The 55409-nt window shown below is 57.1% G+C and carries 57 protein-coding genes and 3 pseudogenes; 22 read left to right on the top strand and 38 right to left on the bottom strand.

The window, feature by feature from the left end; translation table 11 throughout:
- Nucleotides 1–409: 409 nt before the first annotated feature.
- The 3 genes from DSM25558_RS14240 to DSM25558_RS14225 all read right to left on the bottom strand — a co-directional run bounded on the left by DSM25558_RS14240 (nt 410) and on the right by DSM25558_RS14225 (nt 3194).
- A complete protein-coding gene (locus DSM25558_RS14240) occupies nt 410–721 on the bottom strand; it encodes a DUF736 domain-containing protein (protein ID WP_042615792.1) in 312 nt (103 codons plus the stop codon).
- A gap of 672 nt (nt 722–1393) precedes the next feature.
- Nucleotides 1394–2320, bottom strand: coding sequence for an ArdC family protein (locus DSM25558_RS14230; RefSeq protein ID WP_077105412.1), 927 nt, complete (start codon nt 2318–2320; stop codon nt 1394–1396).
- 286 nt (nt 2321–2606) lie between these two features.
- Entirely contained in the window at nt 2607–3194 is a 588-nt protein-coding gene (locus DSM25558_RS14225) for a hypothetical protein (protein ID WP_077105411.1), read from the bottom strand.
- Here DSM25558_RS14225 and DSM25558_RS28850 point away from each other — a divergent pair.
- Both DSM25558_RS28850 and DSM25558_RS29650 read left to right on the top strand, forming a co-directional pair.
- On the top strand, nt 3193–3366 hold the full coding sequence (locus DSM25558_RS28850) for a hypothetical protein (RefSeq protein ID WP_159442499.1): 174 nt from the start codon (nt 3193–3195) through the stop codon (nt 3364–3366). The two genes, DSM25558_RS14225 and DSM25558_RS28850, sit on opposite strands and share 2 nt — an antisense overlap.
- A 138-nt stretch (nt 3367–3504) precedes the next feature.
- Nucleotides 3505–3633: a hypothetical protein gene (locus DSM25558_RS29650; protein WP_256387067.1), complete on the top strand. Its 129-nt coding sequence runs from the start codon at nt 3505–3507 to the stop codon at nt 3631–3633.
- Between the two features lie 5 nt (nt 3634–3638).
- Here DSM25558_RS29650 and DSM25558_RS14215 read toward each other — a convergent pair whose 3' ends face one another.
- The 3 genes from DSM25558_RS14215 to DSM25558_RS14205 form a co-directional block, all read right to left on the bottom strand.
- Nucleotides 3639–4775, bottom strand: coding sequence for a DUF7007 domain-containing protein (locus DSM25558_RS14215; protein WP_371479991.1), 1137 nt, complete (start codon nt 4773–4775; stop codon nt 3639–3641).
- On the bottom strand, nt 4772–6517 hold the full coding sequence (locus DSM25558_RS14210) for a ParB/RepB/Spo0J family partition protein (protein ID WP_077105410.1): 1746 nt from the start codon (nt 6515–6517) through the stop codon (nt 4772–4774). Before DSM25558_RS14210 ends, DSM25558_RS14215 begins: the two co-directional genes overlap by 4 nt.
- Before the next feature lie 331 nt (nt 6518–6848).
- Nucleotides 6849–7166, bottom strand: coding sequence for a hypothetical protein (locus DSM25558_RS14205; protein WP_077105409.1), 318 nt, complete (start codon nt 7164–7166; stop codon nt 6849–6851).
- Between the two features lie 292 nt (nt 7167–7458).
- Here DSM25558_RS14205 and DSM25558_RS14200 point away from each other — a divergent pair, with 292 nt between their 5' ends.
- Nucleotides 7459–7719, top strand: a complete 261-nt coding sequence (locus DSM25558_RS14200; RefSeq protein ID WP_077105408.1) for a hypothetical protein — start codon at nt 7459–7461, stop codon at nt 7717–7719.
- Between the two features lie 164 nt (nt 7720–7883).
- Here the strand turns inward: DSM25558_RS14200 and DSM25558_RS14195 are convergent.
- Nucleotides 7884–8579: pseudogene (locus DSM25558_RS14195) on the bottom strand (lactate dehydrogenase); the annotation flags it as partial.
- A gap of 942 nt (nt 8580–9521) precedes the next feature.
- On the opposite strand from DSM25558_RS14195, the gene DSM25558_RS14190 reads away from it, so the two are divergent.
- From DSM25558_RS14190 to arsH, 7 genes are read left to right on the top strand one after another with little or no spacing between them, the layout of a single operon-like run.
- Nucleotides 9522–10439: a hypothetical protein gene (locus DSM25558_RS14190; protein WP_143240111.1), complete on the top strand. Its 918-nt coding sequence runs from the start codon at nt 9522–9524 to the stop codon at nt 10437–10439.
- A gap of 46 nt (nt 10440–10485) precedes the next feature.
- Nucleotides 10486–10839 (top strand): ArsR/SmtB family transcription factor, encoded by a 354-nt coding sequence (locus tag DSM25558_RS14185; RefSeq protein WP_077105406.1) that lies wholly within the window; start codon nt 10486–10488, stop codon nt 10837–10839.
- On the top strand, nt 10833–11276 hold the full coding sequence (arsN2, locus tag DSM25558_RS14180) for an arsenic resistance N-acetyltransferase ArsN2 (protein ID WP_077105405.1): 444 nt from the start codon (nt 10833–10835) through the stop codon (nt 11274–11276). Before DSM25558_RS14185 ends, arsN2 begins: the two co-directional genes overlap by 7 nt.
- A 15-nt stretch (nt 11277–11291) precedes the next feature.
- Nucleotides 11292–11819, top strand: a complete 528-nt coding sequence (locus tag DSM25558_RS14175; protein ID WP_077105404.1) for an arsenate reductase ArsC — start codon at nt 11292–11294, stop codon at nt 11817–11819.
- On the top strand, nt 11819–12877 hold the full coding sequence (gene arsB / locus DSM25558_RS14170) for an ACR3 family arsenite efflux transporter (protein WP_077105403.1): 1059 nt from the start codon (nt 11819–11821) through the stop codon (nt 12875–12877). Before DSM25558_RS14175 ends, arsB begins: the two co-directional genes overlap by 1 nt.
- A gap of 2 nt (nt 12878–12879) precedes the next feature.
- The gene (gene arsC / locus DSM25558_RS14165; RefSeq protein ID WP_083716461.1) at nt 12880–13305 is read left to right on the top strand and encodes an arsenate reductase (glutaredoxin); all 426 of its coding nucleotides are present in this window, start codon (nt 12880–12882) and stop codon (nt 13303–13305) included.
- Nucleotides 13232–14008 (top strand): arsenical resistance protein ArsH, encoded by a 777-nt coding sequence (gene arsH / locus DSM25558_RS14160; RefSeq protein ID WP_083716460.1) that lies wholly within the window; start codon nt 13232–13234, stop codon nt 14006–14008. The genes arsC and arsH overlap by 74 nt, the downstream gene beginning before the upstream one ends.
- A gap of 5 nt (nt 14009–14013) precedes the next feature.
- On the opposite strand, the gene arsK is transcribed toward arsH, so the two are convergent.
- Both arsK and DSM25558_RS14150 read right to left on the bottom strand, forming a co-directional pair.
- A complete protein-coding gene (gene arsK / locus DSM25558_RS14155; RefSeq protein WP_077105401.1) occupies nt 14014–15225 on the bottom strand; it encodes an arsenite efflux MFS transporter ArsK in 1212 nt (403 codons plus the stop codon).
- On the bottom strand, nt 15209–15568 hold the full coding sequence (locus DSM25558_RS14150; RefSeq protein WP_052821196.1) for an ArsR/SmtB family transcription factor: 360 nt from the start codon (nt 15566–15568) through the stop codon (nt 15209–15211). Before DSM25558_RS14150 ends, arsK begins: the two co-directional genes overlap by 17 nt.
- Before the next feature lie 42 nt (nt 15569–15610).
- Here DSM25558_RS14150 and DSM25558_RS14145 point away from each other — a divergent pair, with 42 nt between their 5' ends.
- Complete coding sequence (locus DSM25558_RS14145) at nt 15611–16126, top strand: DUF6428 family protein (protein WP_077105400.1); 516 nt, start codon at nt 15611–15613, stop codon at nt 16124–16126.
- A 48-nt stretch (nt 16127–16174) separates the two neighbouring features.
- Here DSM25558_RS14145 and DSM25558_RS14140 read toward each other — a convergent pair whose 3' ends face one another.
- Together DSM25558_RS14140 and DSM25558_RS14135 are read right to left on the bottom strand one after the other, a co-directional pair.
- Complete coding sequence (locus DSM25558_RS14140; RefSeq protein WP_077105399.1) at nt 16175–17179, bottom strand: site-specific integrase; 1005 nt, start codon at nt 17177–17179, stop codon at nt 16175–16177.
- Nucleotides 17172–17789 (bottom strand): tyrosine-type recombinase/integrase, encoded by a 618-nt coding sequence (locus DSM25558_RS14135; RefSeq protein ID WP_159442498.1) that lies wholly within the window; start codon nt 17787–17789, stop codon nt 17172–17174. Before DSM25558_RS14135 ends, DSM25558_RS14140 begins: the two co-directional genes overlap by 8 nt.
- On the opposite strand from DSM25558_RS14135, the gene DSM25558_RS28845 reads away from it, so the two are divergent.
- Both DSM25558_RS28845 and DSM25558_RS14125 read left to right on the top strand, forming a co-directional pair.
- Entirely contained in the window at nt 17766–18251 is a 486-nt protein-coding gene (locus DSM25558_RS28845; RefSeq protein WP_159442497.1) for a hypothetical protein, read from the top strand. The genes DSM25558_RS14135 and DSM25558_RS28845 overlap by 24 nt on opposite strands.
- 206 nt (nt 18252–18457) lie before the next feature.
- Nucleotides 18458–18682 carry a helix-turn-helix domain-containing protein gene (locus tag DSM25558_RS14125; protein WP_065661817.1) on the top strand — a complete coding sequence of 75 codons (225 nt, stop codon included), beginning with the start codon at nt 18458–18460 and terminating at the stop codon, nt 18680–18682.
- A gap of 50 nt (nt 18683–18732) precedes the next feature.
- Here DSM25558_RS14125 and DSM25558_RS14120 read toward each other — a convergent pair whose 3' ends face one another.
- The 5 genes from DSM25558_RS14120 to DSM25558_RS14100 form a co-directional block, all read right to left on the bottom strand.
- A complete protein-coding gene (locus tag DSM25558_RS14120) occupies nt 18733–19971 on the bottom strand; it encodes a CapA family protein (protein ID WP_077105396.1) in 1239 nt (412 codons plus the stop codon).
- Between the two features lie 80 nt (nt 19972–20051).
- Nucleotides 20052–21734: a dipeptide ABC transporter ATP-binding protein gene (locus DSM25558_RS14115; protein WP_077105395.1), complete on the bottom strand. Its 1683-nt coding sequence runs from the start codon at nt 21732–21734 to the stop codon at nt 20052–20054.
- Nucleotides 21735–22604, bottom strand: coding sequence for an ABC transporter permease (locus tag DSM25558_RS14110; RefSeq protein ID WP_077105394.1), 870 nt, complete (start codon nt 22602–22604; stop codon nt 21735–21737). It lies immediately after the preceding gene.
- A gap of 11 nt (nt 22605–22615) precedes the next feature.
- Complete coding sequence (locus tag DSM25558_RS14105; protein WP_077105393.1) at nt 22616–23587, bottom strand: ABC transporter permease; 972 nt, start codon at nt 23585–23587, stop codon at nt 22616–22618.
- An 11-nt stretch (nt 23588–23598) separates the two neighbouring features.
- Nucleotides 23599–25194: an ABC transporter substrate-binding protein gene (locus DSM25558_RS14100; protein ID WP_077105470.1), complete on the bottom strand. Its 1596-nt coding sequence runs from the start codon at nt 25192–25194 to the stop codon at nt 23599–23601.
- Nucleotides 25195–26249: 1055 nt separating this feature from the next.
- Here DSM25558_RS14100 and DSM25558_RS14085 point away from each other — a divergent pair.
- From DSM25558_RS14085 to DSM25558_RS14065, 4 genes are all read left to right on the top strand, one after another.
- Nucleotides 26250–26492: a helix-turn-helix domain-containing protein gene (locus DSM25558_RS14085; protein ID WP_067650325.1), complete on the top strand. Its 243-nt coding sequence runs from the start codon at nt 26250–26252 to the stop codon at nt 26490–26492.
- A 917-nt stretch (nt 26493–27409) separates the two neighbouring features.
- Nucleotides 27410–28162: an ImuA family protein gene (locus tag DSM25558_RS14075; protein ID WP_077105389.1), complete on the top strand. Its 753-nt coding sequence runs from the start codon at nt 27410–27412 to the stop codon at nt 28160–28162.
- Nucleotides 28083–29597: a Y-family DNA polymerase gene (locus DSM25558_RS14070; protein ID WP_077105388.1), complete on the top strand. Its 1515-nt coding sequence runs from the start codon at nt 28083–28085 to the stop codon at nt 29595–29597. Before DSM25558_RS14075 ends, DSM25558_RS14070 begins: the two co-directional genes overlap by 80 nt.
- Nucleotides 29597–32860, top strand: coding sequence for an error-prone DNA polymerase (locus DSM25558_RS14065; protein WP_077105387.1), 3264 nt, complete (start codon nt 29597–29599; stop codon nt 32858–32860). Before DSM25558_RS14070 ends, DSM25558_RS14065 begins: the two co-directional genes overlap by 1 nt.
- A gap of 36 nt (nt 32861–32896) precedes the next feature.
- Here the strand turns inward: DSM25558_RS14065 and DSM25558_RS29000 are convergent, their stop codons facing one another.
- The 8 genes and pseudogenes from DSM25558_RS29000 to DSM25558_RS14025 all read right to left on the bottom strand — a co-directional run bounded on the left by DSM25558_RS29000 (nt 32897) and on the right by DSM25558_RS14025 (nt 39321).
- Nucleotides 32897–33085, bottom strand: a complete 189-nt coding sequence (locus tag DSM25558_RS29000; protein WP_181951741.1) for a hypothetical protein — start codon at nt 33083–33085, stop codon at nt 32897–32899.
- 187 nt (nt 33086–33272) lie between these two features.
- Nucleotides 33273–33407, bottom strand: a pseudogene (locus DSM25558_RS28305) (transposase); the annotation flags it as partial.
- Nucleotides 33408–33633: 226 nt separating this feature from the next.
- The gene (locus DSM25558_RS14055) at nt 33634–34002 is read right to left on the bottom strand and encodes a YebY family protein (RefSeq protein ID WP_077105385.1); all 369 of its coding nucleotides are present in this window, start codon (nt 34000–34002) and stop codon (nt 33634–33636) included.
- Nucleotides 34003–34048: 46 nt separating this feature from the next.
- Entirely contained in the window at nt 34049–34951 is a 903-nt protein-coding gene (locus tag DSM25558_RS14050) for an AbiU2 domain-containing protein (protein WP_067650306.1), read from the bottom strand.
- A 3-nt stretch (nt 34952–34954) separates the two neighbouring features.
- Complete coding sequence (locus DSM25558_RS14045; RefSeq protein ID WP_143240110.1) at nt 34955–35542, bottom strand: GIY-YIG nuclease family protein; 588 nt, start codon at nt 35540–35542, stop codon at nt 34955–34957.
- Nucleotides 35543–35748: 206 nt separating this feature from the next.
- Nucleotides 35749–36129, bottom strand: coding sequence for a pentapeptide repeat-containing protein (locus DSM25558_RS14040; protein ID WP_143239436.1), 381 nt, complete (start codon nt 36127–36129; stop codon nt 35749–35751).
- 262 nt (nt 36130–36391) lie between these two features.
- On the bottom strand, nt 36392–37123 hold the full coding sequence (locus DSM25558_RS14035; RefSeq protein ID WP_077105383.1) for a hypothetical protein: 732 nt from the start codon (nt 37121–37123) through the stop codon (nt 36392–36394).
- 395 nt (nt 37124–37518) lie between these two features.
- A complete protein-coding gene (locus tag DSM25558_RS14025; protein ID WP_077105381.1) occupies nt 37519–39321 on the bottom strand; it encodes a DUF4209 domain-containing protein in 1803 nt (600 codons plus the stop codon).
- A gap of 666 nt (nt 39322–39987) precedes the next feature.
- Between DSM25558_RS14025 and DSM25558_RS14020 the strand changes: the two genes are divergently transcribed.
- Together DSM25558_RS14020 and DSM25558_RS14015 are read left to right on the top strand one after the other, a co-directional pair.
- Nucleotides 39988–40437 carry a DUF892 family protein gene (locus DSM25558_RS14020; RefSeq protein WP_077105380.1) on the top strand — a complete coding sequence of 150 codons (450 nt, stop codon included), beginning with the start codon at nt 39988–39990 and terminating at the stop codon, nt 40435–40437.
- Between the two features lie 160 nt (nt 40438–40597).
- Entirely contained in the window at nt 40598–41194 is a 597-nt protein-coding gene (locus DSM25558_RS14015) for an alpha/beta hydrolase (RefSeq protein ID WP_077105379.1), read from the top strand.
- 54 nt (nt 41195–41248) lie between these two features.
- On the opposite strand, the gene DSM25558_RS14010 is transcribed toward DSM25558_RS14015, so the two are convergent.
- Nucleotides 41249–42064 (bottom strand): non-homologous end joining protein Ku, encoded by an 816-nt coding sequence (locus tag DSM25558_RS14010; RefSeq protein WP_077105378.1) that lies wholly within the window; start codon nt 42062–42064, stop codon nt 41249–41251.
- Between the two features lie 11 nt (nt 42065–42075).
- Nucleotides 42076–42976 (bottom strand): annotated as a pseudogene (locus DSM25558_RS14005) (Ku protein).
- A gap of 203 nt (nt 42977–43179) precedes the next feature.
- Between DSM25558_RS14005 and DSM25558_RS14000 the strand changes: the two are divergent.
- The 3 genes from DSM25558_RS14000 to DSM25558_RS13990 are packed head-to-tail and all read left to right on the top strand — an operon-like array spanning nt 43180 to nt 44347.
- Nucleotides 43180–43359, top strand: a complete 180-nt coding sequence (locus tag DSM25558_RS14000) for a hypothetical protein (RefSeq protein WP_067650719.1) — start codon at nt 43180–43182, stop codon at nt 43357–43359.
- Nucleotides 43356–44153, top strand: a complete 798-nt coding sequence (gene xth / locus DSM25558_RS13995) for an exodeoxyribonuclease III (protein ID WP_077105377.1) — start codon at nt 43356–43358, stop codon at nt 44151–44153. The genes DSM25558_RS14000 and xth overlap by 4 nt, the downstream gene beginning before the upstream one ends.
- Complete coding sequence (locus DSM25558_RS13990; protein ID WP_077105376.1) at nt 44153–44347, top strand: hypothetical protein; 195 nt, start codon at nt 44153–44155, stop codon at nt 44345–44347. The genes xth and DSM25558_RS13990 overlap by 1 nt, the downstream gene beginning before the upstream one ends.
- A 238-nt stretch (nt 44348–44585) precedes the next feature.
- Here DSM25558_RS13990 and DSM25558_RS13985 read toward each other — a convergent pair whose 3' ends face one another.
- From DSM25558_RS13985 to DSM25558_RS13925, 12 genes are all read right to left on the bottom strand, one after another.
- The gene (locus DSM25558_RS13985) at nt 44586–45755 is read right to left on the bottom strand and encodes a HEPN/Toprim-associated domain-containing protein (RefSeq protein ID WP_077105375.1); all 1170 of its coding nucleotides are present in this window, start codon (nt 45753–45755) and stop codon (nt 44586–44588) included.
- 65 nt (nt 45756–45820) lie between these two features.
- Entirely contained in the window at nt 45821–46147 is a 327-nt protein-coding gene (locus DSM25558_RS28840; protein WP_159442496.1) for a hypothetical protein, read from the bottom strand.
- 36 nt (nt 46148–46183) lie between these two features.
- The gene (locus DSM25558_RS13975; RefSeq protein WP_077105373.1) at nt 46184–46582 is read right to left on the bottom strand and encodes a type II toxin-antitoxin system VapC family toxin; all 399 of its coding nucleotides are present in this window, start codon (nt 46580–46582) and stop codon (nt 46184–46186) included.
- Nucleotides 46579–46830 carry an AbrB/MazE/SpoVT family DNA-binding domain-containing protein gene (locus DSM25558_RS13970; RefSeq protein ID WP_077105372.1) on the bottom strand — a complete coding sequence of 84 codons (252 nt, stop codon included), beginning with the start codon at nt 46828–46830 and terminating at the stop codon, nt 46579–46581. The genes DSM25558_RS13975 and DSM25558_RS13970 overlap by 4 nt, the downstream gene beginning before the upstream one ends.
- A gap of 329 nt (nt 46831–47159) precedes the next feature.
- Nucleotides 47160–48560, bottom strand: a complete 1401-nt coding sequence (locus DSM25558_RS13965) for a hypothetical protein (RefSeq protein WP_143239435.1) — start codon at nt 48558–48560, stop codon at nt 47160–47162.
- A 12-nt stretch (nt 48561–48572) separates the two neighbouring features.
- Nucleotides 48573–49640, bottom strand: coding sequence for a class I SAM-dependent methyltransferase (locus tag DSM25558_RS13960; RefSeq protein ID WP_077105371.1), 1068 nt, complete (start codon nt 49638–49640; stop codon nt 48573–48575).
- Between the two features lie 176 nt (nt 49641–49816).
- Complete coding sequence (locus tag DSM25558_RS13955; protein ID WP_077105370.1) at nt 49817–50542, bottom strand: helix-turn-helix transcriptional regulator; 726 nt, start codon at nt 50540–50542, stop codon at nt 49817–49819.
- A gap of 61 nt (nt 50543–50603) precedes the next feature.
- Nucleotides 50604–51062 carry a helix-turn-helix domain-containing protein gene (locus DSM25558_RS13950; RefSeq protein WP_077105467.1) on the bottom strand — a complete coding sequence of 153 codons (459 nt, stop codon included), beginning with the start codon at nt 51060–51062 and terminating at the stop codon, nt 50604–50606.
- A gap of 236 nt (nt 51063–51298) precedes the next feature.
- Nucleotides 51299–52300: an IS30 family transposase gene (locus tag DSM25558_RS13940; RefSeq protein ID WP_077105369.1), complete on the bottom strand. Its 1002-nt coding sequence runs from the start codon at nt 52298–52300 to the stop codon at nt 51299–51301.
- A 262-nt stretch (nt 52301–52562) separates the two neighbouring features.
- Nucleotides 52563–53936 (bottom strand): ISNCY family transposase, encoded by a 1374-nt coding sequence (locus DSM25558_RS13935; RefSeq protein WP_077105368.1) that lies wholly within the window; start codon nt 53934–53936, stop codon nt 52563–52565.
- 123 nt (nt 53937–54059) lie between these two features.
- Nucleotides 54060–54977, bottom strand: coding sequence for a nucleotidyltransferase and HEPN domain-containing protein (locus tag DSM25558_RS13930; RefSeq protein WP_077105367.1), 918 nt, complete (start codon nt 54975–54977; stop codon nt 54060–54062).
- Nucleotides 54978–55253: 276 nt separating this feature from the next.
- A partial coding sequence (locus tag DSM25558_RS13925; protein ID WP_159442495.1) for an ATP-binding protein occupies nt 55254–55409 on the bottom strand: 156 nt, incomplete at its 5' end.

Genomic DNA, 55409 nt, shown 5'->3' with positions numbered 1-55409 from the left:
ATCATCGATTGCGTGGCCAAAAGACACGCTTACTTAAGTCAGCAGTTGGCGCAAAGTTGCCGAGGCAGGTGTTTGCCCCATGCTCAAAGGCGCGATTACTCCACAGAGGTCGGTCTCCACATCCGGCAAGCCTGTATAAAAGTGATCGCGTCATTGGACTGATCAATTGGGAACACGGCTGACCTCCCTGGCAACACAGACCATTAAATGCGGGCGCTCATAAAGCGATCGCGAGAAATTGGGGGAACCGCTAGTCCTTGTCGCGGTCGCCTCGGCCGGCAACCTCGCTCGATCTGAGCAGCTATTTCCCGATTCCGTGTGGCACCAAAAAAGCCGGGCCGGACGACGCCCGTTCCTGGCTCCATAGTCCGAGGGAAGAGGCCCGCCCGATGGGCGGAGCCTCAATGCCTCAATCGCGGTTCTGTCGGGACCAGATCAGCTGGTAACCATCTTCGCCTTCGACTTCGGTCAGGGTTGCGTATATCGGAGCAGGGAAACTCGGGTCGTCCAGCTTGACCGAGAGGTAGTCGCGATCACTCTCAGTGGATCGCTTCTGCCAGGCCGCACCCAGCTCGACAGCGCCTGCGTAGATGCGGAACTGCGGGCCCTTGTCCGAGGGGTTTTCGACGCGAGAGATACGGGCCTTGACGTTGAGGGCGAGGGTGCGGATGGAGCCTGTGAAGCCAGTTTCTGTGGAGTTGAAAGTGCCGATGGTTGCCATGGTGGTGTTCCTTTGCTTGTTCGGGCCGCACCATTGCGGCCTCGATGGCAGTCGCAAAGACCGGGGACGATCGGACCGCACCCGCCGGGGTCCCCTTCGCGCCTTACGCGATGGGGTGGCACAGGGCCGCAATGCAATGAAGGGCGGCCGGAGGAAACTTTGTTGTGCGCGAGGAATGCGAACGCAGTTCGCTGGGGAAGAAAGTTACAGACGGTCGTTGCGGGAAAATGATCGAGGCGCAGCCGGTCTCCGGTCAGACATGCCCCATCGAGCCCGCAGATGGAGCCCCGGAAACAGGTGGAGGGATATCGCTATGGCGATCTCGGGACTTGGCCCCTGCGAGAAGGGCAATCTTGGAATAATCGCCTCGGACAATCCGTCGATCATCACCCATCCCCAGCGAAAACCCATCTCATGAGAGGAGCCGGTTACATGGAAGTATTCGCGCGCGCTCGTTCGTCGGTGACGTCGCCATGAGGATCCATTCGTCAGGACACAAAGCCAATAACTGTTGAACGAGAGCCATCCCGTGGACTCACGTCCTATACTGGCCAGCCCTCGGTCTGTGGGAAGCTGGATCTTCGCTGCAACAGGTCCCGCACTTGAACGGTGTCGGGTCGTGGCAACGACGGCCTGCGATGATTACCTCCGTTGCTGACAGAATGGTTGGCTTCAAGCCGCCTTGGTTCCAGCCTCGGCTACCCGCTGCAGATCATGAAGATAACTCATAGCGCGCTGCGCATGTGCCGCTGCCTGAAAGATGGCGCGCTTGTCGCCTAACAGCACGCGCAGCCAGGACTGCAGGTAGGAGGCGTGATCGGGTCGCGGCTCCAGTTCCGGAACAATGCCAAGATCGGCACACAGGAAGCAACTCCCGAGTTCTGCAATCAACTCTTCGCGGGCGCGCTCGCTTTTGTCCCTCGCGTAGCGGCTGAGATCGCGGCCGACACGGGAAGGATGTGCCGTCCAGTGCGTGGCTTCATGGCTGAGCGTCGCCACATAAGCCGCAGCATCGCGAAACGTCTCGAACGGCGGCATCTGAATATGATCCGTCACCGGCGAATAGTAGGCCTGACCGCCGCCATGTCGGATCAGGGCACCTATATTGAGGAAGAAGCGATCGGCCTGCTCGATCCGCTCTAGGGGATCAAGGTTCTCAGCAGGCTGCCCGTAGTAGTAATCGGGAAGTCCATCGATCTGTTCGATGTTGAAGACCGAGTATGTTTTGAGAAAAGGAATCTCACGGTCGATCTCATTGCCTAAACCGTCGCTTTCGGATTTTGTGAAGCGGCTGGCGAAAACGACAGTCGAGCCCGTTTCGCCCTTGCGCACACAAGCCCCGACTTCGAGCGCCTGCTTGAATGTCATCCACATCGGTGAGGAGAAACCCCGCGCTACCCCCTCCGACCAGAGAAGCAGCACGTTCATTCCTGAATAGGGCAGGCCATTATGCCTCAACGGTCGGGTGATGCGCCCCTGTGTGTGGGCAACACTCCACGGCATCATCCATGGTCGAACGCCTTGTTCGAGATCGGTCACGATTCGATCGGTGACGCGAGAATAGATGTCGCTGCGGTCGCCTGCCGATTTCCTGGTCATCTTCATTTCTCCTTCTTGTCCGACCGCGCCGATCGCGGTTCGTCACGGAGGTCCTGAAGCAGGAGGCAAAGGATCTCGTGCGCACCCAAGGGGCCGGAACGAAGAGGAGGACGGCAAAGCCGTTGCGCGCGAAGACCGTCTCCTGCAGGAGCACCGGCCGGGACGGACCGCTATCAACCGGGCGCTCTCCGGGTTCAAATCTCAACATGGAATGGGCCGACCCCGACTAGGCCCGCCCGATTCGAAAGAAAGGAAATGAGCGGGGCCGGAGCCCCGCCGGTTGGGATCAGCCGAGAGCATCCATCTGAACTTCCGCCGCCTTGCGGTCGAGACTGGCACCCGGATTTTCGACCGGGCGTTCGAAGGGCTTCCAAGTCTCGCCGATAACCTGTTCGTAGGCGGCAACTGTCCCCTCTGCCGCCATCCTGAGTGAATGGGCCTGGATGCCCATGTCGGCCGCGAATTCTCGCTTGCGCTGGGCGGCGCTTTCGTAGCCGACTGGACCATCGAGGTCCTCGTCACGGGCGTCGTTCGACGCCTTCGCGGTTGCGTCGCGCGCTTCCGTGACGGCGCGGGAGTAGAACTGCCCGGCGCCATGCGCCGATCCGACGAAGGCTCCGACGATGCGCTGCAGGTGTATCTGCATGGCCTTCTCGCCCAAACCTTCGGAGAGGCTGTCGGCGGTCTCGACGATCAGCCGCTCGTGGAGGTTGCGGATGCCATCGCTGTCGACGAACGTAGTGCCGAAGCTTTCGGCGATCTTGATTGCCTGGGTGACGTCGGGGCAGGAGAGGCGGACCATTTCGAGGGTGGTGCCGCGGCGAGGTTGCGAAAACCTGGCGTTGGAGCGGTTGGGAGTGGCGGACTTGGCCATGTCTATTCCTTCCTTGACTGCTGAAGCGGTTCCGGCCCGTGCCGGTCTGCCCTTCGATGCGGACGACCAAGAACCGGCAAGGGACGGGCGGTTTCACAGGTCCGATCCGACTGAGCCAGCAGGGCAGGGTTGCGGGCCAGCAGGTTTTGACCTGAGCAGACCGCGAGCCTGACCTCGCGCAGTGAGGTTGGATCGGCCGCCATGCGGCGCGACAGCGGCCTTGAAACGACCGACCGCCGGTTCAGACCGCAGCACAAGAAGGGCAGTTCGGCACGGGCCCGATGCCAGTCCCCAGCAACGAGACGGTACCATGGCCAAGACCGCCGTGCCTATGACATCGAAGCCAGGCAAGTCCAGCACCAGCGCCTTCGTTTCGGGTCCGCCTATATCGGCGGATGATGCACAGGCTCATGATCGCGACGTTGGCATTCACCGATGACCAGCTCATTCATCGCCATTCTGCGAGCGATCATGTCGAGTTCGGCCCAATGCTCGAAGGTGAGGCAGTCCACGAGCTCCTGACGGTAAATACGAGGATCCGATCGGCGCCGCGCCCGGCTCCAGACCCTCACCGTCGTCGCCTGTCTTCCGGCGCGCGCCGCAATCTGCCGCGTCAAACAATCGAGATGCAGCTGGGTCTCGCGCCGAGCGCCGATTGCTTTCGCCACGTTCAAAGTGCGGAGGTCGATCATGGCCCACCCCCCGGCTTTCCCAACCAACGAAAGAGGATGGCCCGTCATATTCGACGTGACGCGCGTGATTGATGACAAAACCGAACCGGCCGCGACCAGCATACTCCTCACTGGGGACAAGGAAGCGACGCCGATGGTTGCCTGGCTTTCGGTCACTATTAACGACCGCCACGACCTCGATCATGCCAGCGTGTTCGCCAGATAGGATCGCAGAGGTGACAACGAAGTCGTTCCTGTGACGTTGATCGAACGCCCGACGGTCCTTGGCCCAGCTCTCGCCCTCGGCCAGCACGCAGCCGTGGATCATCTCCCAGGCGTCGGGCCAGATATTGCGAACGGTCTTCTCGGCCATGGACCGCTCATAGGCGGTGAACAGGTCCGGGAAGGTAACAGCCACGATCGCCCACTCACAGTCCTCCTCGTACCACGGCGTGTCCTTGCGTAACAAAGGATGGACTTTGGTGTTACGATCAGCTGAGAGATGGAGACCACCGTGGCCGGAGGTCATGTGGAAGACGATGCCATCGCTATAAATGACCGCCATCTGCGATCCACCCCATGGGGTACTCGCTGACATGCGGGTCCGCACACGATCGAGGCTAGCGAGATCGCGTTTATGCCCGGCAGTCTCAGCGACGCGCGACCGGAATTCGGCTTCGTCAGCGATCTGACCGTCATGCCCTATGAAGTCGGCCCGTGTTAGTTCTGCAAGCGGCCGCCGAACGGCGACGGCACGGCCAAGATAAGAAAATCCACTGGGTGAAAAGACCATAGCAAGGACTAGATCACCAATGCGGGCGACGGGCAGGCCGTCCGCGCTGGTAGCAAACTCCACCCCCGAAAGATCGGGGGTGGATGCAGCCATGTTCGACTGGACAGCGGCGATCATGCGGCTGCCCTCTGGTCGCGGTCGTCGTGGTCCGGAAGATCCGCATCCTGCGGCACCCTATCGACCACATCGTCGGCTTCTTGCTCGGTCTGATCGTCCGATGGGTCATCGAGATCGTTATCCCTATCATCCTGGGACCCAGCGCCGACCAAATCCGTGGCAGCGCCTGCACGGATCCATTCGAGCAGCTCGTCTGCCGTTGGCGCGAAACGGCCGGACGGATGGACAAAACGGTCATTTGCGAAATGCTCCACGAGCGCCGCGCGGGTTTCGCGGACCTTCTGCCTCGGCTGAACGGCCGCTTCGGCGCAAGACGCTTCCAGCGCCTGCCGGGACAGGCACGAGAGGAACTCCTCCGAACCCATGTTCGGCATGAATTCGTCCGCGCCGATCGCGACGCCGGCGATGCGCGAGACCATGCCGCTGTTCGACATGCCGCGGCGGCACGAGAGAACATCGATCAGCACGGAGCGGACCGCGACCCGGAGCTGCTCCTGATCGAAGGCGAGCTTGCCATGCTCGTCAAACAGTCCGACCGCATGGCGCGAAAAGCGTTTTCCGCCGTAGAACGTCCCATCCGCACCGGAGTCGACGCGAACATTCTGCCCGGCGAAGGCGAGCACCGTCAGCGCCATCAGCATGTCATCCTCGATCGGCGCGCGACCGAGTGCGTCATGTAGGGCGTCGGTGCAGAAATCACCGATCATGTCATGACCCTTCTGCGTGACGTCGGGCCGGGCCCTCGACATGGTGATTGCATCGGCATCGTCGCCACTAGCGACCGATCCGTCACCAGCAGCCCCCTTCGGCTTCGCCACCTCCGGCATGCGGTAATGCACGGACTGCACCTTGCCCTCACGATCCAGATAGAGCGCCGTGTGATCGGACTTGGAGGGCTTGCCATACACCTGGGAGGCCTTCTTCGGCAGCTCTGGCTGGCCCCAGCTGTTGACCTCAACAATTCCGCCGCGCTTGGGAAGGTTGCTCGTCATCCATTCATGCTGGGCACCGAGAAAGCCCTCGACATTGGTGGTGTAGCGCCCGTCCTCGTCGGCCGGCGCGAAAAGGTCCTCCACCCACTCGATGCCGTAAGACTGGGCCAGATCGTCACCAAAGCTCGCATCGCGGGCGTACATGCGCTTCTTGGTAAGCGCATTGGCGATCTGCCACCACGGAGCGGTGTCTCCCTTCTTCGGCTTGTGCGCTTTCCAGACTTCCTTCTGGTCCACCTGGCCTGCTGCCGCGATAATCCGCAGCTGCGGCTCGGACGGCATGTCGCCCAGGGCCATCTGCTCGAGCATTGCCGGCAGGACATTGGCAAGCAGACGCAGCTTGCGGATCTGGCGAACGGGGAGGGCGAGAGCGACCGCGATTGCTTCTTCGGTCCAGCCGAGAGCGACGAGACGTTCGATGCCGCGCCACTGATCCACGGGGTTGAGCGCCTCGCGAACCGAGTTTTCGACCATCGAGCGCATGGCGCCATTATCGTTGGCGGCATCCACAACAAGGATTTCGATTTCTTCCAGGCCGGCGGCGATGGCAAGGCGCACGCGGCGATGGCCGGCATCGATGATATAGCCATTTCCGCCATCGGGTTCTGGTGCGACGACGGGAGGCTGGACGATGCCGACGGCCTTGATCGTGGCCAGCATCAGCGCGTCGGCCTGCGGCGACGACTTTGACTGGCGCATACGGTTGGGATTTTCTTTCAGCGCGCGCGGGTCAACCTTCATGATTTGCATGGGAGCAGTCCTTTCGAGAGGTTACCGACCGGCACCTTGCCGGCCCTTCCTGTCTTCTTTTTTTCGAAGACACCTCCCGGACCGCCGAGCGGCCGGACTGCCGCAACTGCGGCCGAGCATCCCTGCTGCGCGGGACGAGCGGGGCTAATAGCCCTGCGCGGGACAAGCGGCCGGGATCGCGCAGACCGCGGTTGAGCGACAGCGTCGGTAGGAGGACCGGTCTGCGATCGGTTCATCCTCCCTGCTTTTCTTTTTCCATTTTTCACGTCTCAATTCGAGCCGACGCTTGAAGACGATCAATGCTGGGGGCAGCGATGCCTGGAGGGCGCGACTAGGTTCGGCGCCCTAGAAGGGCCAGCGCGTCAGCCATCATACGCTTCAAGATGAGTTTCCGGTTTTCCGGTGCGACAAAGGCCGCTTCCGGGATAGCAACAGCAGCAGGCGAGGGCATGGCGGTTTCGGAGGGCGGAACCGGAAGGGGCTCTTCGATCATTGCGGGGACAACGATGTGCGTGATCGTTGTTTCATCGGATTTTACCGAAACGGTGACCTGTGCTCCAGAGCGGAGACGGTCGACCCCCGTTTGAGCGGCCTCTCGCTCATCTTGAGCTTCTACCAGCGATGACTGCGTTACAAGAAAAAAAGGCATGTTTTTCCACGGAGTGTATTGATTGAGGTCTCGTCTGCAAATCGATCTCGGTCAAGGTGGGGGACCACATTTGCGGTCGCCTCCGACGCAAAAAAGGCGCTCGACCCGTTGGGGGAGCGCCTTTTTTTTAGATGCCGGGACAACGTCAAACGCCGCTGCGATTGCAGTGAGCAGGACATCGTCTCATTGAGAGGTGATGCTCAGATGTTGTTGACGAAGGAGAATTTCAAGTCGCGATCTGGACTACCCCCTGATAGATCTTCGCGTCTATCCGAACGTCAGGCGAGGCAGCATGAGCACAAATCCCGAGACCCGCAGAGCCATCGCGCAGCGTGTGATTGATCGCGCGGCGGCGCGTGGTATGCCGATCGACAAGGATCCTGCCTTCGTTGCTTTGCTGGAGGAATGGACCCGCGGAGATATCGACATGAAGGCTATGCGCGAACGGTACCTTGATGTAATCGCTCTTCAAACTGCCGAGCGGAGGGGCCAGCGCAAAAGCCCCCTAGTTATAAACCTCTCGAAATGGTCGGACGAGGCGAACAAAGAATAAAAAAATGGGCCTGCGGAAACCGCGGCCCATGAAGTGTGGAGATTTAAAACCTCCAGAGGGGAACAGCTGCTGCGACGGAACTGGGAGGTGACCGTCATATGCATCAGCTGGAGGCACTATGCCTGATTTTTGATCATCAGGAAAACATTTATTATTCAACGCAGCTATGCAGGCACCGCGACGGTCTCGTCGTCCAGATCTGCCGCCAGTTGAGCTTCGATTGCCCGCAGCTTCAGCCGCTTGTCCTCCAGCTCGTCTGCGAACGCGAAAACGCCTCCGTCTCGCGAACGATAGGATACCAATCGCCGCTTGGCATCTTCGAGCCGCTGGCGATACTGGTGCTGTTCCTCATCAAAGCCGCCAAGTGCGTGCTCCAGCCGTGAGATGGCACCGAGCGGTGTGACCGTGATCGCCAGATCGATCTCGTAATCTGCGCCGGTGCGCTGGAGCAGGGTCTCGTAGCGATAGCCATCGCCCTTGCCGAACCGCTCGCTCTCGTAGACGAGATCAAAGCCGCCGATTGTCGCCAGATGAACTTCACCTTCTTTCTGGAGCTGAAGAAGCGTGAGGATTTCCTTCATCAGCGCTCGGCCCGCCTCCTTGCGCTCGGTGTGCTCTTCACCGAGTATCATCATGGTGAAGGCATCACCGGTGGTCGGTGCCAGTCGCACGATGTCCTGGCCGATCTCCCCGATGCGTCGGGTGGCGATTTCTATCTCTCGCTCTGCGTCACGCATCTGCCGGCGGACGGCATATTGGTCGTCCTCATGAGCTGCGCGCAGCCGTTCGAGCCTGGCAAGATCTGCCTCCAGTCCTGCCTTCTGCATCAGCCGCTCGTCGCCCGACGCGATCGCCTTGGCACCCTTCAGAATCCGTGCCGGTACGAAGCGCGTGAACCGCAGGTAGCGCCAGGTTTCAGATGACGGTCGAGGATTCTGACGCGATATCCATCGATCATGGATCGTCGCAATCGCTGTTTTTGTTGGCGCTGCCGCCATCCACTCCGGTTCTATCGACTGGAAGCCGATGAGACCGGCGACACGGTCCAACGCCTCCAGGAAGCCGCCTCCGTCGAGGCGTGCAACAAGTGAGAACACGTCGCCCTTGTCATCGCCTAGCGGATCGAACCAACCCTGGCCTCCATGGGTGACGATAACGATCTCACCGCCGCGGCGGTATTTCACAGCCCGGCGGGTGCTTTCCTTCACATCGATCGCGAAGCCCGATGTCTCCAAAACCGCTCCGCACCCGACCCGTTGGCGAATTTCCTCAATATCTGTTCGCTTCATCATCTTTCCGATCGCCTGGTGATCGTCCCTTGTTAATTTCCTTTCCGCATTCTTCGCGGACCCCTTTAGTCCGGCGCGAAGAGCAAAGGCGGCAAGGGCGGGGTTGGCAATTGGTGAATCCTGCAAAGGATTCGCCAGCCCCGGCGGCGCTTCCCTTGCCACCGCTCGCTCGCAAGCGGCAGCCGGAACGGCAAAAGGCGGCTCAATGAGCCGCCCAGGGAAAAAACTCATGCTTATGCGCAGCTCCGCATAAGCACGAATATGAGCCGTGGTGACTTATGTTCACCTCAGGCTGGGGGGCCATCAGCGCGAGGAGCTTTGGCCGAGCGGCATGAACATAATCTTGGTAATGAGGAGCGCGGGGCGACGCTGGCGGCGAGATCTCGCGTGCATTGAAAGCAAATTGGATTGGCAATCGCGTTGCTCCTATTCGATGGACCAAGGTATTGTCTGGAAACAGCAATATTTGTAGATGGTGGACGACAACACCACGACATCAGGAAGGGTTTTCGCGTGCCAGAGTGGGATGACTATGAGGCAACGCTACCGCCTCCTGCGTATGGGAAGACCTGGGAGCTAAAAGAGGTCTTCACGATCATGCATGTCCGTGAAGCAGTCCGTACGATCGATGATAAGAAGATTTCCGCCCGGCTTGTATATGACGAGAGCCGACTGAATACTGCAAGGCTCCCCGTCGTGTGGTCGTCGGCCAATCATTGGCATCGCGGATCGATGTATGGGACGGTAGGCTTTCATTTCAAATGGGAAGAACTCATCGCTGGAAAGAACTTCTACTGGATCGAAGCAATCGAAGCCTACAACCCGACCGCCTTCCGTATATTGATTTGTGACCCGGCGTTGACGCCTCCGCCCGCAGCATCCACTCCTTACGATCCGCACAGGGACAAAGGCCCGCTGCGCTTTTGGAACGGTACCTGGTACTGGAATGGGACTTACACGTCGGAGTTCATGTACGCTGACGATCTTAGCCTTGAACGTCTATCGGGATTTTCTTTCTTCAAACACCACGATACTCTATGCCGATACGAAGGAAGCGCATGCGGCGAGCGCGCGCAGCATCAAAGCAAGACCGGTGCAATTATTCTCGCGCACGTACTTGCCAATGACCATCATGGTATCGACGGCTACCTCAAGCATTCGGAGGTACCCAACTCGGTCGGTATGTCACTTCAGTTCGCAGTGTCCGGTCTTCAGCTCATCTTTGACAAGCCTGCACGTTTTTCTCAGAACAAGGTGCCGACGACGTATGCAAATCGCATTCTGCTTGGAGCGTTCTCGCTTCTTGCTTCCGGCCAGAAAGAGGCTGCACAGCAGCTTGTTTGGCAATCCATGACGCATAAAAAGTTTGAGAAAGCTTTCTTTAGCCTGATCTTAGCACATTTCGATCTGCCTCCGGACGCATTTAAATAACCGCAAGTCCGCTTGATTTCCTAAAAATATCTATTATTCTGGATATATGGAAATCATCACTGCAATAACGGCCCTTTCGGCCTTAGCTCAGAACACGCGCCTCGAGACGTTTCGTCTACTCGTGCGGCACGAACCCGACGGTATTCCGGCAGGCGAACTCGCCCGGCTGCTCGAGGTCCCGCAGAACACCATGTCGGCGCACCTCGCTACACTTTCCCGTGCCGGTTTGGTTAAGAGCGAGCGCCAGAGCCGATCAATCATCTATCGGGCCGACCTCGACGGTCTGCGCGACCTGACACTTTTTCTGCTGAAGGACTGCTGCGGCGGATCGACAGAGCTTTGCACACCCCTCATCGCGGAGTTGACGCTCTGCTGCGCTCCGGAGGCGAAGCGATGTTAAGCGCGATCACATTACTCGAAGTGCGCGGCAGCAATGCCCGTCTCCGCGAAGCGCTGCACGCCGCAGATCTTCCGACCGATGACATCGAAGATGGAGGCCGCACCTTCTTTGAAGCCGTTTCGGGTGGCGACGAGATTGTCGGCTATGCCGGCCTCGAACAGTGCAGCGGCGATTACCTGCTGCGGTCCGTTGTAGTGCTGCCGGCGCATCGCGGTCGTGGGTTTGGCCGAGCGATCGTTGAGGCAACGTTGCGAGGTCTCGATGTAAACGGCGGCATCTATCTCGCGACGACGAGTGCCGCGCCATTTTTTTCGACCATCGGTTTCTCTGAGGTGTCGCGGGCCATTGTACCTGCGGCTGTGCTCATGACCCGCCAACTTTCTTTCATCTGCCCATCGACTGCGACCATCATGAAGCTCAACAGGTCCCCGACCTAACAACGGAACAAGACCATGACCGACAAGATCTACAACGTGCTCTTCCTGTGCACGGGCAATTCCGCACGTTCTATTCTCGGCGAATCCATCCTGAATCATGAGGGGAAAGGTCGCTTTCGAGCCTACTCCGCGGGGAGCCATCCGAAGGGCGAGGTGAACCCCCATGCGATCAAGGAGCTGGAAGCGCTCGGCTATCCGTCTACCGGTTTCTCCTCGAAGAACTGGGATGTGTTCGCGGAGCCGGGCGCGCCGCAGATGGATTTCATCTTCACTGTCTGCGACAGCGCGGCTGGTGAAGCATGCCCTGTCTGGCTGGGGCATCCAATGACGGCGCACTGGGGTGTCGAGGATCCGGCCGCAGTCGTGGGAACGGATATCGAAGTCCAGAGAGCTTTCGCACAGGCCGCCCGTTTTCTGAAGAACCGCATCGGCGCCTTGCTAAGCCTTCCACTGTCTTCGATCGACAAGCTTGCGCTTGAGCAGAAGCTAAAGCAGATCGGCCAGATGGAAGGGTCGACCAGCAGCCAGGAAAAGAGCGCCTGATGTCCGCGTTCGAACGCTATCTCACTGTCTGGGTCTTCCTCTGCATTCTCGTCGGCATCGCGCTCGGTCATCTGATGCCGAGCGTTTTCCAAACGATCGGCGCAGCCGAGATCGCCAAGGTGAACATTCCCGTCGCCGTGCTGATCTGGCTGATGGTCATCCCGATGCTCCTCAAGATCGACTTCGGCTCACTGTCGAAGGTCGGTAGCTATTGGCGCGGCATCGGCGTGACGCTGTTCATCAACTGGGCCGTCAAGCCGTTCTCGATGGCGCTGTTGGGCTGGCTGTTCGTGGGCTGGCTGTTCCGGCCATACCTGCCTGCCGACCAGATCGACTCCTACATCGCGGGCCTGATCATCCTCGCGGCCGCGCCCTGCACGGCTATGGTGTTCGTCTGGAGCAACCTGACGAAGGGCGAACCTCATTTCACCCTGTCCCAGGTCGCACTCAACGACGCTATCATGATTGTCGCCTTCGCACCGATCGTGGGTCTGCTTCTGGGTCTGTCTGCGATCACAGTGCCGTGGGACACCCTCATGATCTCAGTGGCCCTCTACATCCTGATTCCGGTCGCGATCTCTCAGGTTCTAAGGCGTGCCCTGCTGGCCGGCGGGAGCACCGCCGGGTTGGACCGGCTGTTGTCCAAGCTTCAGCCGCTGTCGCTTGTCGCATTGCTGGCGACGCTGGTGTTGCTGTTTGGCTTCCAGGGCGAGCAGATCATTGCGCAGCCTACGATCATCGCACTTCTGGCAGTGCCGATCCTGATCCAGGTCTATTTCAACTCCGGCCTCGCTTACATCCTCAATCGGATTTCAGGCGAGCAGCATTGTGTGGCTGGCCCCTCGGCACTTATCGGGGCCTCTAACTTCTTCGAGCTCGCGGTCGCCGCCGCCATCAGCCTGTTCGGGTTTCAGTCGGGCGCGGCACTTGCCACAGTGGTCGGTGTACTGATCGAGGTGCCGGTGATGCTTTCAGTCGTCTGGATCGTGAACCGCTCAAAGGGCTGGTACGAGGCATCGCCCGCCGTTTCCCGCAACACCATCACCGAAAGGACCTGACTATGGACGCCACCATCTATCACAATCCGGCCTGCGGGACGTCTCGCAACACGTTGGCACTGATCCGCGCAGCCGGGATCGAGCCTACTGTCATCGAATACCTTCAGAACCCGCCATCGCGTGAGCAGCTCTCGAAGATGATTAGGGACGCCGGTCTGACTGTTCGTGACGCGATCCGCGAGAAGGGCACTCCTTATGCCGAACTCGGTCTCGACAATCCGGACCTGACCGAAGACCAGTTGCTGGACGCGATGCTCGCGACCCCGATCCTGATCAATCGACCATTTGTCGTCACGGCGCTCGGCACCAAGCTTGCCCGCCCGTCAGAGGTAGTACTCGACATCCTGCCGACCGATGCCTTCAAAGGTTCGTTCACCAAGGAAGACGGCGAACAGGTTCTGGATCAGGAAGGAAAGCGTATTGTCTGATACCTTCCCCGCACTGCACGACCAGCTTCTTCAGCCCATCGAGCCGGAATCGCTCCGGCCGATGTTCTCGACACATAAGCCCAGGATCTTGATTCTCTACGGTTCCCTGCGGGAGGTTTCCTATAGCCGTCTGCTTGCCTTCGAAGTTCGTCGGCTTCTCGAACGGCTGGGATGCGAGGTTCGCGTGTTCGATCCCGCCGGGTTGCCGCTTCCGGACGAATCTCCGGTGAGCCACCCCAAGGTGCAGGAGCTCCGCGAACTGACCCAGTGGTCTGAAGGCCACATCTGGATCAGCCCGGAACGCCACGGTGCCATGACCGGGATAATGAAGTCCCAAATCGACTGGATCCCGCTCTCGGTCGGTTCCGTCCGGCCGACGCAAGGCAAGACGCTGGCGGTGATGGAAGTATCCGGTGGCAGTCAGTCCTTCAACGCCGTCAATCAATTGCGCATTCTTGGCCGCTGGATGCGAATGATCACCATCCCCAACCAGTCGTCCGTCGCCAAGGCGTTTCAGGAATTCGATGCCGAAGGACGAATGAAGCCGTCGTCCTATTACGACCGCGTCGTGGACGTCTGCGAAGAGCTGGTGAAGTTCACTATCCTCACCCGCGATGTTTCGTCCTATCTCACCGATCGCTACAGCGAGCGGAAGGAAGACGCAGCCGAGCTGGAGAAGCGGGTTTCGCTGAAGTCGATCTAGTAATTCTAGACAGTTGCGGTGGCTGGTCGCCGACAGGATACTGCCACCGCAACGAATGCCGCTATGCTGACCGCGCCGAGACACGCGTTTCCAATGAGCGACAAGCTCAGGCCCAGGTTCTCCATGGCCGCCGCGAACGCGAAAGGTGCTCCGGCTCCGAGCGCCAGTCGAGCCGCCGCCATCTTGCCTGTGATCGCTCCATATCCGTCCGATCCGAATAGATAGAGCGGCAAACTCCCCTGCGCGATGCTGTTGATTCCGGAGCCAAGCCCCAGGCAGATGGCGAAGGCGACCGCACCCGGCAGCCAGTTCCCCGTCACCAGCAGGATCAGGACGCCGAAGACGATCAGCACGGCGGCAAGTACGGCAAGTCCCGGCGGCGACAGGTTCTTCCCGAAGACCATGTTGATCAGGCGGCTCAGAACCTGCGCAGGACCGAACAGTGAACCGATAACGACGGCGGCTGCCCCCAACCCGATCGAGCCGAGCATCGGCACCATATGGGCAAGGATGGCTGCGAGCGTAAAGCCGAGGAGCGCGAAGGCCAACGAGACGATGACCATGGCGCGGCGCCTTGCATGAGGTGCGATCGCGCCGATCACCGTTTCGCGTGTCCGGATGGTCGTTTCGCCAGCATTCTGTCCGAGACTCCGGATCCAGAAGTGCAGCGGCATGCAAAGGAAGAGGTTCAGCGCCGCAAAGACGAGATAGATTTCCCGCCACGAGAGATATCCCGTAAGTGCTGACGAGATCGGCCAGAAGATTGTCGAGGCAAATCCACCAATCAGCGTAAGATAGGTAATGCTGCGGGAAGCGCTGCGGGGATCGCTTTCAACCAGAGCTGCGAATGCAGCCTGATACTGCACCATTCCCGATGACACCTCGAGCAGGATGATGGCGATGGCGAAGATTGCGACTGAGGGCGACCAGGCGCAAAGGGCAAGTGTCAATGCCGCGAGCGCTGACCCTGCCGTCATGATCGTCGCGGCACCGATCCGGTCCATCTGCTTGCCGATATAGGTGGCCGACAGACCGCCGATAAACAGGGACACGGAGAACACACCGAATACCTCTGCCAGCGATAAGCCGAGATCCTCCGCCATGCCGGGGGCGAGGATGCTGAAGCTGTAGTAGAGCGTGCCGTAACCGATGATCTGCGTCAGGCCGAGAGCCGAGACAATGCCTGCAGGGATTGTGGAACTACGCAACGACGTCATCCTTGCCGGCTGGGCTACAGCAGTCGCCGCCACGCTCGACACTCTCTCTGATCACCTGATGACCAGCGCAACAGTCCTCCATCAGGAATTTGACGAGATCGGCAAGCGCGTCGTAACTCGCGTTGTAGATGATTGAGCGGGACTCCCTTCGCTGGGAGATCAATCCTGACCGCTCCAGTTCCTTCAAATGGAAGGAGACGTTCGTCGCGGAGACGCCCATGCGTTCGGCGATCACACCTGCGGCCAATCCCTCCGGGCCCGCAATGACCAGAGCACGGACGATCGCAAGGCGGGTCTCCTGGGACAGCGCCGCGAATGACGAAAGAGCTTGACGTTCATCCATATTTCAACAATCCTTGAACTATTGGATAGAGGGATAACGCACATGAACGCGATCGACAAGACAATTTCGACAGACATCAGTCTCGCCCATCTCCTCGATGTCCTCGCCGTGGCTCCAGATGCGCCGCTGGTGTTCAGCTATGACGGCAATACCGTACGTGCGGGCTACCACGTCACCGAAGTCAAGGCCGGGATTTTTTCGGCGCTCGATTGCGGCGCCAACCCGGAAGCCTGGGCAGAGATCTTCGTGCAGCTCTGGGATATCGACGAAGATGACCGGACGCATATGCCGGCCGGCAAGTTCGCGGCGATCATCCGCAAAGTCTCCGACCATGTGCAGCTTGAGCCGACTGCAAAACTCACGTTCGAGATCAGCGACGGAGAGCGGCCGATGGCCCTCTACTGCGCGTCAGCACCGCGGCTCGTCGCCGGCACCTTCGAGGTGTCTCTTGTCGCTCGACCAGCAAGCTGCAAGCCGCGGGATCGCTGGCTGGCGGAGGAGCAGGCCAAATCGTCCTGCTGCGGGCCAGCTAGCACGACGTCGAAGTGCTGCGCCTAGCCTCCCGGCTGGGGTGCGCTCCCGGGCGTCACGCCGGGAGCAACGAGCTTAAAGCGCTTGGAGGAATGCCATCAACTTGTCGGGCGGCCGGTAGCGAACACCTGTCGGGCTGACCGGCTGAAGCCGGCTGAGCGCTTCTTCCTTCATCGCAAGGTCAGCCTCCATGTAGATATGCGTCGTGCTGATGTCCTCGTGTCCGAACCAAAGCGCGATCACGGTCAGGTCGACGCCGGACTGCAGCAGATGCATCGCCGTGGTGTGTCGGAAGGTATGCGGCGATATCGCCTTTGCCAGGATCGATGGAACACCTCCGCCGGCAGCGCCGACGGCGAGGTCGAGGCGCTGCCTCACACTGGAACGGGATAGGCGCGTCCCCGAACTGTTGGGAAAGATGTAGGCATCCGGTCCACAATCATGAAGATCCTGAATCCATCGCTTCAGCGTTCGTGCGGTCTCATTCCAGAGTGGCACGCTCCGGCGCTTGCGCCCCTTCCCATGCAGGTGCACGACCGGTGCAGTCTCCAGAATGACACTGCCAATCCGAAGGTCGATAGCCTCGGACACACGCGCGCCAGTATTATAGAGGAATGTAAACAGTGCCCGGTCGCGCCTGCCGGCCCATGTTTTGGGATCGGGCGCGTTGATGATCGCCTCGACCTCGGGGCGGGCCAGGTAGCCGAGAACTGCCTTGTCATGCCGCTTCTGCGGGACGGCGAGGCTGCGCTCGATCACCGCCAGCGCAGTCAGATCCTCATGCGCGGCATATTTGAGGAAGACCCGGATTGCGGACAGCCGTGCATTTCGGCTCCTGACGCTGTTGGCCCGATCACGCTCGAGGTGATCCAGAAAGGCCAGGATCAGATCGGCATTGAGGTCGGGCAAGGTCAAGTTCGTCGGGGATTTCCCGATCCGTTTCTCAGCGAAGGCCAGCAGGAGTTTGAACGTGTCGCGGTATGCCGCGACGGTGCATGGGCTCACCGCTCGTTGCTGGCGCAGATGATCAACGAAGAAGCGCTGCAGCAAGGTCGGAAAGGAAGGTGTGGTATCACTCATCGAAGTTGCCTCCAACGATAGCTGCACCTTCGAAACGATGGCCGGCAATTGCCATAAGCTCGGGCACGCCCTCGATATACCAGTAGGTATCGCGCAGATTGGCATGGCCGACATAGGTAGACAGCATCATCATCGCCGCATCGATCTCCGTTCCGCTTTGCTGCCAGAGGATAAGCCGGCGGCATATGAAGGTGTGCCGAAGGTCATGGATACGCACGAAGGAATGGCCACCGCGCGGCCGGATTCCCAATCTCTGGGTGATCCGGAACCAGGCGTGCCAAGCGTTCATGTAGCTCAGCTTATTGCTGGACAGCTCGCTCATGAAGACTGGATCGGCCGGTCTCGATGGGAATAACGCGTTTCGTCGATCAAGGAAGGTCTCGAGCGCGGCAACAGCGGTTGGATGGAGGCGGACCAGTCGCTGGCGGCCATATTTCGCTTCCCGCACCAGGATCTGCGAAGCTTCGAGATCCAGATCTCGGATCTGTAGGCCGAGCGCTTCGGATATACGCAGCCCAGTCGAGGCCAGCAGGCCGATCAGGGCAGGCATCATGAGCGTCCCGGCAGCCTGAACGCGGCGAATGTGATGCGCTTCGGCGATGATGGCCACGATTTCCTCGTTCGCGAAGATATGTGGAGCAAGCCGACGCTTCGTCCGCCCAAAAGGATTGGTCGCCGGGAAGGTGGTTTCACGATCCTCTGCCGCGAGAAAGGCCGCGAATGGGCCTCCGCCTTTGGGCATCCTCGCTGGGAACCAGAGCCAAGTCAGGATGCTTCGGAAGAGGAATACACGGCCTGGGAGGATCGAAACCCAATCTGGCCAATGAAGTCCGAGCTAGGCTGCTCCATCGACAACGATTTTGTTGAGATCATTTGGAAGAGCGGCAAAGAACCAGATTGGGATTATCTAGTTTCGAGGCTGGACCTCACGCAGGTGACCAAGATCAGACGCCAGACCCAGATGGCAAATACCCTTGTCTTGATTGATCATACGGCTATCGGAGGCGAACCGCCAGAGTTCTTGTCCACCGGTAAGCTGACTTATCACGGGCGTCACAAAGCATCTTCATAGTAATCGTCGCAAGCGTCTCCAGGGTTGTAGCTATCCCCTTATGGTGCAAAGCTGCCAAGGCAGCATTTGGCCCGAAGCGGAAGATGCAGTTCGGCCCTATGCGGCCCAAATGGCCTGCGCTCATTCCTCGGTACGAGACACCTCGCAGCCACAAATGAAGAGTATACTCTGTAGATGAATGCGCTGCAAAACGCATGAATCCGTTCATGGGTATTAGAGAGACTTTCGCGTCCAATCTTCGGGAAATTCGCTTGCGACGAGGTCTTTCGCAGGAAGAGCTCGCGCATCGGGCGGACATCCACCGCACCTACGTCAGTTCCCTGGAAAGATGCCAGTATTCTGCGACAATCGATATGGTCGAAACGCTGGCGCGGATCCTGGATGTCGAGGCCACTGATCTGCTGAAAGCGAGATCGGCCGCCAAGGAATGACAGCCGATCTTATCTCAGGCGGAGAAAAACGGCCCGGCCAGCCTCCGTTATCAATTGGCGTCGAAATAGCCGACATCTTCCGAAATCCTGATAGCTGTGCCGAACTGCGCGCACTGCTGCTGAAACCGCTGCAGGATGCGCTGCCCGTCTTCACCGGTCGCAATCTCCGGTGCGATGCGTTGGTCTAGAGCTTCGTTGTTTAATCCTTCAGTGCCGCCAATGAGAACCGGATGAAAGACGATCCCAGTCAATAAGCCGATGTCATTGAATGAGCACAGGCCGATCACGCTTTCCCAAACCTCACGGGCGGTCCATTTGGATTTGCCCGGGCGAATATGAAAGACGAAATTTCCAAGACTGTAGAAAATCGGTTTCCCTTGGTAGATTTCGAGCGGTTGAAGGACGGGAGCGCCGTGGCTGACGAACATGTGGGCACCGGCATCAATGCAGTGTCTGGCCACAGAACCGACCCATCCTGGAACCTGATACCAGTCAGATGCCCAATGATGATGGTGAAGGTAAGCCACGACAAGGCAGTCGCTGTTGGCAGCAGCCGTGATCGCGGCAAGATTTCTCCCCAGATCGTCCGGATCGATTTTGACGCTGCGGCCGAACGTCTCTGAGCGCCTGAACAGCCCCCGGGCGAGGGCGATCTCCGATAGGTAATCCACAATCGGTTTGTCGTCTGGCTGACTGTCGTTGCCGAGATCCATACTGGTGTAGCCGACTTTGTCCCGGATCGCCGCGAGTTGTTCGAATGCCTGCGTGTCCACGTCGATGACCTGGGTCAGTTTCAGTCGGTTGATGCCGGGTCGCTCCGGTCGGCCCGGAGCTGCATCTGCTGCATACATAAAATCAGGCCCCGGCCCACCATCCATGGCGACCAAGGCGATCTTTCGACCAGCGACGGACCCAAGCCCGGATCGTGCCGCAGCCGTCCGGTTGCGACCGATACCGGCATGGAGAAAGCCGCGCCTCTCGACCTCCTCGAGCGTTGACAGGATGCCGGGCGAGCCGAGATCGTACGCATGGTTGTTCGACAGGGATAGTCCATGGAACCCGAGCGACTGGAGAGTATCGAGGACGACGGGCTGACTGCTGCCAAAAAAAGAGCCCTTCATCGGCCATCCGCCATGGCTGCCGAAGATCGTGCTCTCGAAATTGGTGAATGCAAAGTCCGATTTGCGAAGTGTCTTGCGCACTGCCTCGAAGCCGGGGGTTTCGAGAGTGCGAATGTCGTGTTTGATCAGCGACTGGCCGGTTACTGCTACCGTGAAGGCATTCGTCATGTCATGTGTTCCTGCATGATGGAAAAGAGCGAAGTTTTGGTCGGCACAGAACTCGAATTCGAGGTCCGGCCGATCCAAGGTCAGTGCGTGAACCGCAAGGGGCGAGCGTCAATCAGCCGCCGCGTGTAGGGATTGTCCGACTGGGAGAATATGAAATCAGTGGGGCCGGAATCTTCCACAATGCCATCCTTGAAAATGTAGATCGCATGGCAAAGGTCCTGAACGAGGGCCAGGTCGTGGGAGATGAACAGCATCGACAACCCGCGCTCGCGGACGGTTTCCTTGAGAAGGGTGACTATCTCGGCTTGAACCGAGACGTCGAGCGCCGAGGTCGGCTCGTCAGCAACGATAATGCTGGGTCTTGCGAGAAGGGCGCGTGCGATGCAGACCCTCTGCTTCTGGCCACCGGACAATTGATGCGGAAAACTCTTCAATAGGATTCTCGGCAGGCCCAGCCGGTCCATGAGATCGCCGACCTCGTGAGCATATGACTTCGATCCCCGGTTGCCGGATCGAACGCCTTCTTCAAGCGCGGAGCCGACCGACATGCGAGGATTGAGTGACATTGCGGGGTCCTGGAATATCATCTGAACCTGTCCCAACAGACCGCTTTTGCGACCTGATCGGGAAATATCGAAACCTGCACCATCGATTTCGAGTGTTCCCTGATTGGCTGTCTCAAGACCCGCGACAATGCGTCCGATCGTGCTCTTGCCACTGCCGCTTTCACCGACGATCCCGGTGATGGCACCGCGCTCGATTTCGATGGTAACGTCCTGGAGCGCAAATGACTGCCGATCGCTTCGGAGCCATGGCAGGCTGCGGTGAGCGAATGTCTTGGTCACGCCTTTGATTGACATGACGGAGCGAAGACCGACCGGTCCGCCTGGATCAATGCCGTCTCCAGTCGGCTCCGCGCCATGCGAAAGCACAGGCGACTGGTGGATGCCCGAAAGGCGCAAGCGCGGAACCGCGGCGAGGAGATCGCGGGTGTAAGGTTCGGCTGGCGCGTCGAGAATCGAGGATGTCACGCCCTGTTCGACAACCTTGCCGTGGCGCATGACGACGACCCTGTCTGCGATTTCCGAGATCACGCCCATGTCATGCGTGACAAGAATGATCGAGACACCTGTCTCCTCAGTCAGCTTGCGTAACAAGGCGAGGATCTGTTTTTGAACGGTTGCATCGAGAGCGGAGGTTGGTTCGTCCGCAACGATGATGTCCGGCTTGCCTGCCAATGCGATCGCGATCACGATTCTTTGGCGCTGTCCGCCGGAAAACTGGTGTGGATACTGACTGTATCGGTCCGCCGGATTGTCGATCCCGACACGTTCCATGAGGTGAAGCGCGCGGGCTTTCGCTTGTCGAGCGGTGAGGCTGCGGTCCAGCGCCTGGATCGTTTCGACAATCTGCGAACCGACGCTCATCAACGGGTCCAGTGAGGCCGTGTGATCCTGAAATATCGCTGAGATCCGGCGCCCTCTGATCGCCAATTTATCCCTGACGCTCAATTCATCGAACGCTTGCCCCCGAAAAAGAATTTGACCACCGGTCTGGCTGAAGCCAGGCGCAAGCAAACCAAGCACCGCATTGCCGAGCGTCGATTTGCCTGCGCCGGATTCGCCGATCAGGCCGAGGATTTCACCTGCACGAAGCTCGAAAGAGACGTCCCGCAGGATTGTCGTCGAGGTTTCGGCCCGTTGATGCTTCAAGGTAAGATTGCTGACGACGAGGAGGGGAGATTGCTTCTGATCCTGTTCCATTCATCGGCTCCTTGGATCGAGCCGCCGACGCAAGTCTTCGCCGACGAAATTGATGCTTGCGATAAGACCGAACAGCGCCAGCCCCGGGAAAAGGCTGATCCAGTATTGGCCGGTGAGGAGATACTGAAAGCCATTCGCAACGGCCGAGCCCAGGGAGGGTTTGTCGATGGGAACACCAAGGCCCAGGAATGACAGCGTGGCTTCAAGGGCGACCGCATGGCCGAGCTCGATCGGGATCAGTGTGATTGCCGGCGCAATGCTGTTCGGGAGAAGATGACGCAGCACGATCCGGGGCGGAGACAGACGTAAAAGGCGCGCAGCGTCCAGATATGATTTGCTCGCTTCGGTCATCGCCACAGCGCGTGTGACGCGTGCATAGGTCGCCCATTGAACGATGACCAGTGCAAGAATGATGCGATCGATGCCGGGCCCGAGGGTCACGATGGCGATCAGCGCGACAAGGATTGTTGGAAGACTGAGTTGCAGATCGACAACCCGCATGATGAGCGCATCGATCCACCGGTTGGAATATGCCGCGGTGACGCCCGCGGTTACTCCAATTAAGGCCGCAAGAGCCGTGCTGGTAACGGCGACGAACAGGCTGATCTGCAGTCCGTAGAGAACGGTGCTGAAAATGTCGCGTCCGAGCCCGTCTGTCCCCAGAAGATAGGTGTAGCCAACGCTGCTGGCGGTTCCTGGAGGTGAAGACGACTCCCATGCGAAAATCTGCAAAGGGTCATAGGGGTTTTGAGGTGCGATGAGCGATGCTGCAAGCGCCAGTAGAATATAAGCGGCGAGGAGGGCCAGCGGGAAGCTGATACGGGATAGAACGGGACGCTTCCACAAAGCGCGCAACGTGTCGGTTTTCATGGGGTTCCCTTTCATGCGCTGCGGCGTGTGCGCGGATCGAGCGCGACGTAAAAGATGTCAACGAGCGCGTTGAGCCCGACGAAAGCGATCGAGATGAAAGTGAGGGTGGCCATGACGACTGGCCGGTCGAGAAGCTGGATCGAGTCGATCAATAGTTTTCCAACACCCGGCCAGTTGAATATGGACTCGACCACGACGGCAAAGGCCAGCATCCCGCCAAACTGCATGCCAATGATCGTCACGATCGGAACGCTGATATTTGGCAGGGTGTGTCTGAACATGATCCGTCGGGACGACAGGCCCTTCGCTTGGCAAAACCGCGTGAAATCCTGTGTCTCGACTTCGATCGTTCCGGACCGCGTTAGCCTTGCGATCAAAGCGATGTTGGGGAGCGCGAGCGCAAGTGCTGGTAATGTCAGCTTCCAAAGACCATCGAACGTCAAGAAACTCCACTCCGCGCCGAACAAAGCGGCTGTGGAGCCGCGGCCACCGGACGGGAACCAGCCCGTCAGAATGGCACCCACCAGAATGAGCATCATGCTCAGCCAGAAGGATGGAACGCTCAGAGCAACGACGCTTCCGTGGAGGATCGCACGGTCGATTGGCTTTCCTTTGCGCCGGCCTGCAAGCAATCCCAGAAGCACTCCGCCGGGCGCTGCAATCGACATCGCGACGATTGCCAGTTCAAGGGTTGCGGGCAACTTGCTCATCACCAGTTCGAACGCCGGGAGGTGATAGATATAGGATGTCCCGAAATTGCCGCTCAAAACGTTTCCGATGAAGAGGAAATACTGATGCCAAAGGGGCTGATCCAGTCCGAGTGCGATGGTCGCATTTCTGATGTCCTCGGGGGTCGCGGTCTCGATATTGACGAGATTGAAGACGGGATTGCCGACACTGTGGATGCCGATGAAGCCAATGAGCGACATGACGAGGAGGAGAAGAAAGGCTTGTGACAGCCTTCCAATGATTGTCGATACCATGTGCGCTGCCCTCACTGTGCCCGTGGGGCGGCCTGCATGGCCATTGTCCAGCCACGCGGATGCACAGTGTAGGACCCGACTTTCGGCCCGCGTCCGACGATCAGATGGTAGTGGTAAAGCGGAATGGTCGGATAGTCGGTCATGACGAATTCCGTCGCGCTTGCCAGAGCCTCGTGACGACCCGGCCCTTCTTCCATCGCCTTCGCTTTGACCAGCATTTCGTCGAAGGCCTTGTTCTCATAGTGGCCGTAATTAAGCGATCCTGTGCCGCGTGCTTCATCTGACGATGCAAGAACGCCGTCGAGGCAAAGTGTGACCGCCTCACCGGAGCAACCGCCATACCAGACCGGGTACTCGCCGTTGGACCGCTTCGTCATGAAAACGGAGAAGGGTGAGACGACAGGCTGGACCGTGACACCGACACGAGCCCAGTTCTGGGCAATCGACTGGAGCGACTCCGCATCGCCGGGATAGCGGCCACCTGGACCTGCCAGCACGACGTTGAAACCGTCAGGATATCCGGCCTCTGTCAAAAGAGCCTTGGCCCCGGTATAGTCAGGCGGTGTGACTTTCAGCCTATCCGAGGTTCCCGCCAGGCCCGGTGGAAAAAGCTGTGCAGCGGCAGTGCCGTAACCGGACAGGATCCGATCGGTGATGAATGATCGATCCGTCGCCATTGTCAGCGCCTGGCGAACGCGCTTGTCGCGGAAGGGATTGCCGATGGGCTTTCCGCTCTTGCTTGTTACCCCTGGAGGCTGATCGCTCGCGATATCGAACTGGAGGAAATTCGACCGGGACGCGGCTGTGCTGTCGATTTCGATCTTGCGTGCCTTGAGACCCTCGACATCTCGTGCCGGAATGAAGTCTGCGAGATCAACATCACCGGTCGTGAGTGCAGCCACGCGCGCGGCCGGACTCTCGATAACGCGGAACGTAACATCGGCCCATGCCGGAGCACCGCCCCAGTAATCTGGATTGCTCGATAGCGTCAGACGTTCACCGGACTGCCACGCCTTGAACTTATAAGGACCGGTTCCATTGGGCTGCGCACCTGAATTCAGTACCTCGGTGGTGGCAAAACCGTTCGCCTTATGCGGGAGGACGAACAACGTGGTCATCTGCAAGGGAAGGGTGGGGGACTCACCATTTGTTTCGATGACGACGGTCATGGGATCTGGTGCGGTTACGGACTTGATCGGCTTGGTGTAGCCCTGGAACCCACCACTTGGAGGCTTCAGGAAATCACGTACGCGCTCGATCGAGTAAATGACGTCCTGAGCGCTAAAGGCCGAGCCATCATGAAAACGAACACCGTCGCGCAGTTTGAACTCCCACTGGGTCGGGGACAGGCGCTTCCATGATACAGCAAGGGCCGGCTGGGGATTGAGATGCTCATCCTGTCGAACGAGGCGCTCATAAATATGAGCTAGCAACGCGTTGTTTTCATTGAGATCCGCATAGTGGGGATCGAGAGTCATCAGTTTAAGCTGCGTACCGACCCGCAATTCCTCCGCAAATGCGGCGGTGATCCCGACAAATCCAGCGTAGGTAGCGGTGGCGATTGCCAAAGCCAGGAGAGGTGGGCGGAATCCTTCTAGAAATTGCATTAGGTCGTTCCCTTCTTTTGATTTCTTCAACTTCGTTGCTGGCAGCGAGTTTTCACGGCGCAGGTCGTCCTTCCCATGGTGCGCCTTGCGCATCGCGGGTCAGAAACTTCATGAAGTGCATTGTATGCTCTGTCGTTGTATACTCTACATTACACAACGTATTGCTCATGAAAAGTGCAAATTCCGAAAAAATTGCACGAACGTTTTAAAATCGGCAGTTGATCGCGTGTAGGGAACTGCCACGTCTCGTTAGCCTCTCAACCAACAGAGATTATCGAGCGTTGAGACTTACCGGGCACAGGTCTCCTTTGAGAAAACACCATGCATTGCGAGAATATCCATCAGGACTGACCTGATCTGAGGCCAAGGAAACTCGTCACTGTCTGGTCGGGGGGAACCGCGCTCCAAAATACAGTGGAGCTTCGCGGCGACGGCGACGGTTGTCATCCCTTGTGCTTGCGAGAGATCGCGGGCCAAACGCTCCTCTACGAGAGATGCCTCGTCCTCCGCACGCTTTGCGCGGCTGTAGCCGAGAGTCTCGTCCACAGCCTCCCACTGCTTGTGCTTGGCAAGCAAATCTGCCTCTGCTTTTGCTCGGGCCACCGTAAAGTCATTTCCTCTCAATCGGTCCTGAATCTAGGAGATCGAGGAGGTCATGAAAGGCGCGGCGCTATTCGGCAAGATAACTTCCACCTGAAGCGCTGGTGCTGTGCACATCAATTGGCTCTCAAGCTTCTGCTGAGCTCGTCCAAAAGCAGCAAGTTCGTGAAAAGCACGGTTCCAGGCATGCCATTTCGTCAGGACGCCATCGCGTAAGCCCGGCGACCAATGCTCTTGGTCAGAAAAATTGTTGAACAGGAACCATTCCGCGGTCTGCAGAGAGTTTCTGCACGTGATTGCGGGCAAAGTTCTGCTATTCTCAGAATCAGCCATGATCCGAGCTCCATACAGCTAGGTGTGGTCAGGTCACATCCGGTGGCTCAAACACTGGATGTGACCGAGTGAACGAAAATATTGCATATGAACGAAAATGTTTCAATGAGAAAACATAGAAGATGAGCGAAATAACCGGAGCTCAAATTCGAGCAGCGAGAGCGTTGCTCCGATGGACGGCTGAATATCTTGCCGAGTCAGCCAGCGTGGGAGTTTCTACAATTCGGCGCGCCGAAATGGATAACGGAATTCCGGCGATCACGCCGGCAAATTTGAAGCTCATAAAGATGACGCTGGAAGCGGATGGAATTGAGTTTATCCCAACCAATGGCGGTGGTGTCGGCGTCAGGTTCAAGAACCCGTAACAGCAAGCAGCGAGGCGGGCTTCGTCGCCTTTGGATGGCGATCCTTGGTCGAAAGCCGCTATCGGTTTGGCATGAATGCCTGCGCGACCGGGCAAGTCTGTGAAGGTGACACCTAAAGGAGAGCCGCGGCAGCAGGCATCCAGTTCTGATCATTACTGACACCCTCATGCCATGCGTATTCGAACCTGCCTCGGTGATGAAGATAAGCGAGACGTTACCAATGTCCTCCTTATTCAAGACATGGAAACCGCGTCCCGCATCGATCTCCGTCTTCGCCGACCAGCCGATCACACCCCATCGCTGCCATCCGGCGCAGCCGTCCGAAGGTGATGTTAGCACCGTGCTTCCTTACCAGAGCGGCTCGATCAAGTGCTCCGTGGCGGCCACAGGTTCGACATTCTACTGTGATGATCGGGTCGCGCACCTGACGCAGCCTTGCCGTCAGGTCGAGTGCAGATGATTTCCGGCTCATCGATCAACCTCGTCATTTTCGACGGGGAAGCAAACGCCGTCGACTACGCCTTTCGCCAACACCGACACGGGCGACCTTGGCTGGCTGGAGCCCCCAACTCCTGAGAGCTTCAAACATGCTGCACCGGCCAGGACGGGGGGTATGGAGCGGATGTCCTCTCTTACTAGCGCAGAATGTCCTGACGGGAGATTGGTCCATGATTCTGATAACCTCACGTCGAAACAAAAATGAAATTTTCTTCAATTGAGCCGGTCACTTACAGAAAGTCTCTAGCGAACTGATTCAAAACGAGAATTTGCAGATTCACTAAAATGGTGAGATCATATTCCTATTTCCGAACCGCTTGACTCTGCCGTTATGAAGGAACAGAAGAAGAACATCAAGCATTGTCGGCGGCATGATGCCGTGTTTCTGAACTCCGCGAACCGAAGGGATTCCGCGACCGATGTCGGCTGTCCGCGACCTAGTCCTTGCTGATCTGCGCGAGCGCATCTCGTCCATTGAGGGTGAGGGCGCGAAGAAGACGGGCTGTCTTTCATTCGGTGTCGAGGAGATCGATGCCATTCTTCCGGCAGGCGGTCTGGCCCATGGAGCACTCCATGAATTCGCAGGGGGTGGTTCGGGAACCGTCGATGGCGCAGCCGCAGCCCTTTTCGCTGCCGGGATCGCAGCACGCACGAAGGGGCCGATCGTCTGGTGTCTGACGCGGCCCGATCTGTTCTTCCCGGCTCTTGCTCAGGCAGGCCTGCATCCGCGTAGGGTCATCTTCGTCGAGAGCGACAAGGAAGAAGATGTCGCTGCCAACATGGAAGAAGCGCTTTCCTACGGCGGCTGTGGCGCGGTTGTCGGCGAGATGGTGCGGTTGCCAATGGTCGTGAGCCGTCGGCTCCAGCTCGTCGCGGAGCGAACCGGGACAATTGCCTTGGCAGTGCGCCGTTGGCGAAGGCAGACAGAGGCAAACGACTTCGGCCAGCCGACCGCATCGACCACAAGGTGGCGGGTAAGCGTGCTGCCGTCCGAAGGACTTCCGGTACCGGGAGTAGGGCGACCTCGATGGTTTCTTGAGTTGATGAGATCGCGTGCCGGCGAATGCAAAGAGTTCTGCGTAGGAGCGTGTGATGGCGAGGGTCGTATCCATATATCTGCCGGAGCTGGCCACGGACAGGATCAGACGAGACGATCCCACCATTCCGGCTGACCAACCGATCGCGGTGATCGCGAAGAGCGGATCCAAACGGTGGGTCGCGTCTGCCGACGGGGCTGCGCAGAAGATCGGTGTCCGCGTCGGCATGGCCGCGGCGAAGGCTCAGGCGATCTTCCGCGGGCTGATGCTCATCGATGCAGATCCCGGCGCCGATGCCGCCGCGCTGGATCGCATCGCGCTGTGGGCGCTTGGTCACTATTCCCCGATCGTCGCGGTCGACGGCAAGGACGGTCTCGTGCTGGACACCGAGGGCGCGGACCATCTCCAAGGCGGCGAAGCAAAGATGATCAGCGGCATCGTGAATACATTCCATTCGAGGAAGTTGACTGCCAAGGTTGCCATCGCGGACACATGGGGCGCTGCCCACGCATGCGTCCGTGCCATCAACCGCGATACCGTGATCGTTCCTCGCGGCGAGATCGTGCGCGCCGTCGAAAAGCTACCGATCTCATTGCTGCGACTGCCGGAGAAAGTGGTCCAAGACCTCCGTGTCCTTGGCTTTCATTCCATAGCCGAACTTTCCAATACCCCAAGAGCACCGCTGGCCCTGCGTTTCGGGCCTGAAGTCGGCCGCCGCCTCGACCAGATGTTTGGTCGGACCGGGGAGCCTATCGATCCGATCCGCACTGCCGATCTCGTTGAGGTCTCCAGATCGTTTCAGGAACCGATAGGTGCGGCCGATACGATCAATAAATACGTCGGTCGGCTCGTCGTCCAGCTCGTCGCCGAACTGGAGAAACGCGGCCTCGGCGCGCGTCGGACTGACCTCATCGTGCATCGCGTCGACAACACCCTACAGGCGATCAGAGCTGGGACTGCCAAACCCGCACGCGACGTCGCGTGGCTTACGAAGCTGTTCAGGGATCGCACAGAGCAGATCGATCCTGGTTTCGGCATCGAGAAACTCGTTCTCGTTGCCGTGTCGGCGGAACCGCTGCACGAAGAGCAGAAGTCGTCGTCTCTCGTAGAAGAGGAGATAACCGACCTGACACCTTTGATCGACATCTTCAGCAACCGTGGCGGCCAGCGCGTCTACCGTTTGGCGCCGGTAGCGTCGGATGTTCCCGAGCGCAGCGTGCAGCAGGTCTCAGCAGTCGCCGAGGAGATGGCTGAAAGCTGGGTCGGGCATTGGCGCAGGCCCGTGCGACTGTTCGAACGACCGGAGCAGATCCAGGCGATCGCAATGATGCCAGACTATCCACCAGCGACAATTACATGGCGTGGCAAGCGCCACCGCGTGAAGCGAGCCGACGGCCCGGAACGCATATTCGGTGAGTGGTGGAAACGGCCGACCGAGCTCGAGGCGGTGCGAGATTACTTCGTCATCGAGAACGACGACGGCGAACGGTTCTGGATCTTTCGCTCCGGCGACGGCATCGATCCGGAAACGGGCTCCCATCGCTGGTTCATGCACGGGATCTTTGCCTGATGAAATATGCGGAGCTGCAGGTCACCACACATTTCAGCTTCCTGCGCGGAGCGTCATCTGCACAGGAATTGTTCGCGACCGCCAAGGAGCTGGGCATCGAAGCCGTGGGGGTCGTTGACCGTAACAGTCTTGCTGGGATCGTTCGCGCGTTGGAGGCATCCCGCGAAACCGGGCTACGTCTTGTGGTCGGCTGCCGGCTCGATCTGCAGGACGGCATGTCGGTTCTCGTCTACCCGACCGACAAGGCCGCTTATTCCCGGCTCACTCGCCTTATTACCGTCGGCAAGGGCAGGGGCGGCAAGAACAACTGCATCCTTCATATCGATGATCTCGCGCTCTATGCCGAAGGGCTGGTCGGCATCCTCGTGCCTGATCTCGCTGACGATGTCTGTGCGGTGCAGCTCCGCAAGATGAACGAGATTTTCGGCAGGCGCGCCTATCTCTCGCTTAGCCTCAGACGGCGGCCAAACGACCAGATGCGGCTGCACGAGCTTTCGAACCTCGCGACGAAGTTCAAGGTGAAGACGGTGGTCACGAACGATGTTCTCTTCCATGAGCCGTCTCGACGGCAGCTTCAGGATATTGTCACTTGCATTCGCACGACCACGACCATCGACGATGTTGGCTTTGACCGCGAGCGTCACGCCGACCGCTATCTCAAGCCCCCGGAGGAGATGGAGCGCTTGTTCCCACGATACACGCAGGCTCTCGAACGCACGATGGAGATCGTTGAGCAATGCAGGTTCTCGCTTGAGGAGCTGACGTACGAGTATCCCGAGGAAGCGCTGATAGACGGCTTGGATGCCCAGCAGTCGCTGGAGCAGTGCGTCCGCGAATGTATTCCTGATCGATACCCGGAGGGCCTGCCACAGAGCGTGCTGCGAGCCGTCAAACACGAACTCGATCTGATCAAGGAGATGGAATACGCGCCATACTTCCTGACCGTCTACAGCATCGTTCGTTTCGCGCGGGGGCAGGGCATACTCTGCCAGGGCCGGGGGTCGGCGGCCAATTCGGCGATCTGCTACATCCTCGGCATCACGTCGATCGATCCCGAAACCAACGATCTGCTATTCGAGCGGTTCGTTAGCAGGGAACGCAACGAGCCGCCGGACATCGATGTCGACTTCGAGCACCAACGCCGTGAAGAAGTCATCCAGTGGATCTACAAGACATACGGCCGTGACAGGGCTGCGCTCGTCTGCACCGTCACGCGTTACCGCGCCAAGGGCGCGATCAAGGATGTCGGCAAGGCAATGGGTCTGCCGGAGGACGTGACCAAAGCGCTATCGTCCGGCCTTTGGTCTTGGTCTGAGGAGATCACCGAGCGCAATGTGCGGGAATTGAATCTGAATCCAGACGACTACCGTCTGGTGATGACGCTGCGGCTTGCTCGGGATCTCATGGGCGCGCCACGCCACCTCGGCCAGCATGTCGGCGGCTTTATCCTGACGCGGTCGCGCCTAGACGATCTTGTTCCTATCGAGCCGGCGGCGATGGAAGATCGTCAGGTGATCGAATGGGACAAGGACGATGTCGAAGCGCTCAAAATGATGAAGGTCGACGTGCTGGCCCTAGGGATGCTGACGTGCATGCAGAAGGCCTTCAACCTTATCCGGGAGCACAAGCACGAGGATCTCGATCTCGCTAAGGTTCGGCAAGAGGACGGTCCGACCTACGCGATGATCCGCAAAGCCGATACTCTCGGCACCTTCCAGGTCGAGAGTCGGGCGCAGATGGCGATGCTCCCTCGGCTGAAACCCCGCACCTTCTACGATCTCGTTGTTCAGGTGGCGATCGTCCGGCCGGGGCCGATACAGGGCGACATGGTCCATCCCTATCTTCGTCGTCGGGAGGGCAAGGAACCTGTCGAATACCCTACACCTGCGCTGGAGGCGGTGCTGGGCAAGACGCTGGGTGTGCCGCTGTTTCAGGAGAGCGCGATGCGGGTGGCAATGGTCTGCGCGGGATTCACAGGCGGGGAGGCGGACCAGCTTCGCAAGAGTATGGCGACCTTCAAATTCACAGGAGGGGTCAGTCGGTTCAAGGACAAACTCGTCAGCGGCATGGTGCGGAATGGTTACACACCGGAATTTGCGGAGAAGACGTTCTCGCAGCTCGAGGGTTTCGGAAGTTATGGTTTTCCGGAAAGCCACGCGGCGTCCTTCGCCTTGATCGCCTACGCGTCATGCTTCATCAAATGCCATTATCCGGATGCCTTCGCCGCAGCGCTTATGAACTCCCTGCCAATGGGGTTCTACGCGCCCGCCCAGATCATAGGTGACGCGCAGAAGCACGGCGTTGAGGTGAGGCCCATCTCCGTGAAGCACTCACGGTGGGACTGCACGCTGGAAGAAATTCCCGGAACCGACCGGCATGCCGTGAGACTTGGCATGCGACAGGTCACTGGGCTCGCCGTGCGGGATGCCGCGAGGATTGTCGCCGCCCGGATCGAGCGACCATTTGAAAGCGTCGATGATGTCTGGCGACGATCGGAGGTGCCGTCCGAGGCTCTGGTTCAACTCGCCGAGGCAGATGCTTTCCGACCAGCATTCAATATCGAACGTCGGGATGCGTTATGGGCGATCAAGGCATTACGAGACGAACCGCTGCCACTGTTCGTGGCGGCCGCCGAGCGCGAGATGATGACGGTCGCCGAGCAGCAGGAACCGGAGGTCGAACTCAGGCAGATGACCGAGGGCCACAACGTCGTGGAGGACTATCAACACGTTGGCCTGACGCTTCGTGCGCATCCGCTTTCGTTTCTGCGCCAAGATCTGGCCGCGCGCCGTATCGTCACTTGCGCCGATGCAATGAATGGGCGCGACAAGAGCTGGCTCTGCGTTGCCGGACTGGTGCTGGTTCGACAGAAGCCCGGCTCGGCGAAAGGAGTGATGTTCATCACGATTGAGGACGAAACCGGGCCTGCGAACATCGTTGTGTGGCCGTCATTGTTCGAGAAGCGGCGGCGCGTCGTGCTCGGAGCTTCGATGATGGCGATACAGGGCAAGATCCAGAGAGAGGGCGATGTCGTCCATCTGATCGCGCGGCAGCTCTATGACTTATCGGCTGATCTTTCGTCTCTGTCGGACCGCGACGCTGTGTTTCGGAATCCGAGCGGCAGAGGAGACGAGTTCGCACACGGGTCACACGGCGGCGGGGATGCTCGGGATCGACCGAAGGCAATCCCGGAGGCGCGGGAGATCTACGTCCGGGATTTGCACATCGACACGCTGAAGGTGAAGAGCCGGAATTTCCACTAATGTCGTCTGCCCGCATTTGGACAGCGCTCAGCGCCCTCACGCTTTGACATCAATATCGCGGTTGAATGGCAAGTCGAGATAGGGGTTCTGCGCAACTTTGGCCCTGATTTTCACCTGGTTGGAGCCGACATCACCCCACACCACTTCGACGGTTCGGCCTATATGCGAGATAGCGATATCGATCAGGCAGAGTGATATTATCTTCTTGTAGTACTGACTGAACATGCGTCCGCTCGAAATGCCGACGAGATTGCCGTCCAGTAAGACATCGTCTGCAAAGACCGTGGAGATGTTTCCTGCCAGACGGAATTAGCGGGGAAATCCATGAACTGGTCAACAAGGCGGACCGGCAAGAACGACGGTGACACATCTCGACCGGAGAGAATTCTCCGCCAGACACGAATTGCGATGGATGAACGTCATGCCGACGTGCCACATCGCAGACACGCGCGCCTGGCTGAGACGCCTCCGCCAGGATGGTCAGCTTCACCTCTACCGGCCAGCGCCGCCTGCGTTCAATGCCTGAAATAATTCCCGTGCGAGCCATCCCAACCTCTAAGATCCCGATCTAATCCCAGCATTAATGCTTGTACTAACGCCAGATCATCGCCTGGATGACTCAATTCGCGAAATGTGTTGGCCGGACGCGCATCGCCGCTTCAACAGGTCATCGACCGTGGCGAAGGAAATCACGCTTTCGATCTCACAGATCAAGAGTGCTGGTATAACGCCGGGGAGCCTAAGACTCGTCGATGGCTAGTTCACAGAACCAATTAGCAAAGCTGGAGACCGACTTGTATCCAAGGTCCTACATCTGTCTTTCCCATCCCAGGCTGATCAGTATCTAGCCAAATCGGACGCGGGTCTTCGAACGTCTGCTTAGCTTTCCCATTGAGCGCAAAAGCGCCTTTCTCGCTGGCGAAATACACCGCGCCCATTTTCAGTGCAGTTCCGTTGCACCGGATTTGCATTTTCTGGACATCGAACGGCCATTTGCATTTCGCGTCGCTTCGGTTCACCACCAAAGTCTTTCCCTCGACGACGCCACCGCAAGCCAAGACCTCGTCGGAATTCGCGTTAGCATATGTCGATGGGGTTGCAGCCATGCCTGCAACGAGCGCAATAATGCTAGCTATTTTCAATGTGTCCTCACTTATGCGACGGTCAAATCTGTCAGGCCCTGACAGGTTACAAGTCGGTGGCTTTTATCTGCCAGCTGTCTACATCACGGCGAGTAGCTTCCCAATTTTCTTCAAGGTCAGGCATATCTTCCGGCGAAACTAATGGGTAATCCAAGCCTTCGAACTGGTTCCCGATGTAGGTTGCAAGGCCTGCCCCGCCTTCGTTGGCAAACCAGACACCAACGAGGTGAGCCACTTGGACGAGTTCCTTTAACGCTTCCCGAGAGTCTCGAATATCAAATTCATCCAGGAGCTTGTCCTGTCGGCTTTCTCTATTCCCCGCATGGGCCAAGTGCGAACTGACATGATCGCTGATGCTGTTGAGCGCGACCAATCGGTTTTCCAGCCGCTCGAAAATGTCCTCGCTGATCAGATCGTTAGGGCTACGCTTGTCACCCGAAATTCCGCTTAGAAAGTCAAAGTGCTGGTGGGCTGTCTGGCTTTGGGTTAACGCGGGATCGCCCCAAACGGCCTTTCCGTTTGCCGCCTTCAAAGCCTCCCGTTGCTCCTCTTCCAGCTTCGAGAGATCATATCGACAGTCGCGCAAAACCTCGACATAGACACGTCTCGACAGTTTCGCTCGGCAAGCTTTGATGTCGTTTAGGACTGCTCTGATCGAGTAGACCCCGTGATCGCCCTTCAAATGCCCTTTGTCGAGAAGCCTCCGCACACCCAGCAAAAGGCTGGACCAATATCCGCTAGCGATAAGATCGAACATCATTTGATTGATGGGCGGTTTTTCGCGCCTGTCTTTGTTCGCTAGGAGTACGATCCTGATGGCCGTCCGAAAAGCAGCGTAGTTCCACAGAAGATCATTGACCGTTTTTAGAATGCCAGTGGTTTCATCATTGAAAGCTTCTCGCCATGTGTCGATCCGAAGCTTCAACTGTTGCTCAGCCTGAGTGCCCATTTTCTAACTAGCGCTCCGCATGTTCCAAGGCAGCAGATATTTATTGATTAAGCCAAGCTCAAGTCCAGCGGCTCCGTGAACGGGGAGGCCATTCCATTCCATGTCACTTGGGGTCGCAACGTAAATATCAATCGATCTTGACTGGCTCAGCTCCTCCTTGAGGAAACTGTTCAGTCTAATATTTGTCCGCTGTGAAACACCTGGCTTGCCATATGTATAAAGCCGCTTGTGTAGGCCGACAGTCGCCACTCCAACGTAGATTGCAAACCCATCTCTCACGAAGGAATAGACGCCGACTGCCTTTGGCGCTGGCACGTCTAGGACAAGATCGCCATCAGGTGACAAAAGCCAGCGGCTTGCAAGGGTGAACCCCCCGGCGATCAGCGTATCCAAGGGCAATGGCGGCTTGATACGTTTCGTTGCTACGGGCAAATTAATAATAGCGACGTCAGTGATCGAAGCCGAGCGATTTCCAACTTTACGAACGTTGTAGGCATGCTGGTATCGAATGCCGAGATGGCGGGCAATTTCAGCGACTTCCAAGCCGTCTGCTGCGAGCGCTCGAATTTGATCTGCCTTGGTCAATTCCATGGCTGTGTCTCACTCAATTTCGGTAAGCCAAGCCTCACGACTCATCAGCTTCCTTCGTCCGCAGCTTCAAACTTCCCGTCCAATCGAAATGGACATCCGTCGGCTCATATTGCTCGTTGCTATAGTACCTTTATCATGTGTGAAGTCCGCGTTGAACCACATGCGGTTTTCCGCTCTGCGCCATTCACGAAGGAAGTAAATCGCGATCAGGTTTTCGCCTGTTCATAGGCGACGAACAAATCTGTAACGAGAACGCCGTTGATCCGCATGCCCGTTAGATCGGCGTCTTTGATGTCCGAATCTGCCAACGTCACGCCGCTTATCGTTAAGCGCGATAGGTTCGCATTCGTGATGACGGCTCCAGAGAGATTGACGTTGTTAAAGCTAGAATCTGCAAGATGGATATCGTCGAAAACGGCTTCGCTTAAATTTGTGTCGGTAAACCGTGCCTTGGACAAACAAGCGTAAAAGTGTGCGTCGGCGAGGTTTACGCCATCGAAATTAGACGCTGCCATATCGGCGCGCTTGTAATGCATTCCCTGCATCTGAGGGCCATCAAACTCAATGTTTTTTTGTGGTTCGGCCATCTTGGTATCCTCCATCCGATTATGATAGCTGCTCGAAGAATGCCAGAATGTCCGGTTATTTGCGACCGGCGAATCCAAAATAGAAGCAAGTCCAAGGTGATCCCGAAGAAACTCCCGTGATTTTCCTCATCGCCAAGCCTGTCGCGAACGTTAGGGCTTCACGGCTATTGCTCCAGCGGGCGAATGCCCGGTTTGGGCCGACTGCGGCCTTATCAGATTCGCGCCAACAGCAGACATGTGAGTTGGCAAGCAATGTACGCCTTTACCTACGGCGCTTTGGCTCGGCTCGGCTGGGGTCTTGTACTTTGGTCGTGCTCCTGACAGTTCGCTCTGCCACAAAACCATTCGCACCCCAGAAGTTCTCAATGCCGCCTGGAACATCCTTGTAGAAGTCTTTGACGTCGAACGGGATGCGATCAATAAGCTTGAACAACTCCGGTGCCTTCGTCAGTTCATCGTCGATCTCCTTGGCGCGGTCAACTTCCTTTTCCTTGACGTAGGGAATGGCAGCCTCAAGCAGGTTTTCGAGGATATCGGACATCATGCTGTCACTGTTGACCCGATGGTGTACCGCAGTGATGGCATCGCCGTGGTACTGCTGCAGATACAACACGCGTTCGTCATGCCAGCCACCACCCGACCCGAAATGAGCGAGCACCTTGTCCCGAAGCGTGACGATGATCTTGTGCGCCTCGCGTTGCTCCGGTGAATACGCGCCAATAACGCCGACATCGTATCGCTCGACGGCCTTGGTGTGGCTGGCGCGGCAATATACCACGACGGCATGGGTAAGGAGGGCTCTTGCGATGTGACCACTACCGCCCACGTCCTCCCGCATTTTCTGCAATTCCTCGACCGACTTCTTCACATCGGCAAGGTCAGTGCTGACAGATATGGCAGACTGGAACTTTCGGACGGCCTTTATGAACGACTGAGCCTTAGGATTAGCGGTAAGAACTGCGGCGGCGGCGGTGAGGTCGAAGACGCGTTGCATGGTGATGCCTCAGGCTATTGAAATCTGGCATCACTTCAGCAGCTCAAGTTCACTTCTTCAAGCCCTTGAGTGGCGTCTTGGCCAACGACCTGAAACCGTTCCGCCGCCTGCCATTCGGGGGAGTGCCGGTTTGTTTCAAAATCGTCCAGCGTTCCATCACCGTCCGGCCCCTCGTATCATAAATCTTCGCGGCAAACTCCGTCCTCCGCGCAGCCAGGTTTCCACGAGGAAGATATTCGTCAGAGGGGCTCGCCTCAGATTTGCGTACGCCGGGTGGCCCAACGATCACGACACCCTCCCAAGCCTTGTCGCCTTTACTAGCCTTGGGCGCCACCGTACCTGGTTCATGGATTGTCCGACTTCGTGTTATATTCGGAGGGAGTTTTTCTCGGTCTTCAACTCAAACGCGACGCAGCCGACGATGCCGCTCTCGCGATATCCCGCCAAAACCCGAGCACTAATAGCGAGTGGATAATTCGATCACAGGTCGTTGAAGTCGCGTCCGACATGCCCGTTAATCCGTGAGCGACTACATTCCTGAGATTTCTAGCGCGCGGATCGACATACAGAGCTCTGAAGTAGTGAACCGTATCATCACCCAATGCCGTCTGGAGTACGGGGTTCGATAGGACCTCGCCCATATTAAGAAGTGTCTGCCTTCCAGGCATCGTGGGGTGATTGCGCACGATGGGTTCGCCGAGCCCTCTGAGCGTCCGCCTCAGTCCCAGCTCGATCTGTGGAACAAGTACGTGAAGCGTCTTGATCCAATCGCCGGTGCGCCATGCCTCGACACCCTCGATCACCATAGTTAGATCATCGAATGCGCCAAGACGGTTTGCCCATCCCGCAATCTCGTAGGAGTCGAGGCCATGGACAGACATGCAGCGCTCTAAGGCCTGATCCAAAAAGATACCCACAAACATGGCTTCCTGCCCCGCTTGGTGCATAATCCGCCCTTCCATGTCCTCGTCCACACTTCCGACGACAGCCGCGATGTGTTCGTCCTCGTGGATGTTGATCGAAATGGTGGCCTGTATTGGTGCGACCCTGGCGTTCTCCAAGACCCTTTCTCTGAGAACGCTGATCCTTGGGACGAACTCGTTTGCGATGTTAGCAAGCGACAATCCAAGGTTTTCCGGAGTGACAATGCTGTCGAGAAAACGCTCCATATCGTCGACGCCAACTTCGAAACGGAACGAGTGAGCCACCATTTCGACATTGCTCCTGGCCACTGCCTCCGCTCGAGCTGTTCGGACACGGTTGAACGCTACTTCGTCGCCTGCGTTTCGGTACTCGGTCGCTGCCACATCAAGATGCGCAGCCGCCGCCATTGGTTCGCTCCGAGCGGCAAGCGTCTCAAATGCGCGGGCAACCGCCGTATGCACGCGAACCACGTCGGCTCGGGAGCGCAAGCCATTATAGTGCCTTTTAAGGCGGGTACCGATGTCACGGGCCGAATGAGCGTTGAATCTGTCGCCCTCCCCGGCACTCTGCTCGAGAGCGGCGTCCAACGCGCCGACTACTTCCTGCGTTATCTCAGGGGTGCCGACGTTGCGTTCCCAAAGAAGTCGTTCCACAATATCGAAGTTGAAACGGTGGGAACTTCCCATGAGCTCCCGGAATTCCTCCATCAGCAACTCCCTTGATCGCACCTTTGCATCCTCGTCCCTTATTGACAGAGCGAGTGTCAACATACGCAGCGCCGCATCGGTTTTGTCGAAGAATTCTTCGTAAGCGCTTTCGGCAATCATCAATTCGTATGCTGCTAACGCCGTACGTGCATGGACAGGGTCACGGCGTCTCCCCAATTGCGGTGCAATCTCCCAAAGCAGATCACTGTATCGAGCACGAAAAGCAGGGTGATCTACCACGTCTAAGCGTTGAGACCAGAGGTCGAGGGCTCGCTCATCCAGCTGGTGAACATCGGGAATGTACTCGACAGTCCCATCTTCGTAGGAACGCGCGCCTTTTGGGCCGAAGTATCGTTGCCATGGCTCTGCAAAATGATCCGTGTCCAACCCGAATGCTACGGCGTCGACCCAGGCCGACATGTTATCTTGCCCGGAGAGTCCGAGTTCCCTCCGCGTGTTGTGCATGCTGGCTTCGAGACGATAAAAGTTTACAGGCGCACCTGTGGCTGCCTCTTCTCGGATGGCGGTTTCCATAGCCTCGATAAGCGGAAGGGGTTCATCACACATCAAAGAGTTCCATCGTTGGTGGGAATCATAGGCGTATACACAATGGCGAAGTTTTGGATGGTGTCGAGACGAGCACCCAATTGCGAGTGCTCCAGGAATGATGACGCTGTAAGAGATTTTAAGCTTGGTGACGACGATCTTGCCATCCCCGAAGGAAAGCTCGAACTGCACCGGGGCGTTCGGCCGCAGCAAACAAGAGAGGAGAAAAAGCCAATCCCTTGACCAAAACCCAATCATAAAACCAGTTAGAGGTGGCTCACTACTCGGTGGAAAAGCCGGCTCAGCTCCGCATGGAAACCGATAGCTCTACGAGTTTGAACCCTCGGTAATTGAGCGAAAGCGTTCGACTATCTTACCAACGGAGCCGCTATTACGTCTCCAACGAGCATGCCATGGGCTTTGCCTTCCACGCTAGCACTGAACAGCATAGCTTGGCCTCTAAGAGCCAAAAACGGAATTTCTAAGATCGGAGTAACTCACCCGCATGTCGCCACGCGAAATACAGCGCGCCGCAGACTATGGTGATGCGGGAATTCATCTGATCCGGACGAGATCGCTCCGACGCGGCCGCCTCACGAGCCGCTCCGCTCACCGGGCGGTCCCGGAAGGGAACATTACCGGAAGCGGTTGGTTACTAGGCTTCCAGATTAACGAGGAGAAGAATTTATGGTCACCATGGTTGGGAACGAAGGAAGCATCGAGACGCTGATCAAAGATCTGCTCTATCTCGAACATGACGCTATCGCAGCATATGACTCCTGCATCGAGCGGCTTGACGACAAGACGCTGGCCGCAAAGATTGATGAATTCAAGCAGGACCATCTCCAGCACGTGGCTGTTCTCAACGAGATCGCTTTGGAGCTTGGTGTCGAGCCTCCTGCGGAAGGCGACATGAAGCAGATGCTGACGACGGGCAAGATCGCGCTTGCCGATCTCTTCGGTGATTCCGCTATCCTCAAAGCCATGAAGACGAACGAGGATGACACGGTGACCGCATACGAACGTGCGGCAAAACACGAGGATGCCATTCCGAGCACGAAGGCATTCTTCCTCACCGCTCATCAGGACGAGTTGAAACATCGCTCCTGGATGGAAACAACCGCAAAGTCGATGTGACCTTGAAAAACGCCTGGGCGGTGCTCATCTAAGGATCACCACCCACAATATAGACGGCCTGCAGCAACCATGACGATTGCGCGTTTGCTGTCGCGGGTGACGAGGGCGCTCCCCATGATGGGTTGAGCGCCCTCCGTTTGTTTCCCAACACCGAGATCAAATGTCAGCATCGCACCTCATCATCTTCCTCCATGGCATCGGCGCGTCCGGCCAGCAGCTCGCGCCTCTGGCATCGTCGTGGAACGATCGGCTGCCCACAGCGGTATTCGCGACTCCGGATGCGCCATATCGTAATGGGTACGGCGGCCATCAGTGGTTTAAAGTTGATGGCATGCAGCTAGATCCTGGTCGAATACGCGATGCGCGAGAGGGTTTCGACCGTAAGATCCGCGACGTGATCACACAGAAAGGCTTCGAAGACCGTGTTCATGACGTTGCATTCGTGGGCGTGTCACAAGGCGCAATCATGGCTCTGGATAGCGTCGCGTCCGGCCGTTGGAGCGTAGGCGCTGTGGTCGCGTTCTCGGGCCTTCTGCCTCCCACATCCATTTCGCAGCAGAACAACCGGACCCCTGTGCTTCTTGTACATGGTGCCGATGACCGCACTATACCGTCTGTTGCTTCCACCATAGCGGCCGGACAGTTACGAGCGGCGGGGTTCTCGGTGGAGCTGGAGATCGAGCCTGGCGTGGCGCACACGATCTCAATGAGCGGTGCGGACACTGCGGCGCGATTTCTTCAGAATGCCTTGTCTTGATAACGGCAGTGGCTGGCACCTCTAATTTGGATGTACGCGAAACCAACGATCACGTCAGCCTGATTTCCGCTTGAGCTCGTCTGCGACCGACTTGCGCAATGCGTCCATGATATTGATCACGTTGGACTTAGGCTCGGCGGCTTCAGATTTCTTGCCCTTGGCCGCTTTCCTAGGCTTGAGTGCCTTCTTCTTTTCGGCGATTAGTTTGAGCAAGCTTTCCTGGATGGGGTCGCTTACCATGTCCGGCGACCACCTGGCCGTCTTCTGCTTGATGAGCTTCTGGACAAGCGGGATCAGATCGGGGTCACCGTCGTCGTCGATGATGTCTTCAAAATATGCTTCTTCTGGCCGAACCTCGTCGCCGAAGCGGAGCGACCACAGGACGATGCCATCGTCGCGCGGCTCCAAGACAACTGCCTTTTCGCGACGCCCGATGACGAGCTTCGAAATGCCGACAACCTTGTCGGCTTTCATCGCGTCCCGGATGACGGCGAAGGCCTCGTGACCAACTGCGTCGTCCGGCATAAGGTAATGGGGCTTCTCCAGGTACACCCACTCTATGGATTCGGCGGGAGCGAAGGTCTGGATGTCGATCGTCTTGACCGTGTCGAGCGCAACGTTGTCTAGGTCGTCGTCCGTGAGTATGACGTAGTCGTTCTCACCACGCGCATACCCCTTCGCCTCGTTCTCGTCCTTGACAGGCTTGCCTGTCACAGAGTCCATGTACTGCGACACGACGCGATTGCCCGTCTCCTTGTTGAGCGTGTGGAAACGGACCTTCTCCGATTCTGACGTCGCGGGCATCATGTGCACCGGACAGGTGACCAGCGATAGTTTCAGATAACCTTTCCAGTATGGTCGAAGTGCCATGATCGGTTTCCTTAGCTGGCCTTGCGCTGTTGCGCGGTCTTGGAAGAGGTGGACTTCGCCGCACCACGCGTTGCGCGCTGCCTGCTTGCTCCGGCATTCGCGTTGGCCGCCGTGCGTTTCGGCTTGTCAGTGGCTTTCATCATGCCAGCGCTCTCGCGCAGCGCAGCAAGCAGATCGTTCGGCTTGGAAGCCTCGACCTTCTTGCGCTTCGGCATCGCCTTGCCTTCGATCTTGGCCTTCACCATCTCCTCTAGCGCGGCCTCGTATCGGTCGTCGAAAGTGGCTGGGTCGAAGTCGCCCTTCTTGGTGCTGATGATATGCTTCGCCAACTCCAGCATTTCGGCATCGACCTTGATCTTTGGCATTTCCTCGAAGGCCTTCTTCGAGGAGCGAACCTCATAATCGTAGTTCAGGGTCGTAGCTATCAGGCCCTTACCGTGAGGGCGGATCAGCACAGTTCGCATCCGACGGAACAGAACGGCTCTGGCAATGGCCGCAACCTTCGATTTGCGCATGCCGTCCCGCAAAGCGACGAACGCGTCGGAACCCATCTTGTCGGGGGTGAGGTAGTAAGGCTTGTCGAAGTAAACATCGTCTACGTCCGAGCACGGGATGAACGCTTCAATCTCGAGCGTCTTGTTGCTCTCAGGGATTGCCGCGGCCACTTCGTCGGGGTCGATGATGATGTAATGGCCGTTGTCGATCTCGAAGCCTTTGGTTTTGGTGTTCCTTCTCGACAAGCTCTTCGGTCTCGCTGTCTACGAAGACGCGATTGACCCGGTTTCCCGTCGCCTTGTTGATCGTGTTGAAGGTAATGCGATCGGATGTCGATGCGGCTGTATAGAGTGCCACTCCTGCCGCCACTTCCCCGAATTTAATAAAGCCTTTCCACTGTGCACGCTGGCCTGCCATCGAACTCTCCCACGCAACTGACGCAACTTAAGCGATTCAACCGAATCACTTGCAGATTCGTTCCGGAGCAAAAAGCGACTCTTTTTCAATGACTTGATTCAGTTTTCCACCACAACCGGAGGAGTCCAACCAAGCCGCTGGAATCGATGCATCTTTTCGCCAGGTCGCGAGTTATCGTCGTATCGCAACCGCAGGAAATTCCCATGAGCAAGCGAGAGCTGATCGATACCGGAACTGACAAGCGATACGTCCGCCGTGACGAAAAAGGGCAGTTCAAGGAATCTGTCGATGTCGGTAGATCGCTGTCCGCCGACAAGCGTCACGAGGCCAAGCACGATGCGAAGCCGGGCGAGGGTGACAAAGGCGACCACAAGCGCAAGTGAAAGTCGCCACATATAACGTGAACGGCGTGAACGGTCGGCTCGATGTGTTGCTCCGCTGGCTGAGCGAGGCAACCCCGGACATTGTCGTGCTTCAGGAACTTAAAGCGCCTCATGCCAGATTTCCGGTGAAGGAGATCGGGAAAGCCGGATACGGCGCTGTGTGGCACGGCCAGAAGTCCTGGAATGGTGTCGCAATACTTGCCCGCGGTCAGGATCCGATGCTTACAAGGAAGGGACTCCCGGGTGATCCGAAAGACGAGCAAAGCCGCTACATCGAAGCAGTCGTCGACGGAATGGTGATAGGCGGCCTGTATCTCCCGAACGGAAATCCCTATCCCGGCCCGAAATTCGACTACAAACTACGATGGCTCAACCGCTTACACGATTATGCAGCCGAGTTGCTGGAGCTCGAGGTACCTGTCATTTTGGCGGGGAACTACAACGTCATGCCAACTGAGCTTGATGTCCACAAGCCGGAGAGGTGGAAGGACGATGCGCTCTTCCGCATCGAAGTGCGTGAAGCCTTCCGAGAACTGGTCGGGCAGGGCTGGACGGATGCTCTTCGGCAACTTAATCCGGGAGAACGCATCTACACGTTCTGGGACTATTTCAGGAATGCCTATGGGCGAGATGCAGGACTTCGGCTGGATCATTTCTTACTTAGCCCAGACCTTGCTGAACGGCTCTCGACGGCTGAAGTCGACAAGCATGTCCGTGGATGGGAACGCACAAGCGACCATGCCCCGGTTTGGATTGAACTCGCCGACAACCCTGTAAAAAAGCTGAGGAAGTGATGAGCAAAGAATGGCACGCAGATCTGCGACTCAAACTAGATGATCTGGTCGATAAATTCGTCGTCGACGGTGCGGAACATAAGGATGTCATCGAGGCGCTCCGAAAGGAGATCGAACATCTCAGCAAGGCCCACGAACATGACCCCGATCCCGCTGAAGATGACACGGTGATCGACGAACCTGTGGCTACCTGAAGATTAAGATTATGCAAGCTGCTCAGGCCGCGGTGAGCGGAATCAGGTGTCTATAGAAAGAGGTGGAGCGGCGACCTTCTCCAGCAGCGTATAAACTTGTGGTCGCGCAATGGACCCCCGAAGACGGCAATGCGATACTTATGGCACGAGCGTGCCGATCGCGAACCTTTGAAATTGCTCATGACCCACTCTCGTCACTTGCAGCTAAACCTCAAATCCTGGAAGTTAACCATTGCTCTCATGGCTTGCCTCGTTCAGTGCAGGCATCCACAATCATTTCTAAAACCTTCCGAATATTTTCGAATGGGTAGTCGTCAGTGGCCAACGTTCTGAGAAACTCATCCCGCTGCCTATTTTTCTCGGAGCCGCGCTGATCGATGGCACCCTGGTATTCCCCGGCTTTCTCGTCAAAATTTGTCCATCGCACGCGACAGTTTTCTGGGAGCCTCAGATAGCACTCGATCGCAGCGGCTCTACCGTTGATGTCAGCAGGATGCTCTCCGTTGGGCCCGATAGTTGGAAAAGATTTGAATTTTTCGAGATCGGGCAGCTTGACTGCGTTCACATCAGGCACCCTCGCCAGCGCGTTCAAGGAGCCAACGCCTGCGGCATCATTATCAAATATTGCCACGACTCCACCCGTTTTCTGAATACTACTCAAGCCCTTCATGAAATTCAGAAGATTGCCATGACCGCCGAATGGGTAGTTACGCTCCATGTCGACATACCGAAAAAAATCCTTGATCTCGGGGCGAAGGATATCAAATGCATGACGAATGATGTCTGTGTCACTGGTCCCCTCGGTAACCAGCAGGAAGCTCTGCCCTGCCGAGCCTACCGTGAAGTCTTCACGCTCGAAATATCCGTTTTCGACGACATCCATAAAATCCCAAACGACCATCAAATCCAGGTTTTCGGGACGTTCGACTAGCACACGGAGCATATCCTCTGCGTTGAGCCGTTCAAGAAGGCTAGTCAAGTCCCAGCCTGGTCCAAGACTGAAGCCGCCTAAATAATTCGGGCCTCTGAGGCGATCGTGATATTCCGGAGGCAAGATGCCGGGGCTGTCGCTACTCATGTCGAACTCAGGTATTGTGTCCAAGTCAGCGTTACGAACCAGTTCGAGCGCGTCCGAGAAGCTAACATCGTGCGGCTGGTCATAAGTAACGTAGGGATCGGAGAAGCGACGTTCGATCGCGGGCAATGTTGAACCAATTAACTCAAGTCGGGTGACCAGATCCCGTAGCGGAGCCTGGAAAACCTCCACTGGCTTTTGATCGTCTCTTCCTTCACGGATTATGGTTTTGCTATGGCTTGGAAGAAAAATAGACTGGTGTCTTGTCGTCGAGAAATTCCCGCTTTCCTCGACTGTGAATTTGCCAATTTTTAAGTCAGAATAAGTGCCCATAAGATTGATATAATCACATACCTAGGCGCGTTCCAGATTTTAAACTCGGCTCAAACGAGTTAAATTTACCGTTTGATTGTGCGCTTCCGCCTGGCTTGCGGCATGCGTTGTAGCATTCGAGGCGCGCTCCACGGCAAATTCTTCATCGATATCCCTAGCTGACGCTTCTCAAGGAAGCAGTAGTCGCTTCGCGATCGGCCCGAGTTGCGAAACGGTAGATAGGGCGCTCCGACGACGAGCATAGGCAGAACGACGGGCAGCAACCAGAGAAGGATTTTGCCCTTTTTAATCTTCAGCGCAGAGATTTTCATCGCGGCCCGATAAATCGACCTCGCATTGTGGAGCTCCGCCATTTCCGGACCACCTTCATCGACAAAAACATTTTCAACCAAAGTGGCGCGCTCGCTCCACGAATTCACCGATGCAAATCAGGAAAGCAGTTGTGCGGCCTGCCCTTGCTGCATCACCAATTCGACCGCCTGTTTATCGAACGACACGAAGGTTTCACCGCCGAGCCAATTGCCTTCATAGGCCATAATGCCGTCCGCAAAATCGCCGCCCGCTTCGAGGATCGCAAGCCCCGCTTCAACAGCGGGCCTGTTCATCACGACATTTCCTGCATCCAGCAAATCGCGGATGGTCACCGCCACGTCTTCCTTCGACAGTTTCACCCCCCGACGCAATATCCAAACCAACTCGCACAGACAGGGCAAAGAAACTGCGATCAGCGAAGCCTCTTTTAAGAGTTTGCTTGCGGCGTGTCCTTGTTTTTCATCGTCCTGTAAGACAGCGCGAGCCAGCACGTTCGTATCGACCGAAATTTTCATTCCTCGCCCGCCCACCCAGAGGCGGCAATCTCGTTCATTTCCTCAATCGTCATCGGCGTCTTGACTTTGGATGCGTGCCTGCCAATGAAGCTGTCAATGGTGCCAACAGGTTTTGCGGCCTTCACCCTAAGCTCGCCACCCGGTAGCTTGTCGAAGTCGATCCGCTCACCCGGCTTGATACCGAGATGTTGCAGGAGATCTCGCTTCAGGGTGACCTGCCCTTTCATTGTTACCGCCAATGACGTCATAGGAGTTTCCTTTCGCTGACCAGATCAATATAGTAATTGAATTTTTCATTACAAACAAGTTTCATGATCTGCGGTGCTTGGCTTGTTTCCCAGTTTTGCTCCTGAATGTCAGAGATGCGGCAGCGCTTCCAAGCCGGACTGGGGCGAAAGGCGTCAAGTCGCGCCGTCTTCGGATGTGCGACTTGCCGCAGAGATCCAGCACTGGACCGTGCAGGAAATCATTTGTCAAAAGTGCCTTGGCACGATCCGCCGGACTGGTGCGGCGATTATAGTGGCGCTCTAAAGCCTCCTGTGCGCCCGCAACCGGGGGGACGCATCGCCGCCTCCGACTACACGCCCGACCATTTCCACTCAGCCGCCGAGACTTTGATCTCCCCGGAAGCAAGATGCTTGCTCATCTCTGACCAGAGGGTGTCTCCCGTAAAGCTCGTTAGATCACCGCTTGCTTCGAATAATGGCAGCGAACCGTAATCCTCTATGAGTGCTGAAATACCTCCAGAACCATTGATGTCACGGAATGGATCACCGTCGCTGGGGCGCAACACCCGATGTCCCCACATCCCTGGATAATCATCCTGCCGTAGATCGTTGAGCAGATCACCATCACCAGATCGTTCGACACAGAGAGCGGCAAGGTATCTCAGAAGGGGTAGGTAGACTGGCTGCCTGCAGCCACCAAGCGCTCTGATGCCGGGTAGGATTGATAGCACAAGGAATGCCAGGAAGAGGGTAGGGAGGAGTTTACGGTCGCGGATTGCGCTTGCGATATTATGCGGCGAGAACTTCACCGCGACCTCTGGCGATGTCGTGCTCCTAAGATATTCGTCATCAAGCAACAACGGCAGAACCCTCTCTCGCCCAACGTACCAGAAGTAGTCAGTTGTTCTGCGCACCCAGCCACGCCAGAACCCTTCGTTGAGCCGATCAATCGCGTTCGGCAAAAGCGCCGTGTGAGCTTCAGCAATGAAGAACTCTGACAACCACGAGGTCGGATCGTCCAAATGATCGGCGATCAGGCTCGCAACGTCGAAATCATCGATTTGAAGCAAGTTCGCGGAACTGCCGAAATGCGATCTCCAGAGCTTGTCATTGGCGGCCTTGATCGCTTCGGCTGCAGAAGGAAACAGTGAAGGGGGCAATTCGGTCAAAAGGCGCGTGGCAGAGCCATTCGGCACATTGGTGCCCGCGGAGTTCGAAAGTACAAATTGGTAAGGGCCATCAGGGCAACAGATGCTGTGCCCGTCCATTCTGCTTCTCGGCAATCCGAACAGGTTCAACGCCTCCCCTTCCAGCCTGAGCCATCCTGGCCCCTTTTTGGCCGACTCCTTGAAAGACATGGTCGATCCGGCGTAGGTGACATGCCAGCGTCGACCACCCGACTGCAATCCCATTAGGCTGAAGAGGTGGGTGTAAAAAGCGTCTGGCTCGAAAAGCAAAAGACAATGTGGGCCGGTCTGCAAGACAGGGGAGGCGGTCAACTCAAGGCTGGCGCTTCTGGCATCATCCGGACCATAACCCGCCGTTTGCGCAGCCCGCTCCACCATCGTTTGCACAAGTCGCATCGCTTGGTAGCGAGCAGCATTTGATGTCGTTTGCCGCCGAAAATCGTAAGCCGCAGCGGCATAGTTCTTCAGCGGCATTTTCCAATATGGCTCGATCGACGGCATTAGGATCGTCAACGCGCGCCGAATGTCGTTGGGACTGCAATGGGGCGAAGGCGTCAAAGACATCACGCCCTCAATTCAAGAGGTGAGAAGCCGGGGCAGGGCCTCCGTCATCGGATGGGATGATCGCCATTTTAGTGCTGTTGCAAGGGGTTGTGCCTCCGTATCATTCAAAACGGCAGGAAGGGAATGATGACAATAGGCGGGGGGAATAGCAGGCTCGATTAAGAGAGAAACAAAATCAAGGATCGCCTGGCGCGCATTGGACGAAACGATTGTATAAAAATTTCCGCTGTTCCAGATCGCAACCGAGTAACGAAAGTAGGTGCCGAGCGCCGCAGTTGTCGTCTCCAGATCTACCTGCAGATTGTCCATCGTATTGAGGACCTCATCTCTTTTGTCCGAGATTTTGGTCGGCGAGAAATACCTGGATTTGAATAGGTCGTCCTTCTGCCGTTCACTCTCTTGGTAGAGCTCGACATCGCGGTTGGCGAGCTTCTGTACCTGAACGAGGAGACCACCGGGCCGCAGGCGCGGCGTTATAAAATCGAGTTGGCTTAGACGGTCACGATCGTACATCTGAAAGGTCGTATCCTCCATAAGGATGTCAAACCCGTCCTGGAACTGCTGCAGTTGAGGATCGGCCGCGTATCTTTCATCATCAAGATCGAAGAACGGTCCGTGAAAGAAATGCGCATTCGGGCTGCTACGTTTTGCATAGAATGCTGTTCGATTGGCTTCGGTCGGGCTACAGCACAATGTTTCGATACGTCCACCCCCGAGCGTCGCGAGCGTGCGGGCAAGGCAGCCCGTGCCGGTGCCAAGAGTGTAGATTTTGGTTGGCGCTCGCGTCCTGGCCCAGTTTCGTAGGCCGAACGCTAGAAGTGACGATCCGATCCGACATTCCTCTTCCAACCGATAGGGGATGCTTGCGAAGTAGTGCTTGTCAAACGGCCCCCATAACCGACGGTGCGTGTCGGAAAAGACAGCGCATTCGAGATCGAAATCCAGGAGGCCCAGGTCGACGGTTGGAACAGCACGATCAGGTGCCCCTCCCAGTCCACTCGCAGTCCGCTCGAAAAATTCCGCAAGTGAGGTCAACCGCGGTGCATTTCTCCAATGCTCGATGACATGCATGGAAACCATGACTCGTTCCTTTTCGTTCGCTTGGCAAGAATCGTTCTGGATTGCTCTGAACACGTGGTGCCGCACCGCGACGGCCTACTTGCTCCCACGCTATGATTGGACCCCGCGGAACCTGTAGCAATCTATCGAATTCGTCAGGTTGACGAGAAATTTGCAGGGATTCGCACCATCGATTCCTAGATTTTGATCATCTCGCAAAAACTCGCCCTCGCCACGGCCTGATGACTTGTCTTTGCATCGAGCTTTCGCCGCGCAGAGCGGAGATAGAGCCGCACCGAACTTTCCGAGATCGAGAGTTTTGCAGCGATCTGTTTTGGGATGAGCCCGCTGGCGATATGCTCGAGACATTGTCTTTCTCGCGGCGATAGCGCCCGCCAAGACCGACGAGTTGGGAGATCGAGTTCCGAAAGCACCTTTTCATGGAGCAGATGCGAAATGATGGAGAGCTCACGAGTGCTATTTGATTTTAGTATGGACCAGTCGGCACAAGAATGATCCGATGACACCGAGAACAGACAGCGTTCCCCCTGTGGACCCCGTAGTGGTATAGTCATCCCATGAGAGCCAACGTCGCTTAGACGAGCGTCTTCAAAAAACTGGCGGGCTCGTCCTGAGTCCAGTGACGACCAGTCAACGGGAAGCCTGCTCCATCCTAAAATTTCGATAACCGGGTCCGTGTCGAAGAAATTCCCTGCGACATAAGCTTCTGTCCAGGGTTTCGGATAGGTGGTGCAATAGTAGGGATATTGCGTGGGTGCGGCTCCTGCGCGAACGACCAGGAATGTCATGTGCTTGAGGCTGAAGAGCCTACAGATCTGCAGCAATACGTTTTCCAACTGATCGGAATTGTCGATCGACTGGAGCAGGGTCAGCGACGCTGAAAGACGGCCGGTATCGTTCATGGCACAGTTCTCAAGGTTATTCATCGGCTGCCTCACCTACGCCTGCGGGGAAAGGGCGACTCTATTTCGTTTCAGAGGCTTCCTCCGGAAAAGACGAGGCGATTGCTTTGACCAAAACGACAACACGCTTGCGGACATTTGGGGACTTCAACTTGGAAAATGCGGCATTCAGCTCTCTGCCTTCCGCCGATTGAAGAAATGCGGTGAGGTCGTTGGCCGCGGGCAGGTCAGTTTGCATTTCTGACTCCATCGCTTGCCTTGAATTGCCATCAAAAAAGAACCCCACTGGAACCCCAAGTACATTCGCAAGATTTTGAAGGCGACTCGCTCCGACCCGGTTCGTGCCGTTTTCATATTTTTGGACTTGCTGAAATGTTATGCCAAGCGCACGCGCGACGGTGGTTTGGCTCAGCCCGTTTGCTCGGCGCTGCGAACGAATCCGGGCTCCGACTTCGACGTCGACCGCCTTGGGCGACTTCGTCCCGCCCTGACCTCTACTTTTCGGAACTTCGTGCGACAACTTTGCCCTCTCAACGGCGTCAGTTAATGATAATGCGCCGAGTGAAGCACAGGCGTCCGAAATATGTAATTCGATTTCCGTCACCCGTCGACCGGCAAGCCGCGCGATATCGCGCACACTTTTGCCTTGCGAGATCCAGAGCAGGCACGCCTTTTCAATAGGTGATAGCATCGGTACAACTCATTGTTTGGAAAATCTTGCCCAACTGCATCATGCCTGTTTTTGAGGGTAGGGGATCAGAGCTCTCCTTGCAAATGTGCCATGAACGCTTCGGTTGGTGTCCTGTAACCCAGGCACTTTCTGGGCTGGTTGTTGAGGATGCGAGCGACCTGGTTCAAAGTTGCCTGTGACATCTGGCTGAGGTCGGTGTTAGACGGCAAGAAGCGGCGAATGCGTTTGTTGGCGTTTTCCACCGCACCTTTTTGCCAAGGGGCGCTTGGATCACAGAACCAGCTTCGTGCGCCGATCCCATCTTCCAGAGCCCGGAATGCTGCAAACTCTGTGCCACGATCGAACGTAAAGCTCTGACGTGCGAATGCGGGCAGGGACGAGAAGGCGCGCACGATCTTGTCCATGATCGGTCGCGAATGTCGGCTGGGGTTTTTGATAAGCACCGTATAGCGGCTCTTGCGCTCAATAAGTGACGTCACATTGGCATGCCCAAACGGACGCTCGAAGATAATGAGGTCACCCTCCCAGTGCCCAAACCGGGATCTGTTTCCAATAAAATCAGGCCTTTGCGAGATGCGATGGCTCGCGGGGAATGCACCGTCGCGAGGCTTTCTTGACCCTAGTGGGCGACGTTTGCGGCGCGCTTCCGGCAGGTATCTATAGAGACCGAGTTCGTAATCTTCCTTGCTATAGATGAACCGATAGATCGTCTCGGCAGACACGCGAACGGGGCTTATTCCTTCTGACAGCAGGCGTCCGGCGATCTGTTCGGGCGACCACCGAGCCTCCAATTGACTGATGACTTCAGCACGAAGATCTGGATGGCGTCGCAGCTTGCGCAAACGTCGCCGCCGCTCGCGAGCCAACTCGTCAGCGATCGTACCAAAATAGCCGGTGTACTCAGGCAGTTCGTTGTCATGAAAGGTATTACGCCGAATTTCGCGATAGATCGTCGAACGATGGCGTCCTAGCCGACGGGCCATTTCGTTGACAGCTAGTTTCTGCTCTACGAAGCGATGAAGAAGACGACGATCGACGAGGGTCAGTTGCTGATAACATCCAGACATCACAAAATCTCCAAAGTGAAGCCATTGAAATCATTGGCATGTCGCACTTGGAAATAGAATGTACCCGGCTACAATAACTGTGGCAGAGGAGTTGAAATGTCCGCCGCTGTGCAAAGTAGAAATGTCCAATTGAGGCGTCTCGGCTATTCAGACATGCCGCACTGACACCGCGGATCAGCCCCCGACCGAACCAGCTCTCCGATTGCAAGGAGAGGGCGGGGGCGGGTGATGAAACACCCTTTCGGCTGAGCTCTAGAACTCTTCACTCCGCCGCTTGCTGCTGCGACAACGCTTTCCGTCGCCGTGCAATGACGGCCGGATCGTTCGTGAAGTCTTTCCGACGACCGGGTCCACGAGCGCGTTTGATGTAGCCATTTTTATCGCTGCTGCTCTTGACCTCAGGCGCGGGGCGCTCGTCCTGGCGCTCTTTGATATAGGCCAGAATATCTCCAAGCCGCTTGTTCTCGGTGATCGCCGCATGCGTCACGCGTTGATCCTTGTCGAACACCGTGTAGGGCAGGGAATACCCCTTCCAGCGCACGTCCAGTCGACCATCCGTATAGGCATAGGTCTCAACATATTTGCCAACAAGGCCGCGCGTGACGTCAGTCTCCTCCAGCATGATGCGTTTGCGTTCATAGGAGAATGTCAGCTGTGATCCAACATAACGCTGTTCACGCTTGCAAAGGATATCGGATAAGCGATCCGGTGCGAGATTCACCGGTCGGTGCAGGTCATCAGATCGGGCAGGGACGACCGCAAATCGTGCGTTATAATCGTCCATGAAGTCAGGCAAAAATGCATTACCGGCGTCCATCGTGTCGATGCCAGCCAATCGCAACTCCTTGACCAGCCGATCCTGCAATGTTCGGTTCATCCGTTCCACACGGCCTTTCGCCTGGCTGGAATTTGCACAGAGAATCTCGATATTTAACTCACACAGCGCCCGCCCGAACTGGGTCATTCCCTGGCCACCTTTGGCGTCCTTCTTTGCCACCCGGAACACCGAATGCTTGTCGGAATAGAAGGCAATCGGCGCGCCGTGACGCTTGAGATAAAACGCCAGTGCCTCGAAGTAGGTGAAGGCGCTCTCGGAACGCACAAAACGCAGCTGCATCAACCTGCCGGTCGCGTCGTCGACGAACACCAGCAACGAACACGCTGGCCCGCGATCCTCAAACCAACGGTGCTCAGAACCATCAATCTGCACCAGCTCGCCATAGGCCTCACGTCGAAGTCGCGGCTGGTGAAACGTCCGCCGCTGCTTGCGCGACAACCAAAGTCCAGCATCGACCATCCAGTTGCGAACCGTCTCACGCGAAACCTGCAGGCCATCACGCTCGGCAAGCTTCTCGGTCGCCAGGGTCGGTCCGAAATCCGCATAACTCTCCCGAAAGAGCGCCACAGCGTAGTCGCGAATACCATCATTGATCCGGTTGTTCGACGGTCGACCAATGGCCTTGTGCCGGATCGACGCCGCACCACCAGTTCGGATCCGATCCAGCAGCCGGCGAACCTGACGCTCACTCAGGGCAAGTACATGTGCCGCTGATACCATCGTCATTCGACCGGCGATGACTTTCGACAAAACCTCGATCCGCAGCAAATCGCGCTCGCTCATCGTAATCAGTCCCATCTGCAATCTCCCAGGTGTCAATCAAACCCGGGGAGTGTGACATTCCAACTTTGCAGAAACAGGACACTTTAACTTTGCGGCTACAATAACGGATCGCATAATGTATGTTATGGAACATTTTGCTCAAGTCGTCATATCAACTTGCTGCTGCAATGCTGAGATATGATCGGAACAAACAATTTTCACCAGAGCCAGCAACACTGCCGTTCGCTCGCCAAGCCAGTGAAGCGCTTCATCCGTGATCTTGTAATGGTTTGAGTAGCGAGCTTTCACATAAGCTTCGTTGATAGTGTTGAACGCGGCACGTTCCCGGTGGTGCTCACGAGGGAATGCGTTCGCCAGGCGGCGGTCCTGTTCCTCTGCAAAAGATCGCAAGATTTTAAGATTGTGGGAGGCTGGCGCGTAGTTTGTTAGCGTAAGAAGAACACTGGCATAGGCTTGTTCAAGCGATTGATGCATGAGAAACGCTGCTTCGTTCATCATACCAGTCTGCAACGCTTGCTTGGACAGTGTCGCAAAATTGTTGGCGGCTTTAAAACGCTGCTCGAAATGCTCTCTCGCCAACCTCAGCCGTTCGCTTGGGTCGAGTTGCGTTGGTTCGGCAAGCGGTTCGTCATTTAGTTCGTAAAGAACAATACCTTCCTTGCGAATGTCCGAGAAGAAATGATGACCTTCCTTCAAAGACGTGTTTACCTCCCGCAGCGAATGCACGATGAACTGAACCGGTAATTCAATTTCCTTGCTGCGTATCAGCCTGTCTGCAGCCTTATACCAATATTCAGCAAAATCGGTAAGCTTGCGATTGTTGACGATGACGAGAATGTCAAAGTCGGACCTGTACCCCTTCGATGTGAAGGGTTCATCGACGAAAGTCCCTCTGGCATAGGAGCCGAACAGGATGATTTTCAGTATCCGTCCGCGCTTCTTGAAGTCCGCTGTCGCGTCCTTCAACGCGTCTTCGAACTCCTCGTGAAGGATCTCCAGAGCTTTGGAAAGCTGCTGCTGTTTTTGCGGTGGGATATGGTCAATCGTGGTTTTCATGGTCGATAATAAGTCTTTTTCTGCTATCGCAAGGAGAGGTTTCAAGCGTCAGATCAGTAGTTTACATCACACGTCGAAAACGACAAATGCATACCGATCTGTCCCTCATCTGTCCCGGTTCCGTTGGTTACGGCTGTCAATCGGCTTGGTAACGGGACCCCCTATCGGCTCCCAAGAGGGACCCCTGCCTCTGGTTGCATAGGGTCAGCGCGCGTAGGCCTGGAGCTTTCAATCTAGCGCAGGGCCTGCGGGCGCGGATTGTTTGTCTTTTCGGCTTTAGCTTTGAGAGCGGTTCTTAAAGCGCCATGATTCATTTCCGGTTTCGACGATCTCGCAGTGGTGTGTGAGCCTGTCGAGCAGAGCGGCGGTCATCTTTGCGTCGCCAAACACGGCAGGCCACTCGCCGAAGGCCAGGTTGGTGGTGACTATGAT

Source organism: Agrobacterium sp. DSM 25558 (genome assembly GCF_900100825.1).
Taxonomy (GTDB): domain Bacteria; phylum Pseudomonadota; class Alphaproteobacteria; order Rhizobiales; family Rhizobiaceae; genus Agrobacterium.
The sequence above is the reverse complement of the archived record's forward strand: the minus strand, read 5'-3'. Positions and strand labels throughout refer to the sequence as shown.

What these genes read in the sequence shown, in the direction of transcription:
- arsC (WP_083716461.1), top strand. Translation starts at nt 12,880, where the DNA reads ATGGACGCCACCATCTATCACAATCCGGCCTGCGGGACGTCTCGCAAC.
- DSM25558_RS13935 (WP_077105368.1), bottom strand. Translation starts at nt 53,936, where the DNA reads ATGGGACTGATTACGATGAGCGAGCGCGATTTGCTGCGGATCGAGGTT.
- DSM25558_RS14045 (WP_143240110.1), bottom strand. Translation starts at nt 35,542, where the DNA reads ATGGAATTGACCAAGGCAGATCAAATTCGAGCGCTCGCAGCAGACGGC.
- DSM25558_RS14075 (WP_077105389.1), top strand. Translation starts at nt 27,410, where the DNA reads ATGTCGGCTGTCCGCGACCTAGTCCTTGCTGATCTGCGCGAGCGCATC.
- DSM25558_RS14105 (WP_077105393.1), bottom strand. Translation starts at nt 23,587, where the DNA reads ATGGTATCGACAATCATTGGAAGGCTGTCACAAGCCTTTCTTCTCCTC.
- DSM25558_RS14070 (WP_077105388.1), top strand. Translation starts at nt 28,083, where the DNA reads ATGGCGAGGGTCGTATCCATATATCTGCCGGAGCTGGCCACGGACAGG.
- DSM25558_RS28850 (WP_159442499.1), top strand. Translation starts at nt 3,193, where the DNA reads ATGTCTATTCCTTCCTTGACTGCTGAAGCGGTTCCGGCCCGTGCCGGT.
- DSM25558_RS14115 (WP_077105395.1), bottom strand. Translation starts at nt 21,734, where the DNA reads ATGGAACAGGATCAGAAGCAATCTCCCCTCCTCGTCGTCAGCAATCTT.
- DSM25558_RS14230 (WP_077105412.1), bottom strand. Translation starts at nt 2,320, where the DNA reads ATGACCAGGAAATCGGCAGGCGACCGCAGCGACATCTATTCTCGCGTC.
- DSM25558_RS14000 (WP_067650719.1), top strand. Translation starts at nt 43,180, where the DNA reads ATGAGCAAGCGAGAGCTGATCGATACCGGAACTGACAAGCGATACGTC.
- DSM25558_RS14085 (WP_067650325.1), top strand. Translation starts at nt 26,250, where the DNA reads ATGAGCGAAATAACCGGAGCTCAAATTCGAGCAGCGAGAGCGTTGCTC.
- DSM25558_RS14110 (WP_077105394.1), bottom strand. Translation starts at nt 22,604, where the DNA reads ATGAAAACCGACACGTTGCGCGCTTTGTGGAAGCGTCCCGTTCTATCC.
- arsB (WP_077105403.1), top strand. Translation starts at nt 11,819, where the DNA reads ATGTCCGCGTTCGAACGCTATCTCACTGTCTGGGTCTTCCTCTGCATT.
- DSM25558_RS14065 (WP_077105387.1), top strand. Translation starts at nt 29,597, where the DNA reads ATGAAATATGCGGAGCTGCAGGTCACCACACATTTCAGCTTCCTGCGC.
- arsK (WP_077105401.1), bottom strand. Translation starts at nt 15,225, where the DNA reads ATGACGTCGTTGCGTAGTTCCACAATCCCTGCAGGCATTGTCTCGGCT.
- DSM25558_RS29650 (WP_256387067.1), top strand. Translation starts at nt 3,505, where the DNA reads ATGGCCAAGACCGCCGTGCCTATGACATCGAAGCCAGGCAAGTCCAGC.
- arsH (WP_083716460.1), top strand. Translation starts at nt 13,232, where the DNA reads ATGCCTTCAAAGGTTCGTTCACCAAGGAAGACGGCGAACAGGTTCTGG.
- DSM25558_RS14140 (WP_077105399.1), bottom strand. Translation starts at nt 17,179, where the DNA reads ATGAGTGATACCACACCTTCCTTTCCGACCTTGCTGCAGCGCTTCTTC.
- DSM25558_RS14205 (WP_077105409.1), bottom strand. Translation starts at nt 7,166, where the DNA reads ATGCCTTTTTTTCTTGTAACGCAGTCATCGCTGGTAGAAGCTCAAGAT.
- DSM25558_RS14100 (WP_077105470.1), bottom strand. Translation starts at nt 25,194, where the DNA reads ATGCAATTTCTAGAAGGATTCCGCCCACCTCTCCTGGCTTTGGCAATC.
- DSM25558_RS14125 (WP_065661817.1), top strand. Translation starts at nt 18,458, where the DNA reads ATGGGTATTAGAGAGACTTTCGCGTCCAATCTTCGGGAAATTCGCTTG.
- DSM25558_RS14145 (WP_077105400.1), top strand. Translation starts at nt 15,611, where the DNA reads ATGAACGCGATCGACAAGACAATTTCGACAGACATCAGTCTCGCCCAT.
- DSM25558_RS13955 (WP_077105370.1), bottom strand. Translation starts at nt 50,542, where the DNA reads ATGAACGATACCGGCCGTCTTTCAGCGTCGCTGACCCTGCTCCAGTCG.
- DSM25558_RS28845 (WP_159442497.1), top strand. Translation starts at nt 17,766, where the DNA reads ATGCGCTTCGGCGATGATGGCCACGATTTCCTCGTTCGCGAAGATATG.
- DSM25558_RS14035 (WP_077105383.1), bottom strand. Translation starts at nt 37,123, where the DNA reads ATGCAACGCGTCTTCGACCTCACCGCCGCCGCCGCAGTTCTTACCGCT.
- DSM25558_RS29000 (WP_181951741.1), bottom strand. Translation starts at nt 33,085, where the DNA reads ATGTTCAGTCAGTACTACAAGAAGATAATATCACTCTGCCTGATCGAT.
- DSM25558_RS14050 (WP_067650306.1), bottom strand. Translation starts at nt 34,951, where the DNA reads ATGGGCACTCAGGCTGAGCAACAGTTGAAGCTTCGGATCGACACATGG.
- DSM25558_RS14015 (WP_077105379.1), top strand. Translation starts at nt 40,598, where the DNA reads ATGTCAGCATCGCACCTCATCATCTTCCTCCATGGCATCGGCGCGTCC.
- DSM25558_RS14185 (WP_077105406.1), top strand. Translation starts at nt 10,486, where the DNA reads ATGGAAATCATCACTGCAATAACGGCCCTTTCGGCCTTAGCTCAGAAC.
- DSM25558_RS13990 (WP_077105376.1), top strand. Translation starts at nt 44,153, where the DNA reads ATGAGCAAAGAATGGCACGCAGATCTGCGACTCAAACTAGATGATCTG.
- DSM25558_RS14025 (WP_077105381.1), bottom strand. Translation starts at nt 39,321, where the DNA reads ATGTGTGATGAACCCCTTCCGCTTATCGAGGCTATGGAAACCGCCATC.
- DSM25558_RS13940 (WP_077105369.1), bottom strand. Translation starts at nt 52,300, where the DNA reads ATGTCTGGATGTTATCAGCAACTGACCCTCGTCGATCGTCGTCTTCTT.
- DSM25558_RS14210 (WP_077105410.1), bottom strand. Translation starts at nt 6,517, where the DNA reads ATGCAAATCATGAAGGTTGACCCGCGCGCGCTGAAAGAAAATCCCAAC.
- DSM25558_RS14240 (WP_042615792.1), bottom strand. Translation starts at nt 721, where the DNA reads ATGGCAACCATCGGCACTTTCAACTCCACAGAAACTGGCTTCACAGGC.
- arsN2 (WP_077105405.1), top strand. Translation starts at nt 10,833, where the DNA reads ATGTTAAGCGCGATCACATTACTCGAAGTGCGCGGCAGCAATGCCCGT.
- DSM25558_RS13930 (WP_077105367.1), bottom strand. Translation starts at nt 54,977, where the DNA reads ATGAAAACCACGATTGACCATATCCCACCGCAAAAACAGCAGCAGCTT.
- DSM25558_RS14040 (WP_143239436.1), bottom strand. Translation starts at nt 36,129, where the DNA reads ATGGCCGAACCACAAAAAAACATTGAGTTTGATGGCCCTCAGATGCAG.
- DSM25558_RS13975 (WP_077105373.1), bottom strand. Translation starts at nt 46,582, where the DNA reads ATGAAAATTTCGGTCGATACGAACGTGCTGGCTCGCGCTGTCTTACAG.
- DSM25558_RS13970 (WP_077105372.1), bottom strand. Translation starts at nt 46,830, where the DNA reads ATGACGTCATTGGCGGTAACAATGAAAGGGCAGGTCACCCTGAAGCGA.
- DSM25558_RS14020 (WP_077105380.1), top strand. Translation starts at nt 39,988, where the DNA reads ATGGTCACCATGGTTGGGAACGAAGGAAGCATCGAGACGCTGATCAAA.
- DSM25558_RS14010 (WP_077105378.1), bottom strand. Translation starts at nt 42,064, where the DNA reads ATGGCACTTCGACCATACTGGAAAGGTTATCTGAAACTATCGCTGGTC.
- DSM25558_RS14175 (WP_077105404.1), top strand. Translation starts at nt 11,292, where the DNA reads ATGACCGACAAGATCTACAACGTGCTCTTCCTGTGCACGGGCAATTCC.
- DSM25558_RS13965 (WP_143239435.1), bottom strand. Translation starts at nt 48,560, where the DNA reads ATGTCTTTGACGCCTTCGCCCCATTGCAGTCCCAACGACATTCGGCGC.
- DSM25558_RS13960 (WP_077105371.1), bottom strand. Translation starts at nt 49,640, where the DNA reads ATGGTTTCCATGCATGTCATCGAGCATTGGAGAAATGCACCGCGGTTG.
- DSM25558_RS14225 (WP_077105411.1), bottom strand. Translation starts at nt 3,194, where the DNA reads ATGGCCAAGTCCGCCACTCCCAACCGCTCCAACGCCAGGTTTTCGCAA.
- DSM25558_RS13985 (WP_077105375.1), bottom strand. Translation starts at nt 45,755, where the DNA reads ATGGGCACTTATTCTGACTTAAAAATTGGCAAATTCACAGTCGAGGAA.
- DSM25558_RS14215 (WP_371479991.1), bottom strand. Translation starts at nt 4,775, where the DNA reads ATGATCGCCGCTGTCCAGTCGAACATGGCTGCATCCACCCCCGATCTT.
- DSM25558_RS14120 (WP_077105396.1), bottom strand. Translation starts at nt 19,971, where the DNA reads ATGACGAATGCCTTCACGGTAGCAGTAACCGGCCAGTCGCTGATCAAA.
- DSM25558_RS14200 (WP_077105408.1), top strand. Translation starts at nt 7,459, where the DNA reads ATGAGCACAAATCCCGAGACCCGCAGAGCCATCGCGCAGCGTGTGATT.
- DSM25558_RS14150 (WP_052821196.1), bottom strand. Translation starts at nt 15,568, where the DNA reads ATGGATGAACGTCAAGCTCTTTCGTCATTCGCGGCGCTGTCCCAGGAG.